Origin of the sequence: Streptomyces sp. NPDC126499 (assembly GCF_040302485.1) — a bacterium.
In the GTDB taxonomy this organism is placed as follows: domain Bacteria; phylum Actinomycetota; class Actinomycetes; order Streptomycetales; family Streptomycetaceae; genus Streptomyces.
In genome coordinates this window covers 1-55245 of the sequence record NZ_JBEOUO010000003.1, presented here as the reverse complement: position 1 = coordinate 55245, position 55245 = coordinate 1, and the positions used below count along the sequence as shown (strand labels likewise).

Annotated in this window: 53 protein-coding genes and 1 pseudogene (1 of these 54 only partly in view); 27 read left to right on the top strand and 27 right to left on the bottom strand. The window is 71.9% G+C overall.

The window, feature by feature from the left end; all coding sequences use genetic code 11:
- Positions 1-417 carry the start of an MFS transporter gene (locus ABTZ91_RS05040; RefSeq protein ID WP_352075740.1) on the bottom strand. The gene continues 1107 nt to the left of window position 1, outside the view, so only the first 417 of its 1524 coding nucleotides appear in the window; it begins with the start codon at positions 415-417; the stop codon falls past the left edge of the window.
- A 92-nt stretch (positions 418-509) separates the two neighbouring features.
- On the opposite strand from ABTZ91_RS05040, the gene ABTZ91_RS05035 reads away from it, so the two are divergent.
- The 5 genes from ABTZ91_RS05035 to ABTZ91_RS05015 all read left to right on the top strand — a co-directional run bounded on the left by ABTZ91_RS05035 (position 510) and on the right by ABTZ91_RS05015 (position 5318).
- Entirely contained in the window at positions 510-1397 is an 888-nt protein-coding gene (locus ABTZ91_RS05035; RefSeq protein WP_352075739.1) for a helix-turn-helix transcriptional regulator, read from the top strand.
- Between the two features lie 122 nt (positions 1398-1519).
- Positions 1520-2254: a hypothetical protein gene (locus ABTZ91_RS05030; RefSeq protein WP_352075738.1), complete on the top strand. Its 735-nt coding sequence runs from the start codon at positions 1520-1522 to the stop codon at positions 2252-2254.
- A 55-nt stretch (positions 2255-2309) separates the two neighbouring features.
- Positions 2310-2672 (top strand): cytidine deaminase, encoded by a 363-nt coding sequence (locus ABTZ91_RS05025; RefSeq protein ID WP_345488467.1) that lies wholly within the window; start codon positions 2310-2312, stop codon positions 2670-2672.
- 141 nt (positions 2673-2813) lie between these two features.
- A complete protein-coding gene (gene era / locus ABTZ91_RS05020; RefSeq protein ID WP_407077896.1) occupies positions 2814-3773 on the top strand; it encodes a GTPase Era in 960 nt (319 codons plus the stop codon).
- A 96-nt stretch (positions 3774-3869) separates the two neighbouring features.
- Positions 3870-5318, top strand: coding sequence for a TerD family protein (locus ABTZ91_RS05015; protein WP_352075736.1), 1449 nt, complete (start codon positions 3870-3872; stop codon positions 5316-5318).
- Positions 5319-5355: 37 nt separating this feature from the next.
- Here ABTZ91_RS05015 and ABTZ91_RS05010 read toward each other — a convergent pair whose 3' ends face one another.
- Both ABTZ91_RS05010 and ABTZ91_RS05005 read right to left on the bottom strand, forming a co-directional pair.
- Positions 5356-5628, bottom strand: a complete 273-nt coding sequence (locus tag ABTZ91_RS05010) for a protealysin inhibitor emfourin (protein ID WP_352075735.1) — start codon at positions 5626-5628, stop codon at positions 5356-5358.
- A gap of 53 nt (positions 5629-5681) precedes the next feature.
- Positions 5682-6740, bottom strand: coding sequence for a M4 family metallopeptidase (locus tag ABTZ91_RS05005; protein WP_352075734.1), 1059 nt, complete (start codon positions 6738-6740; stop codon positions 5682-5684).
- A gap of 295 nt (positions 6741-7035) precedes the next feature.
- Here ABTZ91_RS05005 and leuA point away from each other — a divergent pair, with 295 nt between their 5' ends.
- The 3 genes from leuA to ABTZ91_RS04990 all read left to right on the top strand — a co-directional run bounded on the left by leuA (position 7036) and on the right by ABTZ91_RS04990 (position 11206).
- Positions 7036-8811 carry a 2-isopropylmalate synthase gene (leuA, locus tag ABTZ91_RS05000; RefSeq protein ID WP_352075733.1) on the top strand — a complete coding sequence of 592 codons (1776 nt, stop codon included), beginning with the start codon at positions 7036-7038 and terminating at the stop codon, positions 8809-8811.
- A gap of 218 nt (positions 8812-9029) precedes the next feature.
- Positions 9030-10355, top strand: coding sequence for a choice-of-anchor A family protein (locus tag ABTZ91_RS04995; protein WP_352075732.1), 1326 nt, complete (start codon positions 9030-9032; stop codon positions 10353-10355).
- 155 nt (positions 10356-10510) lie between these two features.
- Entirely contained in the window at positions 10511-11206 is a 696-nt protein-coding gene (locus ABTZ91_RS04990) for a TerB family tellurite resistance protein (protein ID WP_352075731.1), read from the top strand.
- Between the two features lie 211 nt (positions 11207-11417).
- On the opposite strand, the gene ABTZ91_RS04985 is transcribed toward ABTZ91_RS04990, so the two are convergent.
- From ABTZ91_RS04985 to ABTZ91_RS04975, 3 genes are all read right to left on the bottom strand, one after another.
- Positions 11418-12848, bottom strand: a complete 1431-nt coding sequence (locus tag ABTZ91_RS04985) for a LuxR family transcriptional regulator (RefSeq protein WP_352075730.1) — start codon at positions 12846-12848, stop codon at positions 11418-11420.
- 157 nt (positions 12849-13005) lie between these two features.
- Positions 13006-14379, bottom strand: coding sequence for an FAD-dependent oxidoreductase (locus ABTZ91_RS04980; RefSeq protein ID WP_352075729.1), 1374 nt, complete (start codon positions 14377-14379; stop codon positions 13006-13008).
- A 194-nt stretch (positions 14380-14573) separates the two neighbouring features.
- Positions 14574-15350, bottom strand: a complete 777-nt coding sequence (locus ABTZ91_RS04975; RefSeq protein ID WP_352075728.1) for a hypothetical protein — start codon at positions 15348-15350, stop codon at positions 14574-14576.
- Positions 15351-16521: 1171 nt separating this feature from the next.
- Here ABTZ91_RS04975 and ABTZ91_RS04970 point away from each other — a divergent pair.
- Positions 16522-17184, top strand: coding sequence for a class I SAM-dependent methyltransferase (locus tag ABTZ91_RS04970; RefSeq protein WP_352075727.1), 663 nt, complete (start codon positions 16522-16524; stop codon positions 17182-17184).
- On the opposite strand, the gene ABTZ91_RS04965 is transcribed toward ABTZ91_RS04970, so the two are convergent.
- A complete protein-coding gene (locus ABTZ91_RS04965; protein ID WP_352075726.1) occupies positions 17174-17743 on the bottom strand; it encodes a GNAT family N-acetyltransferase in 570 nt (189 codons plus the stop codon). The two genes, ABTZ91_RS04970 and ABTZ91_RS04965, sit on opposite strands and share 11 nt — an antisense overlap.
- An 85-nt stretch (positions 17744-17828) precedes the next feature.
- Between ABTZ91_RS04965 and ABTZ91_RS04960 the strand changes: the two genes are divergently transcribed.
- Positions 17829-18473: a hypothetical protein gene (locus tag ABTZ91_RS04960; protein WP_352075725.1), complete on the top strand. Its 645-nt coding sequence runs from the start codon at positions 17829-17831 to the stop codon at positions 18471-18473.
- Here ABTZ91_RS04960 and ABTZ91_RS04955 read toward each other — a convergent pair.
- The 3 genes from ABTZ91_RS04955 to ABTZ91_RS04945 are packed head-to-tail and all read right to left on the bottom strand — an operon-like array spanning position 18440 to position 20354.
- Positions 18440-19273 (bottom strand): hypothetical protein, encoded by an 834-nt coding sequence (locus ABTZ91_RS04955; RefSeq protein ID WP_352075724.1) that lies wholly within the window; start codon positions 19271-19273, stop codon positions 18440-18442. The genes ABTZ91_RS04960 and ABTZ91_RS04955 overlap by 34 nt on opposite strands.
- Positions 19270-19539 (bottom strand): DUF397 domain-containing protein, encoded by a 270-nt coding sequence (locus ABTZ91_RS04950; protein WP_352075723.1) that lies wholly within the window; start codon positions 19537-19539, stop codon positions 19270-19272. The genes ABTZ91_RS04955 and ABTZ91_RS04950 overlap by 4 nt, the downstream gene beginning before the upstream one ends.
- Positions 19521-20354, bottom strand: a complete 834-nt coding sequence (locus tag ABTZ91_RS04945; RefSeq protein WP_352075722.1) for a helix-turn-helix transcriptional regulator — start codon at positions 20352-20354, stop codon at positions 19521-19523. Before ABTZ91_RS04945 ends, ABTZ91_RS04950 begins: the two co-directional genes overlap by 19 nt.
- Before the next feature lie 117 nt (positions 20355-20471).
- On the opposite strand from ABTZ91_RS04945, the gene ABTZ91_RS04940 reads away from it, so the two are divergent.
- The 5 genes from ABTZ91_RS04940 (at position 20472) to ABTZ91_RS04920 (ending at position 23273) form a co-directional block, all read left to right on the top strand.
- Complete coding sequence (locus ABTZ91_RS04940; RefSeq protein WP_407077895.1) at positions 20472-20711, top strand: hypothetical protein; 240 nt, start codon at positions 20472-20474, stop codon at positions 20709-20711.
- Complete coding sequence (locus ABTZ91_RS04935; RefSeq protein WP_345488502.1) at positions 20708-20923, top strand: hypothetical protein; 216 nt, start codon at positions 20708-20710, stop codon at positions 20921-20923. Before ABTZ91_RS04940 ends, ABTZ91_RS04935 begins: the two co-directional genes overlap by 4 nt.
- Before the next feature lie 235 nt (positions 20924-21158).
- Positions 21159-21908: a DNA repair protein RecO gene (gene recO, locus ABTZ91_RS04930; protein ID WP_352075721.1), complete on the top strand. Its 750-nt coding sequence runs from the start codon at positions 21159-21161 to the stop codon at positions 21906-21908.
- A 12-nt stretch (positions 21909-21920) separates the two neighbouring features.
- Positions 21921-22745, top strand: coding sequence for an isoprenyl transferase (locus ABTZ91_RS04925; RefSeq protein WP_352075720.1), 825 nt, complete (start codon positions 21921-21923; stop codon positions 22743-22745).
- Positions 22746-22766: 21 nt separating this feature from the next.
- On the top strand, positions 22767-23273 hold the full coding sequence (locus tag ABTZ91_RS04920; RefSeq protein ID WP_352075719.1) for a YcxB family protein: 507 nt from the start codon (positions 22767-22769) through the stop codon (positions 23271-23273).
- A gap of 85 nt (positions 23274-23358) precedes the next feature.
- Here ABTZ91_RS04920 and ABTZ91_RS04915 read toward each other — a convergent pair whose 3' ends face one another.
- The 4 genes from ABTZ91_RS04915 to ABTZ91_RS04900 all read right to left on the bottom strand — a co-directional run bounded on the left by ABTZ91_RS04915 (position 23359) and on the right by ABTZ91_RS04900 (position 26588).
- A complete protein-coding gene (locus tag ABTZ91_RS04915; protein WP_352075718.1) occupies positions 23359-23769 on the bottom strand; it encodes a Fur family transcriptional regulator in 411 nt (136 codons plus the stop codon).
- A 71-nt stretch (positions 23770-23840) separates the two neighbouring features.
- The gene (locus ABTZ91_RS04910) at positions 23841-24737 is read right to left on the bottom strand and encodes a metal ABC transporter permease (RefSeq protein WP_352075717.1); all 897 of its coding nucleotides are present in this window, start codon (positions 24735-24737) and stop codon (positions 23841-23843) included.
- A 1-nt stretch (position 24738) separates the two neighbouring features.
- Complete coding sequence (locus ABTZ91_RS04905; RefSeq protein ID WP_352075716.1) at positions 24739-25503, bottom strand: metal ABC transporter ATP-binding protein; 765 nt, start codon at positions 25501-25503, stop codon at positions 24739-24741.
- Between the two features lie 23 nt (positions 25504-25526).
- Positions 25527-26588, bottom strand: coding sequence for a metal ABC transporter substrate-binding protein (locus tag ABTZ91_RS04900; protein WP_352075715.1), 1062 nt, complete (start codon positions 26586-26588; stop codon positions 25527-25529).
- A gap of 154 nt (positions 26589-26742) precedes the next feature.
- Between ABTZ91_RS04900 and ABTZ91_RS04895 the strand changes: the two genes are divergently transcribed.
- The gene (locus ABTZ91_RS04895) at positions 26743-28122 is read left to right on the top strand and encodes a glycine--tRNA ligase (RefSeq protein WP_352075714.1); all 1380 of its coding nucleotides are present in this window, start codon (positions 26743-26745) and stop codon (positions 28120-28122) included.
- Positions 28123-28234: 112 nt separating this feature from the next.
- Here ABTZ91_RS04895 and ABTZ91_RS04890 read toward each other — a convergent pair whose 3' ends face one another.
- Positions 28235-29680, bottom strand: coding sequence for an MFS transporter (locus tag ABTZ91_RS04890; protein ID WP_352075713.1), 1446 nt, complete (start codon positions 29678-29680; stop codon positions 28235-28237).
- A 110-nt stretch (positions 29681-29790) separates the two neighbouring features.
- Here ABTZ91_RS04890 and ABTZ91_RS04885 point away from each other — a divergent pair.
- A pseudogene (locus ABTZ91_RS04885) lies at positions 29791-30630 on the top strand (helix-turn-helix domain-containing protein); the annotation flags it as partial.
- Positions 30631-30797: 167 nt separating this feature from the next.
- On the opposite strand, the gene ABTZ91_RS04880 reads toward ABTZ91_RS04885, so the two are convergent.
- On the bottom strand, positions 30798-32264 hold the full coding sequence (locus ABTZ91_RS04880; protein WP_352075712.1) for an MFS transporter: 1467 nt from the start codon (positions 32262-32264) through the stop codon (positions 30798-30800).
- Positions 32265-32316: 52 nt separating this feature from the next.
- Between ABTZ91_RS04880 and dusB the strand changes: the two genes are divergently transcribed.
- The 3 genes from dusB (at position 32317) to ABTZ91_RS04865 (ending at position 38101) form a co-directional block, all read left to right on the top strand.
- Positions 32317-33453 carry a tRNA dihydrouridine synthase DusB gene (gene dusB, locus ABTZ91_RS04875; protein ID WP_352075711.1) on the top strand — a complete coding sequence of 379 codons (1137 nt, stop codon included), beginning with the start codon at positions 32317-32319 and terminating at the stop codon, positions 33451-33453.
- Positions 33454-33809: 356 nt separating this feature from the next.
- Positions 33810-36521, top strand: coding sequence for a pyruvate, phosphate dikinase (gene ppdK / locus ABTZ91_RS04870; protein ID WP_352075710.1), 2712 nt, complete (start codon positions 33810-33812; stop codon positions 36519-36521).
- A gap of 521 nt (positions 36522-37042) precedes the next feature.
- On the top strand, positions 37043-38101 hold the full coding sequence (locus ABTZ91_RS04865) for a winged helix-turn-helix domain-containing protein (RefSeq protein ID WP_352075709.1): 1059 nt from the start codon (positions 37043-37045) through the stop codon (positions 38099-38101).
- Here ABTZ91_RS04865 and ABTZ91_RS04860 read toward each other — a convergent pair.
- Entirely contained in the window at positions 38071-39228 is a 1158-nt protein-coding gene (locus tag ABTZ91_RS04860; RefSeq protein WP_352075708.1) for an alkaline phosphatase PhoX, read from the bottom strand. The genes ABTZ91_RS04865 and ABTZ91_RS04860 overlap by 31 nt on opposite strands.
- Before the next feature lie 391 nt (positions 39229-39619).
- On the opposite strand from ABTZ91_RS04860, the gene ABTZ91_RS04855 reads away from it, so the two are divergent.
- Positions 39620-40066, top strand: coding sequence for a VOC family protein (locus ABTZ91_RS04855; protein WP_352075707.1), 447 nt, complete (start codon positions 39620-39622; stop codon positions 40064-40066).
- A gap of 16 nt (positions 40067-40082) precedes the next feature.
- Here ABTZ91_RS04855 and ABTZ91_RS04850 read toward each other — a convergent pair whose 3' ends face one another.
- The 5 genes from ABTZ91_RS04850 to ABTZ91_RS04830 all read right to left on the bottom strand — a co-directional run bounded on the left by ABTZ91_RS04850 (position 40083) and on the right by ABTZ91_RS04830 (position 45681).
- Complete coding sequence (locus tag ABTZ91_RS04850; protein WP_352075706.1) at positions 40083-40844, bottom strand: SDR family oxidoreductase; 762 nt, start codon at positions 40842-40844, stop codon at positions 40083-40085.
- Between the two features lie 114 nt (positions 40845-40958).
- The gene (locus ABTZ91_RS04845) at positions 40959-41543 is read right to left on the bottom strand and encodes a TetR family transcriptional regulator C-terminal domain-containing protein (protein WP_352075705.1); all 585 of its coding nucleotides are present in this window, start codon (positions 41541-41543) and stop codon (positions 40959-40961) included.
- Between the two features lie 70 nt (positions 41544-41613).
- Positions 41614-41943 carry a nitrite reductase small subunit NirD gene (gene nirD, locus ABTZ91_RS04840; protein WP_352075704.1) on the bottom strand — a complete coding sequence of 110 codons (330 nt, stop codon included), beginning with the start codon at positions 41941-41943 and terminating at the stop codon, positions 41614-41616.
- The gene (gene nirB / locus ABTZ91_RS04835) at positions 41940-44489 is read right to left on the bottom strand and encodes a nitrite reductase large subunit NirB (protein ID WP_352075703.1); all 2550 of its coding nucleotides are present in this window, start codon (positions 44487-44489) and stop codon (positions 41940-41942) included. The genes nirD and nirB overlap by 4 nt, the downstream gene beginning before the upstream one ends.
- A gap of 1 nt (position 44490) precedes the next feature.
- Complete coding sequence (locus ABTZ91_RS04830) at positions 44491-45681, bottom strand: FAD-dependent oxidoreductase (RefSeq protein ID WP_352075702.1); 1191 nt, start codon at positions 45679-45681, stop codon at positions 44491-44493.
- Positions 45682-46023: 342 nt separating this feature from the next.
- On the opposite strand from ABTZ91_RS04830, the gene ABTZ91_RS04825 reads away from it, so the two are divergent.
- On the top strand, positions 46024-46563 hold the full coding sequence (locus ABTZ91_RS04825) for a hypothetical protein (protein WP_352075701.1): 540 nt from the start codon (positions 46024-46026) through the stop codon (positions 46561-46563).
- A gap of 381 nt (positions 46564-46944) precedes the next feature.
- Positions 46945-47394, top strand: coding sequence for a hypothetical protein (locus ABTZ91_RS04820; protein WP_352075700.1), 450 nt, complete (start codon positions 46945-46947; stop codon positions 47392-47394).
- On the opposite strand, the gene ABTZ91_RS04815 is transcribed toward ABTZ91_RS04820, so the two are convergent.
- Together ABTZ91_RS04815 and ABTZ91_RS04810 are read right to left on the bottom strand one after the other, a co-directional pair.
- Positions 47376-47519 (bottom strand): hypothetical protein, encoded by a 144-nt coding sequence (locus tag ABTZ91_RS04815; RefSeq protein ID WP_352075699.1) that lies wholly within the window; start codon positions 47517-47519, stop codon positions 47376-47378. The two genes, ABTZ91_RS04820 and ABTZ91_RS04815, sit on opposite strands and share 19 nt — an antisense overlap.
- Before the next feature lie 6 nt (positions 47520-47525).
- The gene (locus tag ABTZ91_RS04810; protein WP_352075698.1) at positions 47526-48218 is read right to left on the bottom strand and encodes a hypothetical protein; all 693 of its coding nucleotides are present in this window, start codon (positions 48216-48218) and stop codon (positions 47526-47528) included.
- A gap of 134 nt (positions 48219-48352) precedes the next feature.
- On the opposite strand from ABTZ91_RS04810, the gene ABTZ91_RS04805 reads away from it, so the two are divergent.
- The gene (locus ABTZ91_RS04805; RefSeq protein ID WP_352075697.1) at positions 48353-49141 is read left to right on the top strand and encodes a TSUP family transporter; all 789 of its coding nucleotides are present in this window, start codon (positions 48353-48355) and stop codon (positions 49139-49141) included.
- A 52-nt stretch (positions 49142-49193) separates the two neighbouring features.
- Here ABTZ91_RS04805 and ABTZ91_RS04800 read toward each other — a convergent pair whose 3' ends face one another.
- The 3 genes from ABTZ91_RS04800 to ABTZ91_RS04790 form a co-directional block, all read right to left on the bottom strand.
- A complete protein-coding gene (locus ABTZ91_RS04800; protein ID WP_352075696.1) occupies positions 49194-49820 on the bottom strand; it encodes a class F sortase in 627 nt (208 codons plus the stop codon).
- Between the two features lie 82 nt (positions 49821-49902).
- Positions 49903-50451, bottom strand: coding sequence for a hypothetical protein (locus ABTZ91_RS04795; RefSeq protein WP_352075695.1), 549 nt, complete (start codon positions 50449-50451; stop codon positions 49903-49905).
- A gap of 239 nt (positions 50452-50690) precedes the next feature.
- The gene (locus tag ABTZ91_RS04790) at positions 50691-51512 is read right to left on the bottom strand and encodes an aminotransferase class IV (protein ID WP_352075694.1); all 822 of its coding nucleotides are present in this window, start codon (positions 51510-51512) and stop codon (positions 50691-50693) included.
- 77 nt (positions 51513-51589) lie between these two features.
- Between ABTZ91_RS04790 and ABTZ91_RS04785 the strand changes: the two genes are divergently transcribed.
- The 3 genes from ABTZ91_RS04785 to ABTZ91_RS04775 form a co-directional block, all read left to right on the top strand.
- Positions 51590-52189, top strand: a complete 600-nt coding sequence (locus ABTZ91_RS04785) for an NAD(P)H-dependent oxidoreductase (RefSeq protein ID WP_352075693.1) — start codon at positions 51590-51592, stop codon at positions 52187-52189.
- Between the two features lie 15 nt (positions 52190-52204).
- Entirely contained in the window at positions 52205-54052 is a 1848-nt protein-coding gene (locus ABTZ91_RS04780; protein WP_352075692.1) for an ABC transporter ATP-binding protein, read from the top strand.
- Positions 54049-55245 (top strand): ABC transporter ATP-binding protein (locus ABTZ91_RS04775; protein ID WP_407077894.1); only part of this gene is annotated, 1197 nt, incomplete at its 3' end. The genes ABTZ91_RS04780 and ABTZ91_RS04775, both read left to right, overlap by 4 nt.

Here is a 55245-nt window from a genome sequence, read left to right as displayed (position 1 = left end):
CGCCAGACCGATCAGGAACAGCTTCCGGCGCCCGTAGAGGTCACCGATCCGGCCGGACAGCAGCAGGAAACCGCCGGACGGCAGCGCGAACGCGGTCACCGCCCACTGCAGCGCGGCGGGGCTCATCCCGAGGTCGGCGCCGAGCGCGGGCAGGGCCACGTTCAGGACGGAGAAGTCCAGGGCCACCATGAACTGGGCGGCGCACAGGACGAGAAGGATGAGCCGGGCGCGACCGGTGATGGCCGAGGATGCCGGGTCCGGTACGGAGCCGGAGGCGGGAGCCGGTACGGAGCCGGAGTGGGGAGCCGGCACGGGGCCGGAGGCGGGAGCCGGTACGGAGCCGGAGACGGAATCCGGTACGGGGGAGGTCTCGGGACTGACCGGGGTCGGGGAAGGGGAAGGGGACGTCGTTGCCATGGCCACGACTCTCCCGGCGCGGGAATGCCCGTGGGGAGCGGGAACTTATCCTGTTGGTCGCACCACCAGGCATCCAGGGGGAGGAAGCACACGTGGCCACGGCACTGGAGAGCACCGACGGCAAGGCGCACCGACTGGCCGAGCTCCGCGAGTTCCTGATGAGCCGCCGGGCCCGCGTCACACCCGCCGAGGCCGGTCTGCCCGACGGCGGCGCCCGGCGCCGCACGCCGGGCCTGCGCCGGGAGGAGGTCGCCGTCCTCGCCGGGGTCGGCGTGTCCTGGTACCAGTGGCTGGAGCAGGGCCGGGACATCACCGTCTCCCCGCAGGTCATCGACGCGGTCGCGCGGGTGCTGCGGCTCAGCCCGGCGGAGCGGCGCCACCTGTACGTGCTTGCGGGGCTCAATCCGCCGGCGCCGGAGGTCGACCCGGAGTTCGCCGACATGTGCCAGGGGCTGCGGCGGCTCATCGAGGCGTGGATGCCGTTCCCGGCGCACATCATGGACGCCTACTGGAACACGGTGATGTACAACGACGCGGCGTCCTTCGTCCTCGGGATGCGGCCGGAGATCGTGCAGAACTGCCTGATCTCGTTCTTCACCGACCCCCTCTACCGCTCCCGGGCCAACGACTGGACGGAGCTGGCGCCGAAGGTCGTCGCCCAGTACCGGGCGGCCTGCTCGGAGCGCCCCGACGACGACGGGTTCCGGGCGGTGGTCGAGGAGGCGAAGGCGTCCAGCGCCGAGTTCACCGAGCTGTGGGAGCGGCGGGACGTCATGCCGGGCGGCCAGATCCGCAAGGTCCTCGACCACCCGCTGGTCGGCGCGCTCCACGTGGAGTCCACCCAACTGCGCGTCCCGGCCCGCCCGGACCTGGCGATCGTGCTGCACACGCCGCTGCCGGAGGCCGACACGGCGGCGAAGCTGGAGTGGCTGGCGTCGCCGGAGGGGCGGCGCGGGGCGATGTATCCGGTGGCGGGCTGAGGAAGGCCGTACCGCCTCGGGGCGGTGTCACAGGGTCCGTATAGTCTGCTCGCCGCTCGGTCGTCCCTGTGCGCGATCGCGTGTCTTCCGCTCACTTTCCCACCCTCAAGAGGCAGTTCACCATGCGTACTCGCATTCGCCACGGCCTGGCCGCCGCGCTCGCCGTCTCCGCCCTCTCGCTGACCGCCGCGTGCGGTGGCGGCTCCACGGACGACGGCAAGAAGAAGGACGGCGCCGACAAGCCGTCCGCCGGCATGCCCTCTCCCACGCCCACCTCCGAGGCGGCGTCGGCCACCCCGCTGACCGACGCTCAGATGAAGGCCGGCCTCCTGGAGCTGAAGGACCTGCCGTCGGGCTGGAAGACCACCAAGCGGCAGACGGGCGGCGTGGTCTACAAGGCCGAGAAGCCCGAGTGCCAGCTGCTCGCCGGCATGATGAGCGGCACCATCGACGGCTCCACCAAGGGCCCGACCGCCGACTTCGCCATCGGCAACAACGCCTCGGAGATCAGCGAGGACGTCGTGACCTTCCCCGGTACCGGCGCGGCCGACTTCACCAAGAAGCTCACCACGGCCCTGGACAGCTGCCCGGACTTCGCCGTCACGGCCGACGGCGGAAAGATGAAGTTCACGGTGAAGAAGCTCACCGCCGCCCCGCAGGGAGCCGACGAGGCGCACGCCTTCGAGATCGGTATGGAGGTCGCCCCCGGCATCACGATCAAGCCGAACCTGGTCTTCGTCCGCCAGGGCACCGGCGTCCTGCGCTTCCTGCACCTCGCGGACGCCGCCGGCAAGAAGGAGTTCGACTCCCTCTCCAAGCTCGCCACGGACAAGTTCGTCAAGGCCGCCAAGGGCTGAGCCCCCGCCCGGCCCGTACCACCTCGCCCGTACCGCCCCGCCCTATCCTCGGATCATGACACTCAACCGCGAGCACGACGACCTCGGCGCAGAGGACCTCAAGATCATCACGCTGGCGCGCAGCGCCCGCGCCCGCAACGGGGTCGCGGAGGGCGCGGCGGTACGGGACGAGACCGGGCGGACGTACGTCGCCGGGACCGTCGCCCTGGAATCGCTCAAGCTGAGCGCGCTCCAGACGGCGGTCGCCATGGCCGTGGCCAGCGGCGCCCAGTCGCTGGAGGCCGCGGCCGTCGTCTCCACCGCCGAGGCCGCGTCCGACGCGGACCGCGCGGCGGTGCGGGACCTGGGCGGGCCGGAGACCCCGGTGCTGCTCGCCGGTCCCGACGGGCGGCTGCGGGTGGCGGTCACGGCGGGCTGAACCCCGTACGGACCCGGGAGGGGCCCGGCGCGAGCGGGAGGCGCCGGGCCCCCGGCGTACGACCGCCGCACGGCCTCGTGCTCTCGTGCGGAAACCGTCGGGACGGCACTCGGTACGTGAGGCGGGCGCTCATCGGGGACAATGACCCCCATGAGCGTTCGCACCCCAGACACCGATGAGAACACCGCCCCCCACCGGGCGGGCTTCGCCTGCTTCGTCGGGCGCCCCAACGCGGGCAAGTCCACCCTCACGAACGCTCTCGTCGGGCAGAAGGTGGCGATCACCTCCAACCGGCCGCAGACCACCCGGCACACCGTCCGCGGCATCGTGCACCGCCCGGACGCCCAGCTGATCCTGGTCGACACCCCCGGCCTGCACAAGCCGCGCACCCTGCTCGGCGAGCGCCTCAACGACATCGTGCGCACCACCTGGGCCGAGGTCGACGTCATCGGCTTCTGCCTGCCCGCCGACCAGAAGCTCGGCCCCGGCGACCGCTTCATCGCCAAGGAGCTCGCCGAGATCAAGAAGACCCCCAAGGTCGCCATCGTCACCAAGACCGACCTCGTCGACTCCAAGACGCTCGCCGAGCAGCTGATCGCCATCGACCAGCTCGGCAGGGAGCTCGGCATCGAATGGGCGCAGATCGTGCCGGTGTCGGCCGTCGGCAACAAGCAGGTCCAGCTGGTCGCCGACCTGCTCATCCCGCTGCTGCCGGAGTCCCCGCCGCTCTACCCCGAGGGCGACCTCACCGACGAGCCCGAGATGGTCATGGTCGCCGAGCTGATCCGCGAGGCCGCGCTCGAAGGCGTACGGGACGAGCTGCCGCACTCCATCGCCGTGGTCGTGGAGGAGATGCTGCCCCGCGAGAACCGGCCCGCCGACCGGCCGCTGCTCGACATCCACGCCAACGTCTACATCGAGCGCCCCAGCCAGAAGGGCATCATCATCGGCCCCAAGGGCAGCCGCCTGAAGGAGGTCGGCATGAAGTCCCGCAAGCACATCGAGGCGCTGCTCGGGACCCCCGTCTTCCTCGACCTCCACGTGAAGGTCGCGAAGGACTGGCAGCGCGACCCGAAGCAGCTGCGGAAGCTGGGCTTCTAGCGCGGCGGAGGGGCCCGGCGAAGACCGGGCTCCCGGTGCGGCCCGGACTCCTGCCGGAGGCTGGCCTTCCGCACACCCGCGTGCCAGCATGACGCGGTGAGGCGGATCATCAAGGGGGAGAACCTGCCGGTCCCCGGGCAGGTGTGGCGGATCGCGGTCGTCCGGCGGGCCGCCGGCGAGGGCGTGCCGGAGGTCGACGCCTCGGCGCTGCTGCTCGACGCCACGGGCAGGGTCAGGCGCGACGGCGACCTGGTCTTCTACAACCAGCTCACCCACGCCTCCGGCGCCGTCCGCCACATCGGGCAGATGCGCGACGAGGAGCGGCGCGTCGCCGACTGGCTGGAGATCGACACCGCGCGCGTGGAGCCCGCCGTCCAGCGGATCGTGATCACCGCCTCCTGCGACGAGGGAACGTTCGGCCAGGTGCCGGACCTGTACGTACGGACGATCAGCGCCGGTACGGGGGAGCAGCTGGCGCTGTACGAGGTCGAGGACGCGACGACGGAGACGGCGTTCGTCCTCGGCGAGTTCTACCGGCGGGACGGCGCGTGGAAGTTCCGCGCCGTGGGCCAGGGATACGACTCCGGGCTCGTCGGCCTCGCCGGGGACTTCGGCATCGAGGGCAGGGACCCGGACGGTCCCGCCGAGCCGGACGCCCCGCCGGCGAGCGGCCCCGAGCCGCTTCCCGTCGAGGCCCTGGGCAAGGTCCCCGCCGCCGGGGCACCCGCGCCGGCGAGCGGCCCCGAGCCGCTTCCCGTCGAGGCCCTGGGCAAGATCCCGGCCGCCGGGGCACCCGCGCCGGCGAGCGGCCCCGAGCCGCTTCCCGTCGAGGCCCTGGGCAAGATCCCGGCCGCCGGGGCACCCGCGCCGGCGGCGCCGGTCCCGGGCCGGACTCCGGGAGACTCCCGGGTGCTGGTCGGCGCTCCGTCGCCCGCCGCGCTCTTCGGGGAGGACTTCCCGGAGGTCGTCCACAGGGGCAGGGACAGTACCGATCTCACCGTCGACGCGCCCTTGCCGCCCGGCTTCCTCCTGATCGACTGCGAGCGCACAGGCAACGGCTACTTCTCGCTGCACACCATCGACGAGGACGGCGGGTCCGGCACCCTGGTCGCGAACACGACCTTGGAGGACTTCCAGGGCCGGGCGCTGCTCCGGTACGACGGCCGCCGTCCGCTGCGCCTGCGCGTCGGCGCCATGAGCCAAGCCTGGACGGTCGCGGTCCGCCCCGTGAGCGCGGTGGCCGAGCTCGGCGACCGCGCCGAGGGGCGTGGCGCCGACGTGCTGCTCCACACCGGACCGGCCGCCGAGCTCTTCGCCCGGCTGCGCCCGACGCACAACCACGCCTACTTCTCCGTGCGGGGCTACGAGCCGGGCGACCGCGACGACCACGTGCTGGCCAACGAGGCGAGCAGACGCCCGAGGTCCTCACGCCCGCTGCCGGCGGGCCCCCTCCTCGTGGCGGTCGTCAGCGCCGACGGGGACTGGAGCCTGGAGGTCCGGCCCGCGAGGCCGAACGGCTCCGGACCGTTCTGGCGCCGCCGGTAGCTCCGCCCCACGCGCGGCTTCCTTCAGGCGCCCTCCTTCAGGCGCCCTCCTTCAGGACCCGGGTGATCAGGGCCCGCTGGGCCTGTGTGAGGTGGGGGTCGCGGCAGCGGACCGTCCAGCCGTCGACCGTGATCTCGTACGAGAAGCCGTCCGGGACGCCCCGGGCGGCCTCCTCGTCGACAGGGGGCTCCGCGACGACCGCCGCGGCCAGCGCCTGCCAGTCGCCCGCGTCGGCGAGGCCGTCGGTGTCCACCTCCGCCGACCGCTCGATGCCCGCGAAACCGCCCGTGCGCCGCACTGAAATCCGCATGGGCTCTGTCTACCAGGAGGCCGGCGGCGAGGCCGGCGGCTGTCGGTGACGGTTCACGAGGCCGGGACGCCGACGACCGACCAGGCCTTCAGGACCGCCTCCACCTCGTCGCCGCCGTCGCCGAACAGCCGCCGCGCGGAGGCCACCGTGGCCCGCGCGAACTCGGCGAACCGGGCGTCCTCGCCGAGGGTGCCGCCGGTCATCACGTCGTACCAGATCCGCCCGGCCCGCTCCCACGCCTTGCCGCCGAGCTCGGTGGCGAGGAGGTAGAAGGCGTGGTTGGGGATGCCGGAGTTGATGTGCACGCCGCCGTTGTCGGAGCTGGTGCGGACGTAGTCGTCCATGGTCGCCGGCTGCGGGTCCTTGCCGAGGACGTCGTCCTCGTACGCCGTGCCCGGGGCCTTCATGGACCGCAGTGCCGTCCCCTTGTCCACGGCCGGTCCGAGCAGCCCGGCCCCGATGAGCCAGTCCGCCTGGTCCGCGGTCTGGTCCAGCGCGTACTGCTTCACCAGCGAGCCGAAGACGTCGGACACGGACTCGTTGAGCGCCCCCGACTGGCCGTAGTAGGCGAGGTTCGCCGTGTGCTGGGTGAAGCCGTGCGCCAGCTCGTGGCCGATGACGTCGACCGGGATGGTGAAGTCGAGGAAGAGCTCGCCGTCACCGTCGCCGAACACCATCTGCTCGCCGTTCCAGAAGGCGTTGTCGTACTTCTCGTCGTAGTGGACCGTCGCCAGGAGCGGCATCCCGGCGCCGTTGATCGAGCGGCGGCCGTAGGCCTTCAGGAAGAGCTCGAAGGTGGCGCCGAGCCCCGCGTAGGCGCGGTTGACGGTGGCGTCCTGGCCCGCCGGGTCGCCCTCGCCGCGGACCTTCACGCCCGGCAGCTCGGTCCGGTTGCGGGCGTCGTACACCGTCCGGCGCGGGCTGTCGGAGCCCTCGGCCGCCGGGGCGGCCGGTGTCGCGGGGCCCGCCTCGGCGCGGGCGGCGCGCTGGACCGCGTCGACCGCGAGGGTGCGCCGGGCGGCCTCCGCGAAGGCCGGATTGTCGGACTCGGCGAGCCGCTCCAGGACGTGCGGCGGGACGATCGAGCAGAAGACAGGCGTGTGGGGAGTCATGCCTGCAATGTGGCACTGTGTGGTGCCGCTGTCACGAGCAGCGACGACGATTGGCGAAATGGAGTGATAGGTCACGTTTAAGGCTTGACGCGGGAGCCGTCCCGCATACTGAAACGGGACGTCCGCCTCCGCCGGTCCTGGGCTATGGTGACGCACATCATGCGTTTCGGGCTGCTTCTCCTTAGCTGCCGCGGCGAGGGCCTGTAGTCGTAGGCCGACCCCCTCCCCGCGGGTTTCGGTGTTGCGTTCGACAGTCGGCCGTCCCTCCCGCAGGACCCCCGAGGAGCCCTACGCAATGTCCCAGCAGCAGTCGCAGTCCCCGTTCGTCGACCGGCCCACGCCCCTGACCAACGCGACGCACATGCAGAAGCCGTCCGGGATGCCCGTCCACAAGTACGGGCAGTACGAGGCCGTCGACATCCCGGACCGCACCTGGCCCGAGAAGCGCATCACCAAGGCCCCCCGGTGGCTGTCCACCGACCTGCGCGACGGCAACCAGGCCCTGATCGACCCGATGAGCCCGGCCCGCAAGCGCGAGATGTTCGACCTGCTCGTGCGCATGGGCTACAAGGAGATCGAGGTCGGCTTCCCGTCCTCCGGCGAGACCGACTTCGCCTTCGTCCGCTCCATCATCGAAGAGGGCGCGATCCCGGACGACGTCACCATCTCCGTACTGACCCAGGCCCGCGAGGACCTGATCGAGCGGACCGTGGAGTCGCTGGTCGGCGCCAAGCGCGCCACCGTCCACCTGTACAACGCGACCGCGCCCACCTTCCGCCGGGTCGTCTTCCGCGGCTCGAAGGACGACATCAAGCAGATCGCGGTCGACGGCACCCGTCTGGTGATGGAGTACGCCGAGAAGCTGCTGGGCCCGGAGACCCTCTTCGGCTACCAGTACAGCCCGGAGATCTTCACCGACACCGAGCTGGACTTCGCCCTGGAGGTCTGCGAGGCGGTCTGCGACGTCTGGCAGCCCGGCCCCGGCCGCGAGATCATCCTCAACCTGCCCGCCACCGTGGAGCGCTCGACGCCGTCCACGCACGCGGACCGCTTCGAGTGGATGTCCCGCAACCTGACCCGCCGCGAGTACGTCTGCCTGTCCGTCCACCCGCACAACGACCGCGGCACGGCCGTGGCGGCGGCCGAGCTGGCCATCATGGCCGGCGCCGACCGCATCGAGGGCTGCCTGTTCGGACAGGGCGAGCGCACCGGCAACGTCGACCTGGTCACCCTGGGCATGAACCTGTTCAGCCAGGGCGTCGACCCGCAGATCGACTTCTCGCAGATCGACGAGATCCGCCGCACCTCCGAGTACTGCAACCAGATGGAGGTCCACCCGCGCCACCCCTACGCGGGCGACCTGGTCTACACCGCCTTCTCCGGCTCCCACCAGGACGCCATCAAGAAGGGCTTCGACGCCATGGAGGCGGACGCCGCCGCCCAGGGCAAGACCGTCGACGAGATCGAGTGGGCCGTCCCGTACCTGCCCATCGACCCCAAGGACGTCGGCCGCTCCTACGAGGCCGTCATCCGGGTCAACTCGCAGTCCGGCAAGGGCGGCATCGCGTACGTCCTGAAGAACGACCACAAGCTGGACCTGCCCCGCCGGATGCAGATCGAGTTCTCGAAGATCATCCAGGCCAAGACCGACGCCGAGGGCGGCGAGGTCACGCCGAAGGAGATCTGGTCCGTCTTCCAGGACGAGTACCTGCCCAACCCGGACAACCCGTGGGGCCGCATCCAGCTGCGCTCCGGCCAGTCGACCTCCGACACCGACGGCACCGACACCCTGAGGGTCGAAGCCGTCGTCGACGGCGTCGACACGGTCCTGACCGGCTCCGGCAACGGCCCGATCTCCGCCTTCTTCGCCGCGCTGCAGGCGATCGGCGTGGACGCCCGACTGCTGGACTACCAGGAGCACACCATGAGCGAGGGCGCCTCCGCGCAGGCCGCCTCGTACATCGAGTGCGCCATCGACGGCAAGGTCCTGTGGGGCATCGGCATCGACGCCAACACCACCCGCGCCTCCCTGAAGGCGGTCGTCTCGGCGGTCAACCGCTCCGCGCGCTGACCCCTTCGCACCGCACCGCTCCGCATCCCTCGCCAGGGGTGCGGGGCGGCGTCATGTGTGAGCCGCGTCACCGTTTCAGGTTCGCTTAAGGAAGATCATGACCACATGCCGGAATCAGTGGCATATCAGGTGAGTTGACGGCACATCAGGCCGTGGCGGAAGGTCGGCTCGTCCCCCTCCGGACACCCTCCCCTTCGCACTCCCGACCTGGAGCTCGCATGCGCACGTCCGCTGCCGTGGCCGCCGTCCTCGCGGTGACCGGTGCCGCCCTCACCTGGACCCCCGCCGCCCTTGCCGCCCCCGGCCGGGACGGCACGGAATGCGCGACCAGCCCGCTCGGGACCGCCGGCCGCTACGCCGAGTTCGTCGAGAAGGACTCCACCCGCTTCTCCGACTCCGAAGGCGCCGTCGCCGTCGGCGGCGACGCCCACTTCGGCGACGCCAGGACCGGCCAGGGCTTCTCCATCGGCCACAAGCTCACCCCCGGGGACCTTGCCGCCCTCCCCGGCGGCCACAGCCTCGTCGTCGGCGGGACCCTCCACGCCAACCAGGTCGTCCTCACCAAGGGCACCGGCGTCTACGGCTCGCTCGACGACCGCTCCGCCAAGGGCGCCGGCTTCGCCGTGGACGGCCCGCACAAGAAGGGCGCCTCCCCGACCGCCCCGATCGACTTCCGCAAGGAGTTCGCGGGCCTGCGCGCCCTGTCCACCGCCTGGGCGGCCGTCGAGCCGAACGGCACCGTCGCCGCCGACCGCTCGGGCCAGGGCCTCTTCCTCACCGGCACGGACGCGAAGCTGAACGTCTTCGCCGTGAGCGCCGCCGACCTGGAGAAGGCCGGCGCCGTCTCCCTCAAGGTCCCCGCCGGCTCCTCCACCCTCGTGAACGTCCTCGGCACCTCGTACGACATGCACACCAAGCCCACCTACGGCGTCTGGCTCTGGGACCAGACCAAGGGCGCCTACGTCCAGGACGACTACGCCGCCGGCAGCGACGCCTTCACGAGCGTCCGCTCCAAGCTGCTGTGGAACTTCCCGCAGGCCGAGCAGGTGCGGAAGAACTACACCTCCTGGCCCGGCACCCTCCTCGCGCCGAACGCCACCGTCCGCATGGGCGGCGGGAACATCGGCCCCGGCCACGTCAACGGCTCCGTGATCGCCGAGGAACTGATCACCGTTCCCGGCGCCGAGACCCACCAGATGAACTTCACCGGCTGCCTGCCGACGGCGACGAAGCCGGGCCCGGTCGTCACCCCCGAGAAGCCGAAGCCGACCGACACCCCCGTCCCCACCCCCACCGGCACACCCACGCCCACCGCGACCGCCCCCTCGACCGCGTCGGCCGCCCCCTCGACGCCGGCCACGTCCGCTCCCGCCCCTTCGGACTCCGCCTCCGCCCCGGCACCCGCGCCGTCGTCCACTCCGGAGGGTGATCTCGCCGAGACCGGTTCGGCCTTCGGACCTGCCGCGATGGGCGTCGCCGGAGCGGCCGTCCTCCTCGGCGGCGGCTTCCTGGCCTTCGCGAAGCTGCGCAAGCGCGCTTCCTGAAGCCCCGGACGGACCCGGCAGAGGCCCGGCGGCGGTCCGTCGGGTCTCGGCCATCTCGCTGTCGTTCTGCTGACGAGGTGCTGACGTCACATCATCGATGTGGCTAACATCACGCCAACGCCGGCAGTGTTGCCGGGACGGTGAGGAGGTGCGGCGTGCGGTCAGCGCGGAAGTCACGGGACCGGAGCGGGGTTCTCTGCGGAATCCGCACCTCCTGGAACACGATCGGCGACGGCGAGTTCTTCTGCGCGGAGTGCGGCGGGGACCGCAACTACCGGCGCCGCACCGGCCGCCGCCGCTTCACCCTCCTCGGCGTGCCCGTGCTGCCCCGCGGCGAGGCGGGCCCCGTCATCGAGTGCGCCGCCTGCCACACCCACTTCGGTACGGACGCGCTGGCCCACCCGACCACGAGCCGGTTCTCGGGGATGCTCCGGGACGCCGTGCACACCGTCGCCCTCGCCGTCCTCGCGGCCGGCGGCACCTCCTCCCGTACGGCCGTGGACACCGCGGTCACCGGGGTACGGGCGGCCGGCTTCGCCGACTGCACCGCCCTCCAGCTGGTCGAACTGGTCGAGGCGCTCGCCGCCGACACCGGCCGCTTCCTGCCGGACGTCACCAGCGGGGGAGCGGCCCTCGCCATCGAGCTCCACGAGGCCCTCGAACCCCTCTCCCCGCACCTCGCCCCCGCCGGCCGCGAATCCATCCTCCTCCAGGGCGCCCGCATCGCCCTCGCGGACGGCCCCTACAGCCCGGCCGAACGCGAGGTCCTGGGGACGGTGGGCAACGCGCTGGCGCTGCGCGTGGACGACACGGAACGGCTGCTGGCGTCGGCGCGGACGACGATGCTGTAGCGGCGGGCCGGGCCCTCGGGCGGCCGTGGCCGTCGGTCGTCGGTCGTCGGTTCCGAGAGGCCTGGGGCTTACGACGTCCCGAGTGGCCCGGGGCGGCCGTCGGTCCCGAGTGGGCCGGGGGCCCGAGCCCGGGGCCGGCCGACGGACCGAGTGGCCTGAGAGACCCGTGGGCCGGCCGCCGGACCGGCACGGAGCCCAGAGCCCCGGGGCTTTACGGCCCCGGCACCGCGCCCAGGCGGTCGAAGACCGCACGCGCGGCCGCCCGTTCGCGCCGGGCCGCCTCCCTGTCACCCGCCGCCTCCACCGCCTGGGCGAGCAGCTTCCGTACCCGCGCCGCCTCGTACGGGACGCGCAGCTCCCGCCACAGGGCCAGCGCCCGGCGCAGCGGGACGTGCGCCGGTTCGCCGAGGGACAGCGCGAGCGCCCCCCGCGCGCCGGCGGCCCTGGCGGCGAGGAGGGGCACCGGGTCCTCCTTCGGCGAGCCGGGCCCCGCCAGCGCCTCCAGGTCCCGCACGGCCTCGGCGGCGACCCCCGTCTCGCCGGCGGCGAGCGCCGCCTCGGCCAGGGCGGCGAGGAGCCGGGCACGGCCGGACAGGTCGTGAAGGGGGTCGCTCTGGCAGTCCAGGGCGAGGCGCAGCCCGGCCAGAGCCGCGTCCGGCCGGCCCTGCGCGAGCCGCAGCAGCGCGAGGCCCGGCTGGGGGACGCGCCCCAGCTCATGGGCGTGGGCGTACGAGCGGGCCGCGTCCGCCAGGCGCCCCCGCCGCCGCTGGAGCTCACCGAGGGCGTACGCGGCGGCCGCCACCGTGTCCAGGGCGTCGGCCGGGACCTCGTGCGGCACCAGCCGCGCCTCCTCCTCCGCGCGCTCCCACGCGCCGAGCAGATCGAGCACCTCGACGTGCCGGATCCGGCACAGCGGCCGGAACGGGTTGTGCGGGCGGCCCGGGGCCGTGCACCAGGCCATCGCCGCGTCCGCCCACCGCACGGCGCGGGCGAGGTCCCCGGCCGACAGGACCCGGTCGAGCGCGAGGGAGTACAGCCAGCCGGTGAACAGCGCGCTCAGCTCGCCCGCCGTCACCGCCCGCATCACCTCGTCGAGCAGCGCCAGGCCCTCGCGACGGCGGCCCCGGGCGATCAGCACGGAGGACTCGGCCTGCCGGCTCAGGGCGATCAGGTCCGGACTGCCGGAACGGACGGCGAGCCGGGTCATACGGCGGGCGGCGGCCAGGGCCGCGGCGGTGGCGTGGTGCTGCTCGGCCTCCGCCACGTCGGTCAGGGCCAGGAGGCACTGCTCGGGGCAGTCGGGCCGGCCCTCCAGATGGTGCCGGGCCCGGTGCGTCCAGCCCGCGGCGGCGGCGGGACGGCCGAGCCGCCGGTACGCGAAGCCGAGCCACCAGGCGGTGCGCCCCGCGCCGCGCCAGTCGCCCTCCGCCACGTACGCGGCATGGGCCCGCAGCCGGGCCGCGACGGACTCGTCGACCCGGCCCGACCACCAGGCGGCGTCGGCGAGGGCGGCCAGATCGTCGGGCCCGAGAGCGGTGGTGGGGTGCCGGTCGGCCTCGTGCAGCAGGGCGTACGCACCGGCCCAGTCCTCCCGGGCCACCGCCCCCCGGCCCCGCTCCACGTCGGCCATGAGCACGGACATCGCCGCTCACTTCCCTTCCGGCCCTCCCAGAATAGGGCGGGGCGGAGGCGGGAGCAGCGCGGCGACCGGGGGCCGGGGGCGGTGCGGGCGGGGGAGCAGGAGGCCGGCCGGGCTCGGTGAGGGAGCCCGGCCGGCCGGTGGGAGCAGGGGAGCCGGGTCAGCCCAGCTCGACGCCGCTCGCGCGGAGCATGTCCTCGCGCTCGACGATCTTCACGCGCTCGCGGCCCTGCGGCTCGCCGAGCGCCTTCTCGGCGGCGTCGAGCTTGTACCAGCCCTCCCACGTCGTGTACGTGATGCCCTTGCCCTCCAGGAAGGACACGACCGCCTCCGCGTCGGGGGACTCGGGGGTGAGCAGGCGCCCGTTGGCGTGGTCGTCGAGCAGGTTGGCCACGGTCTCGTTGGCGTCGCCCTTGGTGTGGCCGATGAGGCCGACGGGGCCGCGCCGGATCCAGCCGGTGACGTAGGTGGAGGCCATGTGCGCGCCGCCCTCCTCGATCACGCGGCCGCCCTCGTCCGGGACGGTGCCGGAGACGGCGTCCCAGGGGAGCTTGGGCAGCTCGTCGGAGAGGTAGCCGACGGCGCGGTAGACGGCCTGGACGTCCCAGTCGGTGGTCTTGCCGGTGCCCTTGACGTTGCCGGTGCCGTCCAGCTCGGTGCGCTCGGTGCGCAGGCCGACGACCTTGCCGTCCTCGCCGAGGATCTCGACGGGGGCCTCGAAGAAGTGCAGGAAGAGCTTGTGCGGGCGGTCGCCGATGTCGCGGATCGCCCAGTTCTCCAGGGTCTTGGCGACCATGTCGGTCTGCTTGTTCTTGCGCCGCTCGGCGATGGAGCCCTCGTCGTAGTCGATGTCCTCGGGGTTGACGATGACCTCGATGTTGGGCGAGTGGTCGAGCTCGCGCAGCTCCATGGGGCTGAACTTGGCCTGGGCCGGGCCGCGTCGGCCGAACACGTGGATCTCGACGGCCTTGTTGGCCTTCAGGCCCTCGTAGACGTTCGGCGGGATCTCGGTCGGCAGCAGCTCGTCGGCGGTCTTGGCGAGGATGCGGGCGATGTCGAGGGCCACGTTGCCGACGCCGAGGACGGCGACCTTCTCGGCGGACAGGTCCCAGTCGCGCGGGACGTCCGGGTGGCCGTCGTACCAGGAGGCGAAGTCGGCGGCGCCGAGGGAGCCGTCGAGCTCGACGCCGGGGATGCGGAGCTCGCGGTCGAACATGGCGCCGGTGGAGAAGACGACGGCGTCGTAGAAGGAGCGCAGGTCGTCGAGGTGGATGTCGGTGCCGTAGTCGACGTTGCCGAAGAGGCGGACCTGCGGCTTGTCGAGGACCTGGTGGAGGGCGGTGATGATGCCCTTGATGCGCGGGTGGTCCGGCGCGACGCCGTAGCGGATGAGGCCGAACGGCGCGGGCATCCGCTCGAAGAGGTCGATGGACACGCCCGGTTCAGCGGCGGCCTCGGACTTCAGCAGCGCATCAGCGGCGTAGATCCCGGCGGGGCCGGCGCCGACGATCGCGACCCGGAGGGGGCGGGGCATGACGGGGTTCCCTTCGCAAGCGACGCGGCGGCGAGGATCGCCGCCACTTAGGTCACCCTAATTAACCCGTCGAGCGGATCGGTACCCGCCCCCGGTCTATGGCCTCATAAGGCTGGCTTATGGGATCTCAAACGGCGAGCTGGGGTCCAGCCGTCAGTCACCGGTGAGACCGCCACCGGTGAACGCGTCGAACGTCAGGATGGCCAGCAGCACCACACCGTCGAGCCCGAGGAAGAGGAGGAAGACCCCCATCGAGATGTTGAAGCGCCGCAGGAACGGGTTCTTCGGCGCGTAGACGTCCGCCGGGTCCTTCGGGTCGTAGTCACCTCGACGTACGGCCGATGGCTGACGTCGCAGACGACGGTGCGGGTCACGCCGTCGTTGTCGACGTAGAGATACGTCCCCGGTGAGTTGGAGGGCTTGGCGAAGACCGTCACGCCGTGCTTGCGCAGGCGTCGCCCGCGCAGCCAGGAGCCCATCTCGTACACGCCGAAACCGAGGGCGCCGATCGTGAGGAAGCCGACCGGAACGATGGCGATGGCATGACCGGCGCCCCCCACGGCCGCGCAGACCACGCACAGCGCGACGACCGCGCCGACGCAGCCGAGGAGAAACCACTTGAGCCGGCGCAGGAACCGCTCGCGCGCCACGGTCCTGAGCGCGTGCACGACGACGAGGGAGGGGCCGTCGACCTCTTCCTCCGGTTCGAGGGAGAGGGCGTTCACGCCGTCGGCGAAGGCGGTGGCGGCCTGCTCGTCGACGTCCTCGATCCGGTACGAGACGGGCGCGGCCCCGGCCGGGACCCGCAAGTCGAGGACGAGGGAGCGCCCCTCGGCACGCGCCCGGGCGATCGCCTCACCGGGAATGGTGAGCTCCTCGCGGGGCCGCTCCAGGATCAGCCCCCTGCTGACGGCGCTCAGGATGACACCGTCACGACCCTTGAGCACGGGTATGGACGCGATGATCGACATGGGGGCGATGGTAGGGGGTGCGGGTCTGTTCGGGTACGGGTCTGGGGTGCGGGTGCGGGGTCTGTCGGGGTGGCCGTTTCGGGTGGGTGTGGGGTTCGGCCGCCCTCTCTCCGAGTGTGGCCCCCTTCGCCACCGCGTCAAGGGCGCTCCCTTCGGTCGCGTCGCTGCGCGATTCCGCTTCGCTTCACCCTTGACCCGGTGGCTGCGGGGTCCTTTTCACACTCGGAGGGCGGCCGGGGGGCGTGGCCACGCGGGCGGGCGGGGAGCCGCTGGGCGCCGTGGGCGCCTGCGGGTTGGTGGGGGGTGCGCGGTTGTTGAGTGGGGTGCCCAATCCTGGTTCGGCGGCCAGCGGCCGTCGTTGTGCTGGGATTCAGGCCCCGCTGGTCACTGTGGGTGGGTGGAAGGGGCCCAGCGGTGTGGCCCGGTGGTGCAAAGTGGCCTCTTGCGGGCTGCTGTGTGACGGCAGTGAACTCCTGTGACAGCGGAGACACTTCGACTGTCTCGGCAGCGGGGTTTGCACCGCCCGGCGGGGCGGAGTCGCCGATGTCCGTTGCCCGTGTGACGTGAGTGGTCTGCTGGGGCGGGGGAGGCGCGCCGACCGCCATCTCGGGCGGAGTCGCGTCGTCCCGGTGGTGCAAACTCCGTTCTCGCGGGCCGATCTGTGACGGGTGTGTCTGGTGTGACTTTGGAGGCGGGCTCCGGCCCGCGAGGACGCAGTTTGCACCGGGCCCGCTTCTTTCCTCCCACCGGGAGTGACCAGCGGGGCTTGAATCCCGGCCCAACGGCGGCGGCCGGCCGCTGAGCCTGGATTGGGCACCCCATTCAACGTCCGCGCACCCCCCAGAGCGGAAAGCGCATCCCCCGGCCCGGCCATGGACCAAGCCCCCCACCCACCCCGCCGCAGGCGCCCACGGCGCCCAGCGGATATCCCGTCTGCCCGCGTGGCCACGCCCCCCGGCCGCCCTCCGAGTGTGTAAAGGACCCCGGAGGCGGTCGGTCAAGGGTGGAGCGAAGCGGAATCGCGTAGCGACGCGACCGCAGGGAGCGCCCTTGAGGGGCCGGTGGAGGGGGCCACACTCGGAGAGAGGGCGGCCGAGCCAGAAGCTCACCCGAAACGGAGACCCCGAAAACCCAAGACCTCCACACCCACCACCCCGCCTAGAGTCGGGGCGTGAGCGACGCTTCCTCCTACCTCGCCGCCGTGCGGGGCTCCTACGACACCGTTGCCGACACCTACGCCGGCGTGGTCCCGCCACCCTCCGCCCTCGACCCCCTCTCCCGCGCCCTGCTCGACGCCTTCGCCGAGGAGACGGCAGCGACCGGCGGGCCCGTCGCCGATGTGGGATGCGGGCCCGGGAAGGTGACGGCGTACCTCACCAGGGCGGGAGTGGATGCCTTCGGGATCGACCTGTCACCCCGCATGGTCGCCCTCGCCCGCCGTGCCCACCCGGAACTCGCCTTCGCCGTCGGATCGATGACCGCCCTCCCGGTCCCCGATGCCGCCCTCGCCGGCCTCCTCGCGTACTACTCGACCCACCACATGCCCCCGGAGCTCCTGCCCGCCGTCTACGCGGAGTTCCGCCGCGTCCTCGCCCCCGGCGGCCGGCTCATGCTCGCCGGTCACGTCGGTGAGGACGACGGGGAGGGCGAGTGCCGTCACCACACCGAGGCGTACGGCGGGCTCCCCGTGTCGTACGACTCCCACTTCCTGCCCCCGGGCCGGATCGTCCGGCTCCTGGAAGAGGCCGGTTTCGTCGTCACCGCCCGCCTCACCCAGGAGCCGGCGCCGGGCCAGAAGCGGCGGTACGGGACCTTCCTCGCGGTCAGCCCCTGACTCGGCCGGGGACCCGTGCCAGCTCGGCCCGCGTGAGCCGCCAGACCCGGTACTCGTCGTCGCCCTCCCACAGCCGCCCCTGCTCCGTGAAGCCGAGACGCGCCGCGACGGCGCCGCTCGCGTGGTTGTGCGGCTCGTGCACCACCAGGACCTGCTCGACGCCCGGCAGCCGGAAGGCCGCCTCGGCCAGGCCCCGCGCGGCCCGGGCCGCCACGCCCCGGCCGGTCGCGGCCGGGTGGAGCCAGTAGCCGATCTCGTACGCGTCGACCGGTGTGTCCTCGCGCCGATGGAGCTGGCACGCTCCGGAGATCGCCCCGTCGAGCACGATCGCGTACGAGAACTCCTCCCCGGCCTCCCACCGTTCCGCCCGCCGTGCGAGGAAGGCCGTGGTGCTGGCCAGACTGTGCTCGGCGACCCACCCCATCCACGGTCGCAGGTGTTCGACCGACTCGTCGATGACCCGGTGAAGCTCCGGGACGTCCGCCTCGCCCTCGAAGCGGCGCAGGGTGAGACGGTCGTCGAGCTCGATCACTTGCGGGGGCTGCGCTGCGAGATCCATGCGGGCAGCATCCTCAGCACCCGGCCCCTCCGGCAAGGGAATTCTCCTTTGCGGGCCACCGAACACCTGTGTTGGATGAGGCCTGATGGGAAGACAAGAACGCCACCGCAAGGTCCACCGCCCGCTGCGACGCGCCGGTCTGGAGGTCGTCCCGGACCCGGACGCCGTCGCCGAGTCGGCGATCCCCTTCGTCATCGGTTACGGTCCCGAGGAGTTCGGAGGCGGTTTCTCCCACGCGTACGACACCCCGAGGCTCATCGAGCGCCTCAACGAGGACTGGTACGAGCTCGCGGTCTCCACCGGACTCTTCGACCACCGCCGTGAGTTCCTCGTGTACCTCCCCCAGGGCACCAGGACGCACCGGGAGGCGATCCACCGGGTGAACCACGGGGGCGGCGCGCCCTGGGTCTGGACCCGCGTCCGGCTCCTGGAGCGGTGGGACGTCATGGGCAGGGGCGCCCAGTCCGCCTTCCTCGGCGTGTACGCCGGCCATCCGGGATTCGGCATGCTCGCCCTGGACGGCAGCGTCTACATCTCCGCCTCGACGGGCGAGACCGGCATCGACGTCTACGCGGTGCGCGATCCCGCCCGCTCCGACAACGTCCGGCGCTACCTGGAATACCTCGTCAGGACCGACCGGTTCTACGAACGCGAACTCAGGGCGCGGATCGCCGACTGGTTGCGGCGGCGGTCAGGTCAGGACGTTCCGCCCCAGGAGACCATCAGATAGACGAGCCCGAGGGTCGCGGCCCACAGGATCAGGGACAGGAGCGCCACCAGCACACGGACGAAGGCGGGGTAGACCCCGACCGACCTCCCAGGGTCGCTCGGGGAGTAGCTGATCTCGACCTCGCGCGCGTACGCCTGGCGGTCGTGCGTGTGGGTCTGGCCGCTCGCGTCGGTGTACGTGTACGTGCCCGACTTGCCGTACGGGCTGGTGCGCACCGCCATCACCGTGATGCCGCGACGGGGCAGCCACCACATCAGGACGGCCCGCTCCAGTGTGTAGGCGCTCAGGAGGTTGAGGACGATCGCCACGATCCCCAGGATGAAGGAGAAGACGAGCGCGCCCGGCTCGCCGTCGGCCACGACCAGCACGCTCATCGTGACGAGCCCCGCGAGCCCCGGGCCGAGCGCCAGCAGGGCCCAGCCCAGGCCCCTGGCCTTCTCGCCGGTGCTGAGGGCGGGCTGTGGAGGGGAGGGCGTGTGCAGCGCACGGGTCGTCACCAGCGCGGCGCCGTCGAGGGACAGATCGGGCTCGGGCAACGCGACCACGGCGTCGTTGACGGCCGTGGCGAAGACCATGGCCGCGGCCTCGTTGACTCCGTCCACCCGGTAGCCGACGCCCTGGGCGCCGTCCGGGGCCCGCAGTTCGAAGACCACGGCCGGGCCGTCCGGTGCGACGAAACGAATCGCCTCCAGCGGTATCCGGGTCTCCTCGTCCCCGCGCCGCAGCGTCAGCGCCCCGTCCTGATGACGGAGAACGGCGCCGTCGCTGCCGCGCAGTATGGGCGTGGAGACAGCCGTCATCCCTTGACCCCGGCCACGAACGCGGCCCAGGCACCGGCCGGGACGACGAGCGCGGGACCGTCCGGGACCTTGCTGTCACGGACGGGGACGACCCCGGGGACCCCGTCGAGGACCTCGACGCAGTTGCCGCCCTCGCCGTTGCTGTAGGAGCTCTTGCGCCAGGCGGCACCGGCGAAGTCGTACGAGACCTCGACGCAGGAACCGCCCTCGCCGTTGCTGTAGCTGCTCTTGAACCAGTGGGCGTTGCTCAGGTCGTACGCGCGCATCGTCTGAAGTCCTCCGCCGCCGACTCGATCAGGGCCAGGGACGCCTCCGGCGACAAGGCGGCGACCCTCAGCAGATCGTAGGCGCGCTGGGCACGCTTCACCACAGCCGGATCGTCGAGGAGCGTCCCCGAGAACGAGGTCTCCGTATAAGCCGTGGGCGGCTGGTCCTTGAACTCCATGAGCCTGAGCGAGCCATCCATGGAGGCGTGGGCTCCGGTCTCGCGCGGAAGCACCGTCACCAGCACCCACCGCTGCCGCATCAGCGTCGCGATGTGGTCCAGTTGCGCGGCCATGGCCGCCGGGCCGCCCACCGGGGTGCGGAGGGCGTTCTCGTGCAGGACGACCCAGTACTCGGGCCTTGTAGCGTCCTTGAGGATGTCCTGCCGCTTGATCCGCGCGGTGACCTTCTCCTCGACGTACTCCTCCGTGACGAACGGGTTCGCCGCGATCGTCACCGTCCGCGCGTACTCCGGCGTCTGCAACAACCCCGGCACCACCGTCGGCGCGAACTCGCAGATCTTCGTCGCCACCGCCTCCAGCTCCGCCACCGCGTGGAAATACGACGCATACGGCGAACTGTCGATGAGCTTCTTACACGTCCGTTCGAAAATACCGCCGGTTTGTAGCACCTCGTCGATTCTCTTCGCCACATCGAGCTGAGGCTTCCGCACCCCCTGCTCGAACAGCCCGATATAGGTCCCCGAAACGAACACCCGTGCACCCAGGTCGTTCCTTGAGAGCCCCGCCGTCTCCCGGCGTTCCTTCAGTAGCTCCCCGAAGAACTCCCACGCATCCTGCCGCTTGGCCTTGGCCATAGCTTGACTCCCGTACGTCACAACGCAGTTGTTGCCCCAGCGCGTCTGTCGATTCTAGGGAGCCGCCCTCACCCTGGATGCGGAAAGCGGGAAATGGATTCGGAAAGGAGCGCGTTGGTGAAGGAAGACAGCATGCGACCGACGGAAACTGAAGAGGCGCGAGAGGCGGTGGCGGAATTGCGCGAGGCGCTTGCACGGGCCGGAATCACGCTGCCCTCGCTCGGGCTGGATGTCATCACCCTCGCCGCCGATCCTCCGCGGCCGCTGATCGAACTCGGGTGCTGCACGGCGGCCACCGCGCGACTGCTCGCCGCGGCGCTCGCCGGAGCGCCCACGAACGAAGGGGGCCGAGGATGAAACCGCCCATCGGCGCGTACGTCGTCGACATCCGTACGGGGAAGGTCGGCACCGTCATGGGACACGAGGGGCCCTACCTCCAGGTCCGACCCATCGGCGGCGGCCGCGAATGGGACTGCGAGCCGGACGGGGTGCGGGTCGCCACCGCCGCGGAGCGGCTGAGCGCCGCCACGGCGCACGCGAACGCCCGCAGCCGGGGCGAGGTGCCGTGACGCGGTGCGGGGCCGAGGCTGGGCGGCCCCGGTAGCCGCCGCCCCGTCTGCCGCCCCCTTGGCGGCCCCGACGGCCCCGTCAGCCGCCCCCGGCGGGTCCGTCAGCCGTCCGGCCGGCCGTCCCGGGTGCCTCGCCCCGACGTAGACCCACCCGCGGGCCGCCTCCTGGCCGCGGAAGGTCCTCGGAGCCGCGGTACCCGCCCGGGGCACCCGCCGCGTACGGGACAATGGGGCCATGAGCCTGTTCCGCGACGACGGCATCGTGCTGCGCACCCAGAAGCTGGGTGAAGCGGACCGCATCATCACCATCCTCACGCGCGGTCACGGCCGCGTACGCGCCGTCGCGCGCGGGGTGCGCCGGACCAAGTCGAAGTTCGGGGCGCGGCTCGAACCGTTCTCGCACGTGGACGTGCAGTTCTTCGCCCGGGGGAGTGACCTGGTCGGGCGGGGGCTGCCGCTGTGCACGCAGAGCGAGACCATCGCCGCGTACGGCAGCGGCATCGTCACCGACTATGCCCGCTACACCGCCGGCACGGCGATGCTGGAGACGGCGGAACGGTTCACCGACCACGAGGGCGAGCCGGCCGTGCAGCAGTACCTGCTGCTGGTGGGCGGGCTGCGCACCCTCGCGCGCGGGGAGCACGCCCCGCACCTCATCCTGGACGCCTTCCTGCTCCGCTCGCTCGCGGTCAACGGCTACGCGCCCAGCTTCGAGGACTGTGCGAAATGCGGACTTCCCGGTCCGAACCGCTTCTTTTCGGTCGCGGCGGGCGGAGTGATCTGCGCGGACTGCCGGGTGCCCGGAAGCGTCGTACCCTCTGCGGAGGCCGTTGGCCTGCTCAGCGCGCTCCTCACCGGCGACTGGGAGACGGCGGACGCGTGCGAGCCGCGTCACGTCAGGGAGGGCAGCGGACTGGTGTCCGCCTATCTGCACTGGCACCTGGAGCGCGGGCTGCGCTCGCTGCGGTACGTAGAGAAGAGCTAGGAGAGACCACGGATGGCCATCGCACGACTCCTCGGGCGCCAGCGGCGGGAGTACAGGACCCCCGAGCCGCACCCCTCCGGTGCCCGCCCGCCGAAGCTCCAGCCGGAGCTCGTGCCCGAGCACGTCGCGATCGTCATGGACGGCAACGGCCGCTGGGCCAAGCAGCGCGGCCTGCCGCGCACCGAGGGGCACAAGGTCGGCGCCGAGCAGGTGCTCGACGTGCTCCAGGGCGCGATCGAGATGGGCGTGGGGTCGATCTCGCTGTACGCCTTCTCCACGGAGAACTGGAAGCGCTCGCCCGAGGAGGTGCGCTTCCTCATGAACTTCAACCGCGACTTCATCCGCAAGAGCCGCGACCAGCTCGACGAGCTCGGCGTCCGGGTGCGCTGGGTGGGCCGCATGCCCAAGCTGTGGAAGTCCGTGGCCAAGGAGCTCCAGATCGCCCAGGAGCAGACCAAGGACAACACCAAGCTCACGCTGTACTTCTGCATGAACTACGGCGGCCGCGCGGAGCTCACGGACGCGGCGCAGGCGCTGGCGGAGGACGTGAAGGCGGGGCGGCTCGACCCGGCGAAGATCACCGAGAAGACCATCCAGAAGTACCTCTACTACCCGGACATGCCGGACGTGGACCTCTTCCTGCGGCCCAGCGGCGAGCAGCGCACCTCCAACTACCTGATCTGGCAGAGCGCGTACGCCGAGATGGTCTTCCAGGACGTGCTGTGGCCCGACTTCGACCGGCGCGACCTGTGGCGGGCCTGCGTCGAGTACGCCCAGCGCGACCGCCGCTTCGGCGGCGTGGACCCGGCGGACCTCGCGGTCCTCGACAAGGCCTGACCCGGGGGCGGGGGGACGACGATGGAGCTGGTCTACACGCCGACGCGGGAGGACCTGGTCGACGCGGTGCGGGTGCAGATGCGCTACGGCCCGTTCCGGGTGCTGCGGCGGCTGATCCCGGTCGCCGCCGTGCTGGCGTTCCTGGCCGCCGCCCTTCTGCTCACCGGGCCCCGCGAGCCGGACGTCGGGGGCGCGGTCCTGCTGGCCGGGCTCGGCCTGCTCGTGGTCGTCCTCATGCCGCTGGCGGTCCGGCTGACCGCCCGGCAGGTGTACGCGATGGTCGCGCGGCAGGGCGAGCACCGGGCGAGCGTGGACGAGGACGGGGTGCGCTGGGTCACGGGGATCAGCGAGACGGCCGCCCGCTGGCAGCTGACGCCCCGCTACATCGAGACCCCGACGCAGTTCGTGCTGCTCTCCGGCGACAAGGGCGGCGCGGGCGTGGCCGCCCTGCCCAAGCGCGGGCTCGCCGATCCCGCCGACGTCGAGCGGCTGCGGGCGCTCCTGGACCGGCACCTCACCCGTATGTGACGCGTACGCGAAGGGCCCGCACCGGATCGTCCGGTGCGGGCCCTTCGCGTACCGTCACGCGTACACCTACGTCACGTACGTCAGGTCACTTCGCCGCGCACTCCTCGCACGTGCCGAAGATCTCGACCGTGTGCGCCACGTTGACGAAGCCGTGCTCCGCCGCGATCGTCTCGGCCCACTGCTCCACGGCCGGGCCCTCCACCTCCACGGCCTTGCCGCAGACGCGGCAGACCAGGTGGTGGTGGTGGTCGCCGGTCGAGCAGCGGCGGTAGACCGTCTCGCCGTCACTGGTGCGCAGCGCGTCGACCTCGCCGGCCTCGGCGAGGGACTGCAGCGTGCGGTAGACGGTGGTGAGGCCGACCGAGTCGCCGCGGTGCTTCAGCATGTCGTGCAGCTCCTGAGCGCTGCGGAACTCGTCCACCTCGTTCAGCGCCGCCGAGACGGCGGCCCGCTGCTTGGTCGAGCGGCCTCGTACGGGGGGTCCTGCCGTCACCACGGGGGCCTCCTTGAATCTTGTCTGCCCCCGCCATTCTGCCAGCCCCCCACGGGCCTCATGTCGGACCGGCGTCACACCGTGACGTCGTCGGAGGGGCGCCGGGTCGTCGGGAGGCATCGCGCGTCGCAGGCCGCCGAGGCCTCTTCGGCGGCTTTCGCCCGCCGTCGGGCCAGTGGCGCGGCGAGCAGGGTCATGGCGACGAAGACGCCGATCGCGAGGAGCACGATCGTCGCGCCGGGCGGCACGTCCTGGTAGTACGAGGTGACCGTGCCGGACAGCGTGACGCCGCTGCCGATGAGCACGGCCAGCACGAACGTGCTGCGGAAGGACCGCGACAGCTGCTGGGCGGCGGCCACCGGGACCACCATCAGGGCGCTGACCAGGAGCAGGCCGACGACCCGCATGGCGACGGTGACGGTCACGGCGGCGGTGACGGCGATCAGCAGGTTCAGGGCGCGCACCGGGAGGCCGGTGACGCGGGCGAAGTCCTCGTCCTGGCTGACGGCGAAGAGCTGGCGGCGCAGACCGACCGTGACGAGGACCACGAAGGCGGCCAGGACGCTGATCGCGGTGACGTCCTCGGGGGAGACCGTCGACAGGGAGCCGAAGAGGAACGAGGTCAGGTTGGCGTTGGAGCCGGTCGGCGAGAGGTTGATCAGCAGGACGCCGCCGGCCATGCCGCCGTAGAAGAGCAGCGCGAGGGCGAGGTCGCCGCGGGTGCGGCCGTAGGCGCGGATCAGCTCCATGGCGACGGAGCCGGCGACGGCGACGAGGGTGGCCATCCAGACGGGGCTGGAGTTCAGCAGGAAGCCGAGGCCGACGCCGGTCATGGCGACGTGGCCGATGCCGTCGCCCATGAGCGCCTGGCGGCGCTGGACGAGGTAGATGCCGACGGCGGGCGCGGTGATGCCGACGAGCAGGGCCGCGAGGAGGGCCCGCTGCATGAAGGCAGGCTCGAGGAATTCCATGTCAGGTCAGCAGTCCCGTGCGGAGCGGCTCGTCGGCCGCGTGGGGGTGGACGTGGTCGTGGCCGGGCAGGGCGTGCTGGCCGACGGCCCTCGGTGGCGGGCCGTCGTGGACGACGCAGCCGTCGCGCAGCACCACGGCGCGGTCGATCAGGGGCTCAAGGGGGCCGAGCTCGTGCAGGACGAGGAGGACGGAGGTGCCTTCGGCGACCTGTTCGCGCAGGGTGGCGGCGAGGATCTCCTGGCTGCCCAGGTCGACGCCGGCCATCGGCTCGTCCATGATCAGCAGCTCGGGCTCGGGGGCGAGCGCGCGGGCGATGAGGACGCGCTGGTGCTGGCCGCCGGAGAGGGCGGAGACGGAGTCCTTGGCGCGGTCGGCGAGTCCGACGAGCTCCAGGGCGCGGTCGACGGCGGCCCGGTCGGCCTTGGTGGGCCAGCCGAACCGGCGGCGGGCGAGCCGGCCGGAGGTGACGACCTCGCGGACGGTGGCGGGGACGCCGCTGGCGGCGGTGGTGCGCTGCGGGACGTAGCCGACGCGGGCCCAGTCGCGGAATCGCTTCTGCTCGGTGCCGAAGAGCTCGATGCTGCCGCCGGTCAGCGGGACCTGGCCGATGACGGAGCGGACGGCGGTGGACTTGCCGGAGCCGTTGGCGCCGAGCAGCGCGACGACCTCACCGCGGTGGACGGTGAGGTCGACGCCCCGGAGGACGGGCCGGGCGCCGAGTGCGGCGGTGGCTCCGCGGACGGAGATGACGGGTTCGTCGCGCACGGCTGCCTCCTGCGTGGTCGGTTTCACTTCGCGCCGAGGGCCTTCTTCAGCGCGGCGAGGTTGGACCGCATGACCTCGATGTAGTCATCGCCCTTGGACCCCTCGGTGATTCCCTCCAGGGGGTCGAGCACGTCGGTCTTGAGGCCGGTGTCGTGCGCGAGGGTCTTGGCGGTCTTGTCGCTCGCCAGGGTCTCGAAGAAGACGGTGGAGACCTTGTCCTTCTTCGCGATCTCCTGGAGCTCCTTGATGCGGGCGGGGCTCGGCTCGGACTCGGGGTCGAGGCCGGAGATGCCCTCCTGCTCCAGCTCGTAGCGCTCGGCGAGGTAGCCGAAGGCGGAGTGGGTGGTGATGAAGGTCCGGGTGGTGGTGTTCTTCAGACCGGTCCGGAACTCGGTGTCCAGGGCGCCGAGCTTCTTCACCAGGGCGTCGGTGTTCTTCTTGTAGTCGGCGGCGTGGGCCGGGTCGGCCTTCTCCAGGGTGCTGCCGAATCCCTTGGCGACCTCGGCGTACTTCACGGGGTCGAGCCAGATGTGGGGGTCGGCACCGGCCTCGGAGCCGTGGTCGTGGCCCTCGTGGGAGTCCTGGGTGCCGTGGGACTCCTCGCCGGCGTGTCCGGAGTGCTCGGAGTGCTTGGCGTGCTCTTCGGCACTCTCGCCCTCGTGGCCGGCTTCGCCCGCGTGGCCTTCGTGGCCGACTTCGGTGCCGTGCTCTTCGAGGGCGGTGAGGGTGGCGGCGTCGACGGTGTTCTTGACGCCGGCCTGCTTGATGGCGTCGTCGACGGCGGGCTGGATGCCCTTGAGGTAGAGGATGACGTCGGCCTCGCCGAGCTCGCCGATCTGCCTCGGCTTGAGCTCCAGGTCGTGCGGCTCGACGCCCGGCTTGGTGAGCGTGGTGACGGAGACGTGGTCGCCGCCTATCTGCTCGGCCAGGTACTGCATGGGGTAGAACGACGCCACGACGTCCAGCTTGCCGCCGCTCTGCCCGTCCGCGGCGTCGGAGGTGCCGGAGCAGGCGGAGAGGGTGACGAGGCCGAGGGCGACGGCACCGGCGACGGCGGTGGTGGGTATCAGGCGACGTACGTTCATGACACTCATTTTCAACAAAACTGGAAACGGTTGTCAATTGCCGCATCTGTGTTCCCGCCCACTCCGGGGCAAGGCGGAACCGATTTGATACGGAGGGTGCGGGCGCCGGTAACCTGAGGCATTCGCACTTCGTCGTCGTAATGAAGAGAGCACCGTGGCCGCCGACAAGATCGACACCATCGTCAGCCTGAGCAAGCGCCGTGGCTTCGTCTACCCGTGCAGCGAGATCTACGGCGGCCAGAAGGCCGCCTGGGACTACGGACCGCTGGGTGTCGAACTCAAGGAGAACATCAAGCGCCAGTGGTGGCGTTACATGGTCACCTCGCGCGAGGACGTCGTCGGCATCGACTCGTCGGTGATCCTGGCCACCGAGGTCTGGGAGGCCTCCGGTCACGTCGCCACCTTCACCGACCCGCTGACCGAGTGCACCTCCTGCCACAAGCGCTACCGCGCCGACCACCTGGAGGAGGCGTACGAGGAGAAGCACGGCCGTCTCCCCGAGAACGGCCTCTCCGACCTCAACTGCCCCAACTGCGGCAACAAGGGCACCTTCACGGAGCCCAAGCAGTTCTCCGGTCTGCTCTCCACCCACCTCGGCCCGACCCAGGACACCGGCTCCGTCGCGTACCTGCGTCCCGAGACCGCCCAGGGCATCTTCACCAACTTCGCCCAGGTGCAGACGACCTCGCGCAAGAAGGTGCCGTTCGGCATCGCGCAGATGGGCAAGTCCTTCCGGAACGAGATCACTCCGGGCAACTTCATCTTCCGCACCCGCGAGTTCGAGCAGATGGAGATGGAGTTCTTCGTCAAGCCGGGCGAGGACGAGCAGTGGCAGGAATACTGGATGGAGCAGCGCTGGAACTGGTACACGGGCCTCGGTCTCCGTGAGGAGAACATGCGCTGGTTCGAGCACCCGCAGGAGAAGCTCTCCCACTACTCCAAGCGCACCGCCGACATCGAGTACCGCTTCCAGTTCGGCGGCAGCGAGTGGGGCGAGCTGGAGGGCGTCGCCAACCGCACCGACTACGACCTCACCGCTCACGCCAAGGCCTCCGGCGCGAACCTGTCCTACCTGGACCAGGACGGCGAGCGCTTCACGCCGTACGTGATCGAGCCCGCCGCCGGCGTCGGCCGCACCATGCTCGCCTTCCTGCTCGACGCGTACACCGAGGACGAGGCCCCGAACGCCAAGGGCGTCATGGAGAAGCGCACCGTGCTGCGCCTCGACCACCGCCTCGCGCCGGTCAAGGTCGCCGTCCTGCCGCTGTCCCGCAACGAGAACCTCTCCCCGAAGGCCAAGGGCCTCGCGGCGGACCTGCGGCAGAACTGGAACATCGAGTTCGACGACGCCGGTGCCATCGGCCGCCGCTACCGCCGCCAGGACGAGATCGGCACCCCGTACTGCGTCACCGTCGACTTCGACACCCTCGACGACAACGCCGTGACCGTGCGCGAGCGCGACACCATGAAGCAGGAGCGCGTCTCCCTCGACCAGATCCAGGGCTACCTGGCCAGCCGCCTGCTGGGCTGCTGACGCCGGTCGTCGACGTAGGCCGCAGGCCGCAGGCGTGACGGCGAAGCCCCCGGTTCCGAAAGACGGAACCGGGGGCTTTCCGCGCTCCACCGTCCTGCCGGTCACCTCCCGGTCACCGCATCGACGGCAGCCGCAGGCTCAGCGGCAGCGTCAGCACCACCAGTCCCAGCTGCACCAGGAGCGTCGTCACCAGCGCCGTGCCCATGCCGTCCGGCGAGGACCCGGCCAGCGAGAGGAACAGCGAACCCAGGGTCGCCACGCCGAGCGCCAGGGCCGACTGCTGGGTGGTCACCATCACGCCGCTGCCCACGCCCGCCCGCTCCGCCGGCACCTCGGAGAGCACCACCCGGAACAGCACCGGCAGCTGGAACCCCTGGCCGAGGCCCGCGACCGCCATGCCCGGCAGCAGGCTCCACCCCGAAAGGTCCGGCCAGCCGCTCGCCACCGTCCAGGCCAGCAGCCCGAGGCCGAGCGCCTGGATCACCGCGCCCACCGGCACCACCCGCGTGCCCCAGCGCCCCACGAGCCTCGGGCCCGCTAGGGAGGCCACGAAGAAGGCCGTCGCCATCGGCACCAGCGCCGCGCCCGAGACCACCGCCCCCATCGCGAGCCCCTGCTGGAGCGCCACCGCGACCACGAACATGAAGCCGCCGAAGCCCACCGAGAACGGCAGCACGATCGCAAGCCCCCGGCGCAGCGAGACCAGACCCAGCAGACTCGGCGGCACCAGCGGCGTCCCGCCCCTGCGGTCCGCGCGCAGCTCCACCCACCAGAACGCACCGGCCGCGAACGGGAAGACCACGAGCGACACCCACGTCCACACCGGCCAGCCCGCCGCCCGGCCCTCCGTCAGCGGGGCGAGCAGCGTGACCAGCGACAGCGCGAGCAGCAGCGTGCCCGGCACGTCCACCGGCGCCGGCCGGTCGGAGCGGGTCTCCGGCACGGCTCGGGCCGCGAGCAGCAGACCGAGCAGCGCCACGGGCACGTTGACCAGGAAGATCGCCCGCCAGCCGGTCCCGGCGATGTCGGCGGCGACGAGCACCCCGCCCAGGATCTGGCCCGCGACCATCGACAGGCCGGCGGTCGCCCCGTACAGGCTCAGCGCCTTCGCGTGCCGGGCGCCCGACGTCGAGGAGTGAATGGTCGCGAGGACCTGCGGCAGCATCAGCGCCGAGGCGGCACCCTGTGCCACCCGGGCCGCGACCAGCGTCCAGGCGTCCGGAGCGAGACCGCAGACCAGCGAGGTCAGACCGAAGGCGGCCATGCCCGCGAGGAACAGCCGCCGGCGCCCGAAGAGGTCGCCGAGCCGGCCGCCGAGCACGAGCAGGACGGCATACGACAGTCCGTATCCGGCCACGACCAGTTCGAGCAGGGCCGGCCCGGCCGCCAGATCACGGTCGATCGTGGGCAGGGCGACGTTGACGATGAAGAAGTCGATCAGGGGCAGCGCCGCACCGAGCAGCACGGTGAACAGACCGAGCGGGCCGAGGACCGGCCGCGCGGGGCCGGTGGCCGCGGGGGCGGCGTCACGAGCGGAGAGTGAGGTTGTCGTCGTCACGCATCCGAGCCTCGGGCCTCACTCAGCCTGGTACCAGAGTGTCTTTATCCTGGTACAAGCACTACCTGGAAACGGGCTGAGCGCCCCCGCACCCTGGGAGCATGACCGACATGGTGGCCGACCCCGACATGCGGCGCCACGAGCTCGCCGCCTTCCTGCGCAGCCGGCGCGAGCGCATCACCCCCGAACAGGTCGGGCTGCCGCGCGGCCGGCGCCGGCGCACCCCGGGGCTGCGCCGCGAGGAGGTCGCCCAGCTCTCCGCCGTCGGCGTCACCTGGTACACCTGGCTGGAGCAGGCGCGGCCCATCCAGGTCTCGCCGCAGGTCCTGGACTCCCTCGCCGCCGCCCTGCTGCTCGACCCCACCGAGCGCACCCACCTCTTCGCCCTCGCCGGCCAGGCCGACCCGCACCCCGAGACGCCTTGCCCGACCGTCACGCCCGCGTTGCGGCAGCTGCTCGACCAGCTGGAGCCCGTGCCCGCCGCCATCCAGAACAGCCGCTACGACTTCCTCGCCCACAACCGCACCTTCGGCCGGCTCTTCTGCGACCTGGACGCCCTGCCCCGCGAGGACCGCAACAGCCTGTGGCTGGCCTTCACCCACGACGACTTCCGGGCCGCCGTCACGGACCTGCCCGACGTCCTCACCTCCCTGGCCGGCAAGCTGCGCGCCGCCATGGCCGAGCACCTGGCCGAGCCCGCCTGGAAGGCGCTGCTGCACCGGCTGGAGACCGCCTCGCCGGAGTTCCGGGAGATCTGGGCGCGGCACGACGTGGTCGACCAGTCGGGCCGTACGAAGCTCATCCGCAACGCCCATGTCGGGCTGCTCCGCCTCGACCACACCAACCTCTGGCTCGGCCCTCAGTCCGGGCCGCGGCTGGTCACCTACGTCCCCGTGGACGAGGCGAGCCGCGCCGGGATCGAGCGCCTGCACGCCCTCGTCCTCGCGGAGGAGGCGGCGAAGGCGGAGGAGGCGGCGAAGGCGGAAGAGGCGGTGAAGGCGGCGAAGGCGGTGGAGGCCACAGAGCGCGCCCGCGCCGAAGAGACCGCCGCACCGCGCGCCCGCGCGGAAGAGTCCGCCCTCCAGCGCGCTTCCGAGGAGGCCGCACCGCACGCGCCTCAGGACGAGGACGCCCTCGCCGTCGCCTGAGGCCCGCACTCCGCCTCCAGGCGCCGGGCCGTCCGCTCCGCCGTGTCCCGCGCCCACGCGCCACTGGTCAGCGCCCCGGCGAGCAGCACGGCGAGCCCGCAGGCCGTGACGATCCAGTAGACCGGCTTGCTCGCCTCCACGAAGCCCTCGGTGGTGTAGGTCGTCGCCGAGGCGAGGCCCGTGGTCAGGACCGCGCCCGCCACCGCGACGCCCAGGGTCTGGCCGATCTGGCGGCTCGTCGAGGCGACCGCCGCCGCCACGCCGGCCTGGGCGCGGGGCATCCCGGAGACGGCCGTGTTGGTGATCGGCGCGTTCACCAGGCCGAAGCCGATGCCGAACACCACGTACCCCGTGAAGAGCATCGGCGTGCTGGTCTCCGCGTGGAAGGCGGCGAACAGCAGCGCGCCCGCAGCCATCGCCGTGCCGGCGAGCACCAGGGACGGCCGTGGACCGCGCGCGCCGACCAGCCGGCCCGACAGCGGCGCGAAGACGAAGGTCATCGCCGCCATCGGCAGCATGAAGAGCCCCGCGTGCAGGGCGGAGAGCCCCCGGACGTCCTGGAGGTAGAGGGTGTTCAGGAAGAGGAAGGCGCCGAGCGCGGCGAAGGCGCACACCGCGATCACGGTCGCCCCGCTGAACGGGGCGCTGCGGAAGAAGCGCAGGTCGATGAGCGGTTCGCGGCGCCGCGGCTCGTAGAGCAGCAGCCCGACCAGGGCGAGGGCCGCGATGCCGGCGAACAGCGCGTGGGTCTCGATGATCGCGTACGTGAGCGAGCCCAGCAGCACCGTCACGAGCACCTGGCCCACCGGGTCGGGGTGCCGGGGGCGGGGCGCGCGGGACTCGGGGACGTAGCGGAAGGTCAGCAGCAGCGCGGCCAGGCCGATCGGCAGGTTCACCCAGAAGATCGCCCGCCAGCCGACCGACTGGACGAGCACTCCGCCCACCAGCGGGCCCGTCGCCATGGAGACGCCCACGACCGCGCCCCAGGCGCCGATGGCACGCGCGCGTGCCGCCGGTTCCGTGAAGGTGTTGGTGATGATCGACATGGCGACCGGGTTGAGCATCGAGCCGCCCACCGCCTGCACCATCCGGAAGGCGACAAGCGCCTCCAGGCTGGGGGCGAGCGAGCACAGCAGCGAGCCGACGACGAAGAGGACGAGCCCGGTGACGAAGACCTTGCGGCGGCCGATCCGGTCGGCGGTGGAGCCCGAGAGCATGAGCAGCGAGGCGAGCACGAGGGTGTAGGCGTCGATGGTCCACTGCAGGCCGGAGACGGAGGCGTGCAGCTCGCGCTGGAGGGAGGGCAGGGCGACGTTGAGCGCGGTGTTGTCCAGGCTGACGATCAGCAGGCTCATGCAGCAGACGGCGAGGACGACCCGTTGCCGGCGGGGGCTGAGCTGCTGCTTGGCGGGCTCGGGCTGTGGGGGACCGGGCATGTGCGGATCGTACGGCTGTCTAAGGACGTGCGCAGTACGGGACAATGGGCCCATGACCGCGTTCACTCCTCTTGCCATCGGGCCGCACATCGTGCAGCCGCCGGTGGTGCTCGCGCCGATGGCCGGCATCACCAACGCCCCGTTCCGCACCCTCTGCCGTGAGTTCTCCGGCGGCAAGGGCCTCTTCGTGAGCGAGATGATCACGACGCGGGCGCTGGTCGAGCGCAACGAGAAGACGATGCAGCTCATCCGCTTCGACGAGACCGAGAAGCCGCGGTCCATCCAGCTGTACGGGGTGGATCCGGTGACCGTCGGCAAGGCGGTGCGGATGATCGTGGACGAGGACCTGGCCGATCACATCGACCTCAACTTCGGCTGCCCGGTCCCGAAGGTGACCCGCAAGGGCGGTGGCTCGGCGCTCCCGTACAAGCGGCCGCTGCTGCGGGCGATCCTGCACGAGGCCGTGACGAACGCGGGCGACCTGCCGGTCACGATGAAGATGCGCAAGGGCATCGACGACGACCACATCACGTACCTGGACGCCGGCCGGATCGCCGTCGAGGAGGGCGTGACGGCCATCGCGCTGCACGGCCGGACGGCGGCACAGCACTACGGCGGCACGGCGGACTGGGACGCCATCGCCCGGTTGAAGGAGCACGTGCCGGAGATCCCGGTGCTCGGCAACGGCGACATCTGGTCGGCGGACGACGCGCTGCGGATGATGCGCGAGACGGGCTGCGACGGCGTGGTCGTGGGCCGTGGCTGCCTCGGCCGGCCGTGGCTCTTCGGTGACCTGGTGGCGGCCTTCGAGGGCACGGGGGAGTACGCGAGGCCCGAGCTGCGGACGGTCGCGGACACGATGGTGCGGCACGCGCGGCTGCTCGGTGAGTGGCTGGGCGACGAGTCGCGCGGTGTCATCGACTTCCGCAAGCACGTGGCCTGGTACCTGAAGGGCTTCTCGGTGGGTTCCGAGATGCGCAAGAAGCTCGCGATCACCTCGTCCCTGGACGAACTGCGCGCTCAGTTGAGCGAGCTCGACCTGGACCAGCCGTGGCCGGTCGGCGCGGACGGTCCGCGCGGCCGTACGTCCGGAAACAACCGGGTCGTCCTGCCGGACGGCTGGTTGAAGGACCCGTACGACTGCGCCGGGATCAGCGAGGACGCGGAGCTGGACACGTCCGGCGGGTGAGATTCGGGCCCTTCCTGGCGAGTGATTCTCGCCACCCCTGATAGGGGGTGTGCTCAGATGAGCAGGTTACGGGCCTCTCTCCCGCTTGAAGGGTGGCACTGGGTGCCACCCTTTTTGCGTTCAAGAGTTGAACGCAAATGCTGGAATACGCGCTCATCTGAGCGCTGTAGCCCTGCTTTGAGTCAAACGCCCTTCGGGGCCTGAAAGCGGAAGCTACCGCTCAGTTACTTTCGATGCGCTGGCGGACGGGTGGTTAAGACCGGGTGACCGGTAGGCGTACCTCCCCAGACGCCTTCGATCTGGGTATGTTCCTCGCCGTCAGGGCAGCCAACCGAGTCGTCGAGGAGTCGAGACCCGTGTCGGAAAACAATGATCAGAAGTTCGTGTACGACTTCACCGAGGGGAACAAGGACCTCAAGGACCTCCTCGGTGGCAAGGGCGCGAACCTGGCCGAGATGACCAACCTCGGTCTCCCGGTTCCCCCCGGCTTCACGATCACGACCGAGGCGTGCAAGACCTACCTCGACAGCGGCTCCGAGCCGGCCGAGCTCCGCGACGAGGTCACCGCGCACCTCGACGCGCTCGAGCGCAAGATGGGCAAGAAGCTCGGCCAGGCCGACAACCCGCTGCTCGTCTCCGTCCGCTCCGGCGCCAAGTTCTCGATGCCGGGCATGATGGACACCGTCCTCAACATCGGTCTGTCCGACGCCTCCGTCGCGGGCCTCGCCGCCCAGGCCGACAACGAGCGCTTCGCCTGGGACTCGTACCGCCGTCTCATCCAGATGTTCGGCAAGACCGTCCTCGGCGTCGACGGCGAGCTCTTCGAGGACGCCCTCGACGAGGCCAAGGCCGCCAAGAAGGTCACCAGTGACACCGACCTCGACGCGGTCGACCTGAAGAAGCTCGTCGAGCGCTTCAAGGAGATCGTCAAGGACGCCACCGGCCGCGACTTCCCGCAGGACCCGCGCGAGCAGATGGACCTGGCCATCAAGGCCGTCTTCGACTCCTGGAACGGCGACCGCGCCAAGCTGTACCGCCGCCAGGAGCGCATCCCGCACGACCTCGGCACCGCCGTCAACGTCTGCTCCATGGTCTTCGGCAACCTCGGCCCGGACTCCGGCACCGGCGTCGCCTTCACCCGCGACCCCGCCTCCGGCCACCAGGGCGTCTACGGCGACTACCTGCAGAACGCGCAGGGCGAGGACGTCGTCGCCGGCATCCGCAACACCGTGCCGCTCGCCGAGCTCGAGTCGATCGACAAGAAGTCGTACGACCAGCTCATGCAGATCATGGAAACCCTCGAGACGCACTACAAGGACCTGTGCGACATCGAGTTCACCATCGAGCGCGGCCAGCTCTGGATGCTCCAGACCCGTGTCGGCAAGCGCACCGCCGGTGCCGCCTTCCGCATCGCCACCCAGCTCGTGGACCAGGGCCTCATCGACGAGGCCGAGGCGCTCCAGCGCGTCAACGGCGCCCAGCTCGCCCAGCTGATGTTCCCCAAGTTCGACGAGAACGCGAAGGTGGAGCAGATCGGCCGCGGCATCGCCGCCTCCCCGGGCGCCGCCGTCGGCAAGGCCGTCTTCGACTCGTACACGGCCGTCAAGTGGTCGCGCTCCGGCGAGAAGGTCATCCTGATCCGCCGTGAGACCAACCCGGACGACCTGGACGGCATGATCGCCGCCGAGGGCATCCTCACCTCCCGCGGCGGCAAGACCTCGCACGCCGCCGTCGTCGCCCGCGGCATGGGCAAGACCTGTGTCTGCGGCGCCGAGGAGCTGGAGGTCGACACCAAGCGCCGCCGCATGACCACCGCCTCCGGCGTGGTCGTCGAGGAGGGCGACGTCGTCTCCATCGACGGCTCCACCGGCAAGGTCTACCTCGGTGAGGTACCCGTCGTACCGTCCCCGGTCGTCGAGTACTTCGAGGGCCGCATGCACGCCGGCGCCGACGACGCCGACGAGCTGGTCCAGGCCGTCCACCGGATCATGGCCTACGCCGACCGCGTCCGCCGCCTGCGGGTGCGCGCCAACGCCGACAACGCCGAGGACGCCTCGCGCGCCCGCCGCTTCGGCGCCCAGGGCATCGGCCTGTGCCGCACCGAGCACATGTTCCTCGGTGAGCGCCGCCAGTACGTCGAGCGCCTCATCCTCGCCGACACCGACGAGGAGCGCGAGGCGTCGCTGAAGGCCCTCCTGCCGCTGCAGAAGCAGGACTTCGTCGAGCTCTTCGAGGCGATGGACGGCCTGCCCGTCACCGTCCGCCTGCTCGACCCGCCGCTGCACGAGTTCCTGCCCGACATCACCGAGCTGTCGGTGCGCGTCGCCCTCGCCGAGGCCCGCAAGGAGCCGCACGAGAACGACCTGCGCCTGCTCCAGGCCGTGCACCGGCTGCACGAGCAGAACCCGATGCTGGGTCTGCGCGGCGTCCGCCTCGGCCTGGTCATCCCCGGCCTGTTCACCATGCAGGTCCGCGCCATCGCCGAGGCCGCCGCCCAGCGCATCGACGCCAAGGGCGACCCGCGCGCCGAGATCATGATCCCGCTCGTCGGCACCGTCCAGGAGCTGGAGCTGGTCCGCGAGGAGGCCGAGCAGGTCATCGCCGAGGTCCAGGCGCAGACCGGCGTCGAGCTGAAGCTCGCGCTCGGCACCATGATCGAGCTGCCGCGCGCCGCGGTGACCGCCGGTCAGATCGCCGAGGCCGCCGAGTTCTTCTCCTTCGGCACCAACGACCTCACCCAGACGGTCTGGGGCTTCTCCCGCGACGACGTGGAGGCGAGCTTCTTCACCGCGTACCTGGAGAAGGGCATCTTCGGCGTCAGCCCCTTCGAGACGATCGACAAGGACGGTGTGGGCGCCCTGGTCCGCAGCGCCGTCCAGGCCGGCCGCGCCACCCGCCCCGACATCAAGCTCGGCGTCTGCGGCGAGCACGGCGGCGACCCGGAGTCGGTGCACTTCTTCCACGAGGTGGGCCTCGACTACGTCTCCTGCTCGCCGTTCCGGATCCCGGTGGCGCGTCTGGAGGCCGGCCGTGCCGCGGCCGAGTCGAAGGGCAGCGACAGCCGCTGAACCCCGGTTCAGCCGCAAAGACCGCCGGAGCCGCCGTTCGTCCCCGACCCTCAAACCGATGGACGGCGGCTCCGGTTCCAAGAGAGACGGGGCGGACACCTTGTGCGGAGGTGTCCGCCCCGTCGTATTTCGTCCCGGTGCGGTTGTTGCATGATCGTTGGGGAAATGTGAGTTCCTGTTCAACTCCATGCGGTGGCGCATTGAATTATTCCGAGTTGAACTTTCGCAAAGAATGGAGCGGGCGCGACCCCCGGATCCCCACCCGGAGGCCGCGCCCATTACCCTCGTCGGGCGGGTGAGCCGCAACCTCGCCGACCGCCGCCGGACGCGACAAAGCCCCCCACGGTCTTCGCCGCGTCACCTCGGTCCTGAAGGTTTCCCGTCCGACACCGCACAGCTTTTCGGTTCTCGGCCGTTCGCCGCGATGCCTTTCAAGTGTGGCTGAAACACCCTGGTAACGTGCAGTGATGCTGTGCATACTCGTCGTCGGGGGTGGTTGCGAGTGCACAGGTGGGGGTTCCATGCTGCGGATTCATTTCAGCGGAAACGACTTGGCCGGGGTGCGGATGGCCGCCCGGCCGGATGTTCTATGGGAAACGATCCTCAGTTTTCACCGTTTAAGAGACCGGCGCGGCTCGACGGTGTACGGGGAATGGCGGTCCGAAGCGCGTATACGCCTGGGCTCCGAGACCCGGATCCTCGCCGCGCTCGTGCCGGGCCGCGGCTATTTCCCGGACTTCCTGACCCCGCCCCAGGGCATCCTCGGGCTCGACGAGGGTCTCGACGCGATCCGGGCCACCCCGCCGAGCCGGCTCCACACCGAACTGGCCCTGATCGGCGCGGAACGTCCGGGCCGCTCCGGCCGTCCCGCCGTCCCGGCCGCGCTACGGGCCCTCGCCGACGGCGGCACCGAGCCCCTGGGGCGTCTCCTCGCGGCCCTGCGCAGCTACCACCGGGCCGCCGTGGAGCCGTACTGGACGGGCATCCAGGCCCGGGTGGAGGCCGACCGGGCCATGCGCGGCCGGGCCCTGCTCGACGGGGGAGCGGGCGAACTCCTGGCCTCCCTGCCGCCGATGCTCCGCTGGCGCAGCCCCGTCCTGGAGGCCGACTACCCGGTCGACCGGGACCTCCACCTCGACGGACGCGGGCTGCTGCTCCAGCCGTCGTACTTCTGCCGCGGCACCCCGGTCGTGCTGCGCGACCCGGAGCTGCCGCCGGTGCTCGTCTACCCGATCACCCACTGCGAGGCGCCGACCGTGCGCGCGCCGGGCCTGCCCTCGCTGGCCAAGCTGGTCGGGCACACCCGCTCCGCGGTCCTCAGCGCCATCGGCGACGGCGGCACCACGAGCGAACTGGCCCGCAGGGCGGGGGTGTCGGTCGCCTCCGCGAGCCAGCACGCCGGCGTGCTGCGCGAGGCCGGCCTGGTCGCCACGCTGCGGCACGGCAACGCGGTCCTGCACACCCTGACGCCGCTGGGCGCCGCACTCCTGGGAGGAGGCGGCGCCCACGATCGGGGAACCCGGTGCGACGCGAAGGGCTACGCGCGCGGCTACGCCCGGAACGGGCCCGTCACCTCGTAGGTGATGCCGCCGGAGGAGCTGCCGCTGGTGCCCCGCTGGCTGGAGAAGTAGAACCGCTTGCCGTCGGGGGAAAAGGCGGGCCCGCATATCTCGGACGAGGACTGGCCGTTGATGCGCAGGAAGGGGGCCACGACGTCGTCCGGGGTGATGATGCAGATCTCCATGTTGCCGCCGTCCTCCGCGATGTACAGGTCGCCGGAGGACGAGCCGGTGACGTTGTCCACGCCGGTGAGCGGTGCGCCGCCGCTCACCAGCGAGTCGTCGTAGGCCAGTTCGTACGTGCTCGTGGCGAGGTTGAGCTGCCAGACCCGGCCGTCGCCCTTGGTGGTGAACCAGACCGTGTCGTTGGCGTAGTGGCAGCCCTCGCCGCCGTTGAAGACCTTCGCGCCGGAGACCTGGTAGCGGGTGGCGGTGGGGGAGCCGTCCGGGTCGGGCACGTTCTGCCAGGTGAAGGAGCCGGAGGTGGCGGTGCCCGCCACCAGCACCTGGAGGGTGCCGGAGGAGAGGTTGCCCCAGGTGCCCGGGACGAAGCGGTAGAAGCGGCCGTCGGACTTGTCCTCGGTCAGGTAGATCACCCGGCGCACCGGGTCCGCCGCCGCGGCCTCGTGGTTGAACCGGCCCATCGCGGCCCGGCGGGTGGCGGCGTTCACACCCCACGGGTCGGTCTCGTAGACGTAACCGGTGTCGACCTCCTCGCAGGACAGCCAGGTGTTCCACGGCGTCTTGCCGCCCGCGCAGTTGCGGTTGGTGTTGGACAGGATGCGGTACGCCGAGGTGACGGTGCCCGAGGAGTTGAACTTGATCGCGCTCGCGCCGCCGGTGCTGGATATCTCCGAGTTGGACACGTAGATCCAGCCGGTTCCGTCGGCGAAGCAGGCGCCGCCGTCGGGGGCGTTGTGCCAGACGTACGAGGTCCCGGGGACCGTCTGGCCGGACCGGGCGATGACCCGGCTGGTGAAACCGGCGGGCAGCTGGATGCCGTTGGCGTCCGCGGCGCCGAGCGCCCCGTACGGGCCGGGGCCCGGCTGGGCGGGGGCCGCGTAGGCCGCCCCGCGCATCATCGTGTAGCCGAAGGCGGCGGCCGAGGTGCCGATGACCGCTCCACGCAGGAAACTGCGTCGCTCCACGTCTCACTCCTGTCGGGGGTGTGAATCGCCCCGCCGCACCGGTCGGCGGCGGGGTCGCGCGCTTCCGGAAACTAGGAGTACCGAGTTGACTGTGCATCAACAAGCGGTGAAGGGGAAGCGGCGGGCACGGGGCGGTGTCGTCGGCCTCGGTCGGCATGGGGCAGGACGGCGCCCTCGTGTACCGGTGGCGCTGGGACGGCGAGGCGGGAGCCGTGCGCCGCTGGACGGTCCGGGGACCGCCCGTCTGAGAGAAGGGCGAGGGAAAAAGTTCGTCGAGAACGCCGAGCGGGCGATGAGTTCCGGACGCCCCGCCCGTCTTACCTCTCGAAAGCGCCGGCAAGGCAAGGCCGAGCCGGCTCTCCAGGGAAGACCCACGGAAGAGAGAGACACCATGGCCCCCCAGATGATCTTCGTGAACCTGCCGGTGAAGGACCTCGACGCGAGCAAGGCCTTCTACGAGAAGCTCGGCTACTCGATCAACCCGCAGTTCAGCGACGAGACCGCCGCCAGCGTGGTCATCAGCGACACGATCTTCGTGATGCTGCTCACCGAGGAGAAGTTCAAGAGCTTCACCGCGCCGGGCAAGGAGATCTCCGACGCGGCCAAGAGCACCGAGGTGCTGATCTCGCTCAGTGCCGAGAGCCGCGAGAAGGCCGACGAGCTGGCGGACCGGGCCCTGGCCGCCGGTGGCAGCCCGGCGAAGGAGCCGATGGACCTCGGCTTCATGTACGGGCGTTCCTTCGCCGACCCGGACGGCCACCACTGGGAGGTCTTCTGGATGGACCCGGCGGCCGTCGCCGAGGGCGGTGCGGGTGCGCAGGGCGGCGGCCAGGGCTGACGCCCCGGCAGCGGTGTCAGGCCGATGCGCCGCCGTCGATCACCAGATCCGTGCCGACGGCGGAGCCGCCCTGGTCCGAGGCGAGGTAGAGGACGGCGGCGGCCACCTCCTCCACCGTGGACACCCGCCCGAGCGGTGACTGCTCCTTCATCCGCGCCGCGCGCTCGGCTTCGCTCTCGCCCGGCAGCAGCGACATCGCCGACTCCATGGGACCGGGGCTCACCGCGTTGATCCGGATCCCGTCGGCCACGTGGTCGAGGGCCGCCGCACGCGTGATCGCCGAGACGGCCGCCTTGGAGACCTGGTAGCCGAAGACGCCCGGGATGCGGCGGTGCGGGCCCAGGTTGGACGAGATGTTGACGATCGCTCCGCCGCCGTGGCCGCGCATGTGGGCGATCTCCGCCTGGAGCGCGTGCAGGACGCCGGTGACGTTGATGTCGAGCAGGGTGTGCCAGTCCTCCAGCGGGAAGTCGGCCGCGCTGCGGCCGCCGAGGAAGACGCCGGCGTTGTTGACGGCCACGTCGAGGCCGCCGAAGGCCGCGACCGTGTCCCGTACCAGCCGGTGCATGTCCTCGGCGCGGGTGACGTCGGCGGTGAAGGCGCGGGCGGTGCCGCCCGCCGCCTCGACCAGCGCCACCGTCTCGTCGAGCGGGGCGGCCCTGCGGCCGGCGACGGAGACCCGGGCGCCCTCGGCGGCGAACGCGAGCGCGAGGGCCCGGCCGAGTCCGCTGCCTGCGCCGGTGACGAGCACGGTGCGGTCGGTGAAACGGTGCGACATGTCGACTCCCTTGGGGATCGGGGACGATCCTGATAATTGACCGAACGTTCTGTTATGAGGGCCGAGAAAAGGGGCGCCCCACGGCGCCCCGAGGCGGGTCGGCCCGCCCGGCGGTCAGTCGAGGAGGGCCAGCGCCTGCTCCGCCGCGTCGTGCACGCGGGCCGGGTCGCTGGACGCCTTGCCCACCACCCGCAGCCCCTGCAACAGCACCAGCAGCATCCGGGCGAGCGCCCGCGGATCACGCTCCTCGGGCAGCTCGCCCTGGGCCCGGGCCCTGCTCAGCGCGCTGTGCAGCAGGGTCTCGACGCTCTCCCAGCTGAGCTCCACCCGGCGCCTCACCTCGGCGTCGTGCGGGCCGAGTTCGGCCGCCGAGTTGGTGACGAAGCAGCCGATCTGGCGCTCCCCGTCGGTGGCCGCCTGCGCGGCGAACCGGCGCACCAGGCTCCGTAGGGCCGGCAGGGCCGGACCCGGGGCGGACAGCTCCGCCATCAGCCCCGGGTCGCGCGTCTCCAGATAGCGCTCCAGCGCCTTCATGTACAGCTCGTGCTTGCTGCCGAAGGTCGCGTAGATGCTGGCCCGGCCGATGCCGAGGTGCTCGACGAGGTCCGCCATCGAGGTCGCCTCGTAGCCGCGCGCCCAGAAGAGCTCGAGGGCTGACTGGAGCGCGGCCTGCGGGTCGAATTCCTTGGTCCTGGCCACGAGACGACCGTACGCCTTTCGCGGCCGTCTTTCAAGAACGGTCGGTCAATTAAGGCTTCGGGGGTGGGAGTCAGACCGTCCGCACCGGATACACCGCCACCGACACCTCGTCGTCGTCCAGGCACCGTCCCGTCTCCAGGTCGAAGCGCTGCTTCAGCAGCGGCGACGCCACGAACGGCCGCCCCTCCGCCGAACCGAGCAGCCCCCGGGAGAGCACCTGCGCCCCCGTGAACGGGTCGCGGTTGTCGATCGCGTACGTCCGCCCCGCCCGGTCCCGGAAGACCGCCGCCTGCCGGCCGTCCGGCAGCAGGGCCGCCATGCCCCGCCCCGGCGTCAGCCGGGACTCCTCGCAGACCGTCATCCAGGAGTCGGCGGACGGGGAGAGTTCGAGCGTCGTCATCGGGAGGTGGCTCCTTCCAGGGGCTTGGTGCCGATCGTGAGGATCGACAGGTCCGGCTTGATCTGGTCGCGCTCCGGCACGAAGCGGACCGTCGGGTCCGGGGTCTCCGGCGCGTTCACGAAGGAGACGAAGCGCCGCAGCCGCTCCGGGTCGTCCAGGGTCTCGGCCCACTCGTCCCGGTATCCGGCGACGTGCGCCGCCATCAGCGCCTCCAGCTCGTCGCACAGCCCGAGCGAGTCGTGCACCACCACGTCCCGCAGGTGGTCGAGCCCGCCCTCCAGGCGCTCCAGCCAGGTCGAGGTGCGCTCCAGACGGTCGGCGGTGCGGATGTAGAACATCAGGAACCGGTCGATGAGGCGGACGAGTTCGGCGTCCGACAGGTCCTGCGCCAGCAGGTCGGCGTGGCGCGGGGTCGCGCCGCCGTTGCCGCCCACGTACAGGTTCCAGCCGTTGGCCGTGGCGATCACGCCGAAGTCCTTCGACTGGGCCTCCGCGCACTCGCGGGCACAGCCGGAGACCGCCGACTTCAGCTTGTGCGGGGCGCGCAGGCCGCGGTAGCGCAGCTCCAGCCGGATCGCCATCTTCACCGAGTCCTGCACGCCGTAGCGGCACCAGGTCTGCCCGACGCAGGACTTCACCGTGCGCAGCGCCTTGCCGTAGGCGTGACCGGACTCGAAGCCCGCGTCGACGAGCCGGGTCCAGATCGCCGGGAGCTGGTCGACGCGCGCGCCGAAGAGGTCGATCCGCTGGCCGCCGGTGATCTTCGTGTAGAGGCCGAAGTCCCGGGCCACCTCGCCGATCACGATCAGCTTCTCGGGCGTGATCTCGCCGCCCGGGATGCGCGGCACCACCGAATAGGAGCCGTTGCGCTGGAGGTTCGCCAGGTGGTGGTCGTTGGTGTCCTGGAGCGCGGCCTGCTCGCCGTCCAGGATGTAGCCGCCCGCGCCGATCACCGGGGCGAGACTGGCCAGGATGGAGCCGACGGTCGGCTTGCAGACCTCGCAGCCCTCGCCGCCCTTGGCGCCGTCCCGCCCGTGCGAGTCGAGCAGCTCGGCGAAGGAGGTCACCCGCAGCGTGCGGGCGATCTCGTAGAGCTCGCTGCGGGTGTACGAGAAGCAGCCGCAGAGCCCTTTGTCGGTGGCCGCCGGGAGCAGCTTCTCGATCACCTTCACACAGCTGCCGCAGCCGGTGCCGGCCTTGGTGCACTTCTTCACCTCGGGCAGCGAGGCGCACTGGGTGATGGCGTGCTTGGTGACGTTGTGGCAGGAGCAGATGACCGCGTCGTCCGGCAGCGCGGACGGGCCGAGCGCGACCGGCGCGCCCACGCCCGCCGGCAGCACCAGCTGCTCGGGGGAGACCGGCGGCCTGCTGCCGGTCATCGGGCGCAGCATGCCGTACGACTCGGCGTCACCGACCAGGACGCCGCCGAGGAGCCGGCCCTCGCCGTCGACGACCAGCTTCTTGTAGACCCCGGAGCGCGAGTCGGAGTAGACGACGTCGAGGCAGCCCTCGGCGGTGCCGTGCGCGTCGCCGAAGGAGGCCACGTCCACGCCGAGCAGCTTCAGCTTGGTGGACATGTCCGCGCCGGTGAAGCCGCCTCCGGTCTCCTCCTCGGCGATCACCTTCGCCGCCGTCTGCGCCATCTCGTAACCGGGCGCCACCAGGCCGTAGACCCGCCCGTCGGCGGCGAGCGCGCACTCGCCGATCGCGAACACCGCCGGGTCGGAGGTCCGGCACAGCTCGTCGACGGCGATGCCGCCGCGCTCGCCCACGGCCAGGCCGCAGTCGCGGGCCAGCTGGTCGCGGGGGCGGACGCCCGCCGAGAACACCACCATGTCGGTGGCCAGTTCGGAACCGTCCGACAGCTTCATGCCGGTCACGGCGCCGTCGGCCGTCACGACCTCCTGCGTGCCGGTGCCGGTGTGGACGGTCAGACCCATCTGCTCGATCGTGCGCAGCAGCGCCGCGCCGCCGCCCTCGTCGACCTGCACCGGCATCAGGCGGGGCGCGAACTCCACGATGTGCGTGTCGAGTCCGAGGCCCTTGAGCGCGCCCGCCGCCTCCAGACCGAGCAGACCGCCGCCGACGACCGCGCCGGTCGTCGCCGTCTTCGCGTACTCCTCGATCGCGAGCAGGTCCTCGATGGTGCGGTAGACGAAACAGCCGCGGGCGTCCTTGCCGGGCACGGGCGGCACGAAGGGGTACGAGCCGGTGGCGAGCACGAGGGTGTCGTACGCGAAGAGCCGCCCGGACCGTGCGGTGACCGTGCGGGCCTCCCGGTCGATCGTGACGGCCGGGTCGTCGGTGTACAGCTCGATGCCGTGCCGTGCCATGAAGCCGTCCTCGACCATCGACAGGTCGTCGGGCGTGCGGCCGGAGAAGTACGAGGTGAGCTGGACGCGGTCGTAGGCGGGGCGGGGCTCCTCGCAGAGCACCACGACACGGGCGCGCTCGGTGACGCCGCGCTCCGCGAGCGCCTCCAGGAACCGCTGGCCGACCATTCCGTGGCCGACCAGGACGATGGTGGGGGTGGGCGCGGTCGTCATGTCAGGAGCCTCCGTCGTGGGTGAGCAGGTGAAGCAGGGGGGCGTCGGGCAGGGCCTCGTCGCCCTCCCAGGCGCGGGCGAGGGTCCCGACCGCGGCGAGATCGCCGAACAGGACGCCGCCGACCAGCCGGTCGCCACGGACGACGACCTTCCGGTAGGCCCGCCGGGTCGCGTCCGTGAGCTGGACGACGTCGTCCCCCGGAGCGGCGGTCGTCTCCCCGAACACGGCGAGGTCGAGCGACTCGGCGCCGGTGAGGGTGAGCCGGGTGAGGGCGCGGGTGCCGGTGTAGCGGGGCCCCGTTCCCGTGGCGGTCAGCACCTCCGCCAGGACGTCCGCCTGGTCGAGCGCCGGGCCCGCGAGCCCGTACACGCGGCCGTCGTGCTCCGCGCAGTCGCCGATGGCGTGGATGTACGGGTCGGAGGTGCGCAGCTCGTCGTCCACCACCACGCCCGTGCGGACGTCGAGGCCGGCCTCGCGGGCCAGCGCCACGCGCGGGCGGACCCCGCAGGCCAGGACGACGACCCGGGCGTCGAGGACGAAGCCGTCGGCGAGTTCGACGGCGGTGACCGCGCCGTCCCGCTGCCGCAGCCCGCTCACCCGGCACTCGGTGTGCACCTCGACCCCGAGCGCCTCCATGTGGGTGCGCAGCAGGGAGGAGGAGTGCTCGTCGAGCTGGCGTTCCATCAGGCGCTCGCCCTGCTGGGTGAGCATCACCTCGGCGCCGAGCGCCGCGAGGGCCCGCGCCGCCGAGACGCCGAGCAGACCGCCGCCGATCACGACCGCCCGCACACCGGGGCGGACGAGCCCGCGCAGCGCGAGACAGTCGTCGAGGGTGCGGAACGGATGCACCCCGGAGGGGAGCTCCGCGCCGCGCAGGCCGCGCAGCGGCGGCAGCACGGGCGCCGAACCGGTCGCCAGGACCAGCCGGTCGTACGGCACCAGCGTGCCGTCCGCGCACTCCACCGTGCGGGCCGCGCGGTCGATCCGCACCGCCCGCACGCCGAGCCGGGCCGGCTCCCGCGCTTCGGGCAGCGCGATCACCTCGGGCCCGTACCGCCCGGCGAGGACGTCCGCGAGCAGCAGCCTGTTGTACGGGGCGTGCGGCTCCTCGCCGAGCAGGGTGACCGGCAGGCGCTGGGCGAGCCGGGCGCCCGCCGTTCCGCCGCCGACCACCACGATCCGTGTACTCATACCGGGAAGCGTGCGCGGCGGGTGTTTCCCGGTGACATCCCGACTGTTTCCCGTACGGAACGCTGACCTCACCGTGGCCCGTGTCCACTGTGAGGGCCCGCCCCGCGTATACGACCAAGATCGCAAAAACGTGGGTTAAGGGGGGCCTTCGCGCCCCGTAGATCCAACGAATGCGGGTCATGGAACGATCTCCCGCAGGGCCTGTTCCTTCGCCATCTGCTGCCGGGGCATAGGGGTGTCCTTTCGCACGGGTTTCCGAACCGCCGGCCACGCCGAAGACGGCGCCGATCTGGGGGTGCAGCACGCTGCCCGTCGCGCACGGGCGGTCGGCGGTGAAGCTGGGTGCATGAGCATCAGCAGCGAGCGGCCGGCGAGTGCCGGGCAGGTCGATGCGGCGCTGGCCGCCCTGGGGGCGGCGCCGGTGGCGGACCGGACCTTCGGCCGGAGGGACCGCGTGCAGAGGATCGTCTGCATCTGCTGGGCAGTCTGCTCGCGACGACGGAACTGGAGATCACGGCTGCGACACGGCTCGCTGAGGAAGAGGAGATCGTCGACGTCTTCGACGCCGTGAACGGCTGGATGCAGGAGGTGGGGCCTGACGCCGGCCTGGCGGCCAATGTCCTGGCGAACCGGCTGGAGCGCACGGCGTTGCAGGTGGCGCAATCCGATGCCGAGGAACCGCCTCCGGGGCGTGAGGCGTCGTTCGCCGCCGTGACGGCGGCGACCTTCGTGCTCTCTGCCCAGCTGCATGCCGACCGCGGCGACGTCGAGGGCGCTCGGCGGGCGCTCGGCGGGGTCGAGGAAGCCGTCATCGACGTGCTTCAGAACGTGTATGCCCTGCGCGTCGCGATCGGCGACGCGCAGGGCGGCGGGGAGCAGTGACCACGACGGGCAGGCCTGCCGTACGGGGCGGTGCGGGGCGGGTCAGTCCAGGTCGGCGCCGGCCAGGGTGACCGCAAGTGCGAGGTGGAGGACGGCGCCCAGGCAGGGCCTGCGGCTTCCTCGCCCGCATGGTCCGAAGGAGTCAGGACCGGCTCGTGCCCGTGGGGGTTCCGACACCGTCGGACCATTGCGCAGCTGAGTCACAACAACGCAGGCCCAACTTGCCCCAGCAGTCAAGCGGATTGGCGATCTGAGTCATGCGAACAGGCATTCCCCTTGCAGAGCGTTAATCTCCTTCAGTCCCTGCGCGGGGCCACCGGTACGTTCGGGCGCCTGCCGAACGACGTACGCCGGTTGAGGTGTTCAACGAAAGGGAGAACCATGAAGATCTTGTCCCGACTTGCTCTCATACCGGCCGTGCTGGCGGGTGTGGGTCTCAGCGCATCCCCGGCCTCGGCCCATCAGTATTACCAGCAGGAGTTCACGGTCTGTTACAAGAACTCCGACTGCAACATGGGCTTCACCTCGGGGGCTGTTTCCTGGCCTGCGTTGTGCGATTCCCTCGAGCCGTGGCCGTGTGCGCCTACGATCGATGGCCGAGTCGTGAACCGCCTGGGCAGCAGTTACTCCACCACCGCTGTCTTCGAGGGGTTCAATGAGGCGGGGACCAAGGTGTTCGGCGACTCCCGCACCGTCGCGGACGGTAACAAGACGTTCACGACCGTCTCCTTCCCCGAGGGAACGGAGCGGGTGAAGATCACGGTTTGCCAGAACTGGGAGGATGGCACGCGCACCTGCGGCCTTCCGGAGAACTACAGCGGCGGCGTGTAGACCGTTCCTTCGGGTTGATCAGTTACCGGGCCGGACACCGTCTTGATGCGTATGTCGCGCAGGATGATCTGGGCCAGCCGCTCCAGGGTCCGCAGCCGGGTGAGGTCGTCCGGCAGGTCGAGCACGGCGCATCAGCCTGCCTTGCGGTAGGCGCCGGCGGGGCGGACGGCGGCGCGGCCGAACCGCGCGTTGATGGCGTCCAGCACCGGCTCGACCTGGTGGGGTGCTTCGCGGGCGGGGTCGAGGGAGAGCTGGGTGCCGGGGCCGGCGTCGGCCGGGGCGAGGTCTTCGGCGGTGAGGACGAGGCGGCGGATGCGGGCGCGCTGGTAGGCCATGGCGTCCCAGATCTGCCACAGGGCGGTGCGCAGGTCGTCGGTGTGTGCGGAGGGGGCGGGCAGGCGGCGGGTGCGTTCGACGCCGGCGCCGTCGGCGAGCCGTACGGCGAGGGTGAGGCCGCGGGCGACCTGGTCGCGGCCGCGCAGCCGCTCGGCGAGGGTGACGACGAGGTCGAGGAGCGCGGCCCGTAGCAGGACGGGGTCGAGCATGTCCCGCTCGAAGATGTGGCTCACCGACGCGGCTTCGGGCATGCGGCGCGGGACCACGGCCCGCGGGTCGATGCCGCGGGCGCGCTGCCTGAGGACCCTTCCCTGCTTGCCGACGAGGCGGCACACGACGTCCTCGGGCTGCGCGGCGAGCGCGCCGATGGTGTGCAGGCCGAACCGGCGCAGCGTCTCGGCGGTCTTCTCCCCGACGCCGTGGAGGGCGGAGATGTCGAGCGGGGCGAGGAAGGCCTGTTCGGCGCGCTGGTCGGGGAGCCACAGCACGCCGGTACCGGTTGGACGATCATGCGATCCATACGGACCGGCTCGGGACCTCGGAAGCAGCCCGACCTCAGAAGCAGCTCAAGACTCACGCGATCGATGGGTGGCACACCGATCGGCCGCCTAGGCTCCGGGGCATGCCTGCTGACATATCCCTGACGACCCTGCTCCTGCTCTGTCTCGCGGCGCTGGTCGCCGGCTGGATCGACGCCGTGGTGGGGGGCGGCGGGCTGCTCCTGCTGCCCGCGCTGCTGCTCGGTCTGCCGCACGTGCCGGCCGCCCAGATCCTCGGCACCAACAAGGCGGTGGCGATCGTCGGCACCACCGGCGCGGCCGTCACCTACGTCCGCAAGGCGCCGGTCCGGGTCGGGACGGCGGTACGGATCGGGCTCGCGGCGCTCGCCGGGTCCATGGGCGGGGCCTTCTTCGCGGCCGGGATCAGCAGCGAGGTGCTGCGGCCGGTGATCATGGCGGTGCTGCTCGGGGTCGCCGCCTTCGTCATGTTCCGGCCGTCCTTCGGCACCCGCGCGGCGGGCGAGGAGCGGCCGCCGCTCACCCGGGCCCGGATCGTCACCGCGATCGTGGTGGTCGGCGGCGGCATCGGCTTCTACGACGGCCTCTTCGGCCCCGGAACCGGCACCTTCCTGGTGCTCGCCCTGACCGCGGTGCTGCATCTGGACCTGGTGACGGCCTCCGCCACCGCGAAGATCGTCAACGTCTGCACCAACGCGGGCGCGCTCGCGATGTTCGCCTACCAGGGCAACGTGCTGTGGCAGCTCGCCGCCGTGATGGCCGTCTTCAACCTCGCCGGCGGCATGCTCGGCGCGCGGATGGCACTGCGCAAGGGCGCGGAGTTCGTGCGCGGGGTGCTGCTGGTGGTCGTCTTCTCGCTGGTCGCGAAGCTCGCCTTCGACCAGTGGGCGTGACCGGGCGGGGGAGAGGGGGGCGGGAGCTCGGGCCCGGGGGCCCGGACGGCCCTCAGGCGGGGCGGACGCCGATCAGATGGCCGAAGGCGACCACGTTGCCCTGGTAGCCGCCGCCCTTCTTCGAGAAGCCGCCGCCGCAGGTGATCACCCGGATCTCGGCCCGGTCCGCCTCCCCGTACACCTTGGCGTCGGGGAAGCGGTCCTTGTCGTAGACCTCGATCGCGTCGATGGTGAAGACGGCGGTGCGGCCGTCCCGCCGGTCCACCTCGATCCGGTGCCCCTTCTTCAGGGCGCCGAGCGCGTAGAAGACGGCGGGCCCCTTGGCGTTGTCGACGTGGCCGGCGACGATCGCGGTCCCCTCGGCGCCGGGCCGGGTGCCGTCCTCGTACCAGCCGGCCAGGTTGCCGTTCTCGGCCGGCGGCACCTCCAGCGTGCCGTCGGCGGCGAGGCCGAGGCCCGTCATCGGCGCGTCCACGTCGATCTCGGGGATGCGCAGCCGTACCGGGTCGGAGGGCGGGAGCGGGTCGGCGGCGGCGTCGGTGTGCACGCTCGGCCCGGCGGCGAAGGCCTGCGCGGCCGACGGCACCGGCGGGGTGACCTCGCCCGAGCCGTTCTGGATCATCCACAGGCCCGCACAGGCGGCCACGGCTATGCCCCAGCCCTTGGTCCTGTTGGTCATGCTGCTCTCCGGTACGGGTGTGGCCCTGCCCCCGCCGGGCCGTCAGCGGGCGCGCGGCGGGGGCAGGACGATGGCGGTACGGTCAGCCGTCCTGCGCGCCGCTCGCCCGGCGGCGCAGGAGCCAGGTACCGCCGACGGCGGCCGCGGCCAGCACCGCCGCACCCGCCGCGATCTGGGCGTGGTCGGGGCCGACGCTGCCGCCGACACCGGTCTGCACGTGCCCGCTGGGCTTCTTGTGCTTGACGACGAGCTCGCCGCGGGCCGTCTTGCCGTTGTCGCAGGCGACGCTGATCCAGTACGTGCCGGCCTTGGCGTGGTGCGGCACCGTGAACTGGCCGACCACGACCTCCTTGTGGGTGCTGGGGCTGAGCTGGAACTCGCCCGCGCCGAGCGCGTTCGCGTCGCCCACGCCGTGGCCGTGCTTGCCGCAGGCCAGGGTGTTCACGGTGACGATGGTGCCCGGGTCGGCGGGGGAGGGGAAGACCTCCAGGACCTCGGTCTTGCCGTTGTGCTTGCCGCCGCCGTCGTTGTCGCCCTTCGCGTACGCCAGGGGGGCGGCGAGGGCGCCGAGGGTGACCACCGTCAGCGCGGTACCGGTGAGCAGAGAGAGGGGGACAGGGGTGCGGCGCATGTGGGGGCCTCCGAGGCGCGCGGACGGTCTTCCGGAAAGGGGCTTCCGTAGGACCGAGGTAAACGCCCGGGTGCTCCGCGCGCCTGCTGATGTCCCATCAGAATTGCTCCGTCTCGGTGCGGCGTGCCGCCTCGATGTCCGGCGTTTACGCAGGTCGGAGCGGGTTTCGCGGCGTCAGCCGGTGGTCCGTGCCGAACGGGTGACCGGTCGCCCGGCTGTGCGAGCGGGCAGCCGTCGCGTCAGGCGGCCTCCAGGGCGTCCCACGGCACCGCCTCATAGGCCGCGTACACCCGGGCCATCAGCTCCTCGTCGACCGTGAGCGCGGTGTCGTCGATCCGGGAGACCGGGGCGATGCCGCGCGAGTTGGTCACGAAGGCCGCGCGGAAACCGGGGACGTCGGCCAGGGTCACCCGGCGGGTCACGGACGGCAGCCGGGGCGTGAGGAGGGACATGGTGACGCCCGGGAGGCAGGGCGCCGACGGCCACACCACCGAGGTCCCGTCCCAGAAGGCGATGTTGGTGACCGCCCCCTCGGCGATCTCCGCGTCCGGGCCGCCGGTGAGCAGGGCCTCGTCGAAGCCCGCCCGGCGGGCCGCGTCGCCGTGGAAGGTCTGCCCGAAGCCGCCCAGGTGCTTCAGATGGGCGGCCGGGCGCCAGTACGCGACGGACTTCAGGGCCCGCGGCGTGCGGTCCGCCGGGTACGGGGCCCGCACCGTCACGACCGTACGGGCGCCCTCGTACACGTACACCCGCGCGGAGGCGTCCCGCCGCCCCGCCGCCGCGAGCGCGCCGGCGAGCAGCGCGCGGACCCGCCCGCCGTCCAGGCCCCGGCCGAACAGCTCGCGGGTGGCCCGGTCGAGCCGGTCCAGATGCAACCCGAGGCCCCGCACGCGGCCGCCTCGCACCTGCATCGCCGTGAAGTGGCCGTAGCCGCTCATCAGCGTCGCCAGGAGTTCCGGGTCCGCGGCCGGCTCGCCGTCGACCTCGATGCGCAGCGGGGGGAGTTCCCCGTCGGGCGGCGTGGCCGGGTCCGGAGGAGGGGCGGCGGGAGGCGTCGTCATGGGGTCCACCGTATGCCGGAAATCCGTGCCGGTCCGCGCTTGACCTCAACCAAACTCGAGGTACCAGGATCCTCGGCATGGACCTCACGAACTCCACCACCACGCCCCTGCGCCTCGCCGTCATCGTCGCCAGCAACCGAGAAGGCCGCTTCGGCCACGTCGTCGCCGACTGGTTCACCGCCCGCACCGCCGAGCGCGACGACTTCACCACCCAGGTCGTCGACCTCGCCGACGTCGACCTGCCCACCGCCCTCTCCCACCGCCCCGGCCCCGCCGTCCGCGCCGAACTCGACAAGGTCAGCCCGGTCCTCGCCGCCGCCGACGCCTTCGTCGTCCTCACCCCCGAGTACAACCACTCCTTCCCCGCATCCCTCAAGTCCCTGATCGACTGGCACTTCACCGAATGGCAGGCCAAGCCCGTCGGCTTCGTCTCCTACGGCGGCATCTCCGGCGGCCTGCGCGCCGTCGAACAACTCCGCCAGGTCTACGCCGAGATGCACGCCGTCACCGTCCGCGACACCGTCTCCTTCCACCAGGTCCACGGCCGCTTCGACGAGGACGGCAACCCCAAGGACCCCACCGGGCCCGACGCCGCCGCCAAGACCATGCTCGACCAGCTCGCCTGGTGGGCCCGCGCCCTGAAGGACGCCAAGTCCGTCCGCCCCTACGCCGGCTGATCGGAAACCTCCACCATGCTGCTCCGCCTCGTCGCGGCGAGACTCGCCCCCCACCGGCCGTTACTCGCCCTCCTCGTCCTCCTCCAGCTCGCCCAGTCCCTCGCCTCCCTCGCCCTGCCCGCGCTCAACGCCGGCGTCATCGACCAGGGCGTGCTGCGCGGCGACACCGGACGCGTCCTGTCCGGCGGCGGCCTGATGCTCGCCGTCACCCTCCTCCAGGCCGCCGCCGCGGCCGCCGCCACCTACACCGGCGCCCGCATCGCCATGGGCATCGCCCGCGACCTGCGCTCCGAGGCCTTCCGCCGCGTGCAGGACTTCTCCGCCCGCGAGACCGGCCGCTTCGGCACCGCGTCCCTCATCACCCGCACCACCAACGACATCCAGCAGATCCAGACCTTCACCGTCCTCGTCCTCACCATGCTGGTCGCCGCACCCCTGATGTGCCTGGGCGGCCTCGCCATGGCCGTCCGCCAGGACGTGCCGCTCTTCCTCGTCCTGCTGCTCTTCGTCCCCGTCATGACCGGCACCGTCGGCGCCATCGTGCTCCGCATGCGCCCCCTCTTCCGCGGGATGCAGCAGCGCGTCGACAAGGTCAACCGGCTGCTGCGGGAACAGATCACCGGCATCCGGGTCGTCCGCGCCTTCGTCCGCGACCGGCACGAACAGCGCCGCTTCGCCGGCGCCAACGACGAACTGCTCGCCGTCGGCCTGCGGGCCGGCCGCCTCCAGGCCGTCATGTTCCCGACCGTCCTCGTCGTCTGGGAGGTGACCACCGTCGGCATCCTGTGGATCGGCGCCCACCGTCTCGACTCCGGCGCCCTCCAGGCCGGCTCGCTCGTCGCCTTCCTCGGCTACCTGCTCCAGATCGGCATGTCCGTGATGATGGTCCTCTTCCTCCTCATGCACATGCCCCGCGCCGAGGTCAGCGCCGAACGCGTCCGCGAACTCCTCGACACCACCCCCTCCGTCACCCCGCCCGCCATCCCGCTCACCCCGGCCGACGACCCCGGCCGGCTCGACCTCACCGGCGTCGGCTTCCGCTACCCCGGCGCCGAGGAACCCGTCCTCACCGACATCGCCCTCACCGCCCGCCCCGGCCGCACCACCGCCGTCATCGGCTCCACCGGCAGCGGCAAGTCGACCCTCCTCGGCCTCGTCCCCCGGCTCCACGACACCACCGCCGGCCGGGTCACCCTCGGCGGCACCGACGTCCGCGACCTCGACCCGGCCCTGCTCGCCCGCACCGTCGGACTCGTCCCCCAGAAGCCGTACCTCTTCTCCGGCACCGTCGCCACCAACCTCCGCTACGGCCGGCCCGACGCCACCGACGACGAGCTGTGGCACGCCCTGGAGGTCGCCCAGGCCGCCGACTTCGTCCGCGCCCTGCCGAAGGGCCTCGACGCACCCGTCACCCAGGGCGGCGGCAACCTCTCCGGCGGCCAGCGGCAGCGCCTCGCCATCGCCCGGGTCCTCGTCGCCCGGCCCCGGATCTACCTCTTCGACGACTCCTTCTCCGCCCTCGACAACACCACCGACGCCCGGCTGCGGGCCGCCCTGCGCGAAGAGACCGCCGACGCCACCGTCGTCATCGTCGCCCAGCGGGTCTCCACCATCCGCGACGCCGACCGGATCGTCGTCCTCGACCGGGGCCGGGTCGTGGGCGCCGGACGGCACCACGAACTGATGGCGGAGAACGAGACGTACCGGGAGATCGTCCGCTCCCAGCTCACCGAGGAGACGGACGGCCCCGCCGGGGAGCCGATCGACCGGCCCGCGGACGACTTCGCCGACCCGTCCACCGGCCGGTCCGCCGACCGGCCCGCCGACCGGCTCACCGCCCAGGACCAGGAGGCCGTCGCATGACCACCGCCGCACCCGTCCGGCCGCCGGAGCGGGACGAGGACCGCGCCCCCGCACGGATCGGCCCCGCCGCCCCCCAGCGCGGCCCCGGCCTCACCACCCCCGCGCTCGAACGCTCCCTGCACTTCCGCGCCTCCGGCCTGCGCCTCCTTCGCACCCTCGCCCCCGACCGCCCGCTGCTCCTCGCCGTCCTCGCCGCCGCGGCCCTCGCCGCCGCCCTCAGCGTCCTCTCCCCGAAGATCCTCGGCCACGCCACCGACCTCGTCGTCTCCGGCGCCGGCACCCCCGCCGGCGTCGACTTCACCGCCGTCGGCCGGGCGCTCGCCGCCTCCGCCGCCGTGGTCGCCGCGGCCGCCGTCCTCACCTGGGTCCAGCAGCGGCTCGCCACCACCGTCGTCCAGCGCGCCGGCCACCGGCTGCGCGCCCGCGCCCAGGCCAAGCTGTCCCGGCTGCCGCTGCGGTACGTCGACCGCCAGTCCCGCGGCGAACTCCTCTCCCGCACCACCAACGACATCGACAACGTCGTCCAGACCCTCCAGCAGGCCTTCAGCCAGATGATCCGCGCCCTGCTGACCCTGGTCGGCGTGCTCGTGATGATGTTCTGGATCTCGCCGACGCTGGCCCTGATCGTGCTCGGCACCGTGCCCGTCTCCGTCGGCGTCGCCGCGTACGTCGGGCGCCGCGCCCAGCCGCAGTTCGTCACCCAGTGGTCCGTCACCGGCCGCCTCAACGGCCACGTGGAGGAGATGATCACCGGCCATGCCGAGGTCGTCGCCTTCGGCCGCCGCGCCGAGGCCGTCCGCCGCTTCGACGAACTCGGCGAGGAGCTCTACCGGGCGAGCTTCCGCGCCCAGTTCATCTCCGGCTTCATCCAGCCCGCCCTCACCCTCGTCGGCAACCTCACCTACGTGGTCGTCGCCGTCGCCGGCGGACTGCGGGTCGCGAGCGGCACCCTGACCGTCGGCGACGTGCAGGCCTTCATCCAGTACTCGTACGAGTTCAACGGCCCCGTCACCCAGGTCGCCGCCATGGCCAACCTGCTCCAGTCCGGAGTCGCGTCCGCCGAGCGGGTCTTCGCCCTCCTCGACGCGGAGGAGGAGACGCCGGACGGGCCGGTGGGCGAGAAGCCGGCGGAGCTGAAGGGCCGGGTCTCCTTCGAGGAGGTCGCCTTCCGTTACGAGGCGGACAAGCCGTTG

Bases quoted from the DNA above. Each gene is read 5' to 3' on its own strand.
- ABTZ91_RS05030 (WP_352075738.1), top strand. From the start codon at position 1,520: ATGCGTACTCGCATTCGCCACGGCCTGGCCGCCGCGCTCGCCGTCTCC.
- ABTZ91_RS05025 (WP_345488467.1), top strand. From the start codon at position 2,310: ATGACACTCAACCGCGAGCACGACGACCTCGGCGCAGAGGACCTCAAG.
- era (WP_407077896.1), top strand. From the start codon at position 2,814: ATGACCCCCATGAGCGTTCGCACCCCAGACACCGATGAGAACACCGCC.
- ABTZ91_RS05010 (WP_352075735.1), bottom strand. From the start codon at position 5,628: ATGCGGATTTCAGTGCGGCGCACGGGCGGTTTCGCGGGCATCGAGCGG.
- ABTZ91_RS05005 (WP_352075734.1), bottom strand. From the start codon at position 6,740: ATGACTCCCCACACGCCTGTCTTCTGCTCGATCGTCCCGCCGCACGTC.
- leuA (WP_352075733.1), top strand. From the start codon at position 7,036: ATGTCCCAGCAGCAGTCGCAGTCCCCGTTCGTCGACCGGCCCACGCCC.
- ABTZ91_RS04995 (WP_352075732.1), top strand. From the start codon at position 9,030: ATGCGCACGTCCGCTGCCGTGGCCGCCGTCCTCGCGGTGACCGGTGCC.
- ABTZ91_RS04985 (WP_352075730.1), bottom strand. From the start codon at position 12,848: ATGTCCGTGCTCATGGCCGACGTGGAGCGGGGCCGGGGGGCGGTGGCC.
- ABTZ91_RS04980 (WP_352075729.1), bottom strand. From the start codon at position 14,379: ATGCCCCGCCCCCTCCGGGTCGCGATCGTCGGCGCCGGCCCCGCCGGG.
- ABTZ91_RS04975 (WP_352075728.1), bottom strand. From the start codon at position 15,350: ATGTCGATCATCGCGTCCATACCCGTGCTCAAGGGTCGTGACGGTGTC.
- ABTZ91_RS04965 (WP_352075726.1), bottom strand. From the start codon at position 17,743: ATGGATCTCGCAGCGCAGCCCCCGCAAGTGATCGAGCTCGACGACCGT.
- ABTZ91_RS04960 (WP_352075725.1), top strand. From the start codon at position 17,829: ATGGGAAGACAAGAACGCCACCGCAAGGTCCACCGCCCGCTGCGACGC.
- ABTZ91_RS04955 (WP_352075724.1), bottom strand. From the start codon at position 19,273: ATGACGGCTGTCTCCACGCCCATACTGCGCGGCAGCGACGGCGCCGTT.
- ABTZ91_RS04950 (WP_352075723.1), bottom strand. From the start codon at position 19,539: ATGCGCGCGTACGACCTGAGCAACGCCCACTGGTTCAAGAGCAGCTAC.
- ABTZ91_RS04945 (WP_352075722.1), bottom strand. From the start codon at position 20,354: ATGGCCAAGGCCAAGCGGCAGGATGCGTGGGAGTTCTTCGGGGAGCTA.
- ABTZ91_RS04935 (WP_345488502.1), top strand. From the start codon at position 20,708: ATGAAACCGCCCATCGGCGCGTACGTCGTCGACATCCGTACGGGGAAG.
- recO (WP_352075721.1), top strand. From the start codon at position 21,159: ATGAGCCTGTTCCGCGACGACGGCATCGTGCTGCGCACCCAGAAGCTG.
- ABTZ91_RS04925 (WP_352075720.1), top strand. From the start codon at position 21,921: ATGGCCATCGCACGACTCCTCGGGCGCCAGCGGCGGGAGTACAGGACC.
- ABTZ91_RS04920 (WP_352075719.1), top strand. From the start codon at position 22,767: ATGGAGCTGGTCTACACGCCGACGCGGGAGGACCTGGTCGACGCGGTG.
- ABTZ91_RS04910 (WP_352075717.1), bottom strand. From the start codon at position 24,737: ATGGAATTCCTCGAGCCTGCCTTCATGCAGCGGGCCCTCCTCGCGGCC.
- ABTZ91_RS04900 (WP_352075715.1), bottom strand. From the start codon at position 26,588: ATGAACGTACGTCGCCTGATACCCACCACCGCCGTCGCCGGTGCCGTC.
- ABTZ91_RS04880 (WP_352075712.1), bottom strand. From the start codon at position 32,264: ATGCCCGGTCCCCCACAGCCCGAGCCCGCCAAGCAGCAGCTCAGCCCC.
- dusB (WP_352075711.1), top strand. From the start codon at position 32,317: ATGACCGCGTTCACTCCTCTTGCCATCGGGCCGCACATCGTGCAGCCG.
- ABTZ91_RS04865 (WP_352075709.1), top strand. From the start codon at position 37,043: ATGCTGCGGATTCATTTCAGCGGAAACGACTTGGCCGGGGTGCGGATG.
- ABTZ91_RS04855 (WP_352075707.1), top strand. From the start codon at position 39,620: ATGGCCCCCCAGATGATCTTCGTGAACCTGCCGGTGAAGGACCTCGAC.
- ABTZ91_RS04850 (WP_352075706.1), bottom strand. From the start codon at position 40,844: ATGTCGCACCGTTTCACCGACCGCACCGTGCTCGTCACCGGCGCAGGC.
- nirD (WP_352075704.1), bottom strand. From the start codon at position 41,943: ATGACGACGCTCGAACTCTCCCCGTCCGCCGACTCCTGGATGACGGTC.
- nirB (WP_352075703.1), bottom strand. From the start codon at position 44,489: ATGACGACCGCGCCCACCCCCACCATCGTCCTGGTCGGCCACGGAATG.
- ABTZ91_RS04830 (WP_352075702.1), bottom strand. From the start codon at position 45,681: ATGAGTACACGGATCGTGGTGGTCGGCGGCGGAACGGCGGGCGCCCGG.
- ABTZ91_RS04820 (WP_352075700.1), top strand. From the start codon at position 46,945: ATGAAGATCTTGTCCCGACTTGCTCTCATACCGGCCGTGCTGGCGGGT.
- ABTZ91_RS04805 (WP_352075697.1), top strand. From the start codon at position 48,353: ATGCCTGCTGACATATCCCTGACGACCCTGCTCCTGCTCTGTCTCGCG.
- ABTZ91_RS04800 (WP_352075696.1), bottom strand. From the start codon at position 49,820: ATGACCAACAGGACCAAGGGCTGGGGCATAGCCGTGGCCGCCTGTGCG.
- ABTZ91_RS04795 (WP_352075695.1), bottom strand. From the start codon at position 50,451: ATGCGCCGCACCCCTGTCCCCCTCTCTCTGCTCACCGGTACCGCGCTG.
- ABTZ91_RS04790 (WP_352075694.1), bottom strand. From the start codon at position 51,512: ATGACGACGCCTCCCGCCGCCCCTCCTCCGGACCCGGCCACGCCGCCC.
- ABTZ91_RS04785 (WP_352075693.1), top strand. From the start codon at position 51,590: ATGGACCTCACGAACTCCACCACCACGCCCCTGCGCCTCGCCGTCATC.
- ABTZ91_RS04780 (WP_352075692.1), top strand. From the start codon at position 52,205: ATGCTGCTCCGCCTCGTCGCGGCGAGACTCGCCCCCCACCGGCCGTTA.